The sequence below is a fragment of the Paraburkholderia sp. BR10954 genome (genome assembly GCF_040965775.1).
Taxonomy (GTDB): Bacteria; Pseudomonadota; Gammaproteobacteria; order Burkholderiales; family Burkholderiaceae; genus Paraburkholderia; species Paraburkholderia youngii.
This window is the reverse complement of the sequence record NZ_JBFRCK010000021.1, coordinates 113799-155914: the sequence shown is the minus strand read 5'-3', so window position 1 is coordinate 155914 and position 42116 is coordinate 113799. Positions and strand designations below refer to the sequence as shown.

Below are 42116 nucleotides of genomic sequence, written 5' to 3'. Positions count from 1 at the left end.
ATCGGACGAGATCGACACCTTGAGCGTCGCGTCCGTGCTGCCGATCGAGCCCGGATCGAGCATCTTGTTCATCTGCTGCGCGATGTCGATCGCATTCGCGTTCTTCAGCGGCACGACTGCAACCGCCTGGCCGGCCGCGCTATCGACACCCGCGATGATCTGGGCGATGCGCCGCACGTTGTCGGCGTAGTCGGTGACGACGATCGTATTGTTGGAGGGGTAGGCCGCGACCGTGTTGTTCGGCGAGATCAGCGGACGCAGAACCGGCAGCAGATTGTTGGCCGACTCATTCCTCAGCGTGAAGACCTGCGTGACGACCTGGTCGCCGCGCGCCGTCGGCGCGTTACCGACGTAGGTCGGCACGCCCTGTAGCTTGGCGTCGGCCTCGGGCACCACTTTCAGCACGCCATGATCCTGCACGAGCGCGAACCCCTGCATGCGCAGCGCGGACTGCAGGGTTTTGAGCGCCTGATCCTGAGGCACAGAATTTTCGGACACGAGGTTCAGTTGGCCCTTCACCCGCGGGTCGACGATGATCGTCTTGCCGGTCGCCGCGCCGATCGCCTTGGCAACCTGGTCGATGTCGGCGTTGACGAAGTTGAGTGTCACCTGCGCCTGTGCAGTTTGCGCGGTGATCAGTCCAGCCACCAGCAGCGCCGTTGCCACCCGACGCAAAGTCATACAATTTCTTCTCATGGGATGTGATATCGATGCCGGCAGCCTCTGCCACCGACGGTCATGCGATGCGGACCCGGCGGCAAGTTACCGCTCGGTCGGTTTGTGAGCCGGCCCTAAAAGCGAGTTTCGCTTCGAGCTCCAGCGTCCCGACGTCCGAAAAAATCGAACAGTAACAGCTTTTCATGTCGGAATTGAAACAAAACAAGGGGCCCCATGCGAATCCACGAAGATCGCAGAGCTGTTATTAAATTGAAAGCTACCCGCCACCGCACACTCACGCCATTACCCGGCTTTGTGCGGTCTTATGTCGGTTAGCCAACTTGACGAAGGTCGGACTGCCGGTATGATACGAGCCGTTCGACCCACTGTTATTTGTTTGCTGACGCGGGTTTTCCCCGATGCTCGACAAACGCCCGGCCAGCTTGCCGTTGCGGCCGAGACGGCGGTCGGTGAACTGCCTTACCGATTCTTACCTCGGGTTTGCTTAGTCCTATTGACCGATGAAACGTCCGCTCGTCACCGTTGCCGCCATGCTCGCGCTGCTCGCCGCAGCCGGTTCCGCGCGCGCCGACTGCTTCGATGAAGCGGCGAAGTATCAGAAGGTCAATCCGCTGATCTTACGGGCTATCGCGTGGCAGGAGTCGCACAACCGGCCGGATGCGCAGCACAAGAACGCGAACGGCTCGACCGACTACGGTGTGATGCAAATCAATTCGGTGCATCTGCCGGTGCTCGCCCAGTACGGGATCTCGCAGGGCACGCTGATGGAGCCGTGCAAGAACGTGTACATCGCGGCGTGGCATCTGCGCCGCCAGATGAACAAGTACGGCAATACCTGGCAGGCGGTCGGAGCATACCACTCGGAGACGCCGACGCTGCGGGACAAATACGCGCAACAGATCGCTGCGATTCTGCGCAGCTGGAAGTTGATGCCCGCGCAGTAAGCCATTCCAACGCTGTCGCTCGCACGAGCCGCACGCATTTTAATGCACAATGCGACTTCGTGCTTTTGTCGCGCCGTCGCAGCGACGCCGACGATTTGACCCCACGCCCCGCACGCCTTCCAATCTTCCCGTATTTCGTACCGCGATGAACCAGCCGCTATTGCCCATCACCGTGCTCTCCGGTTTTCTGGGCGCTGGCAAGACCACGCTCCTGAACCACATCCTCGCGAATCGCGCCGGTTTGCGCGTCGCCGCGATCGTCGACGATCTGGCCGACGTCAATATCGACCCGGCGCTCGTGCGTGATGCGGCCGAGCTGTCGGGCGTCGACGAGCAGATCGTCGAACTCAGGAACGGCTGCATTTGCTGCACACCGCGCGACGATCTGCAAAGCGAAATCCGTCGCCTCGCCGGCGAAAAGCGCTTCGACGTGCTGGTGATCGAATCGAGTGGCATCGCCGAGCCCATGTCGATTGCCGAGACCATTACATTCGATGGCGACGAAGCCCCATCGCCCAGCGAAGCCGCCCGGCTCGATACGATGGTCACGGTCGTCGATGCGTTCAACTTTCTGCGCGATTACGCGTCTGCCGATGCGCTCTCCGAACGCGGCGTCACGGTCGACGAAGGCGACGACCGCATGATCGTGGAGTTGCTGATCGAGCAGATCGAGTTTTGTGACGTGCTCGTCGCGAACAAGATTGATCTCGTCAGCGCGGACGAGCTCGCGCGTTTGCAGCGCATCCTCGCGCGCCTGAACCCGCGCGCGGTGCAGCTCGTGAGCCGCTTTGCCGACGTGCCGCTCGATCAGGTGCTGAACACCGGACGCTTCGATTTCGACGAAGCGTCGAATGCGCAGGGCTGGCTCGCGGCGCTCGAGCACAAGCACGAGAATCAGCACGGCGGTAAAGATGGCCGCATGCATCACAGCGAAGCCGACGAATACGGCGTCGGCTATTTCGTCTATCGCGCACGCCGGCCGTTTCATCCGCAGCGGCTATGGGAGCTGCTGCACCAGGAGTGGAAGGGCGTACTGCGCAGCAAGGGATTCTTCTGGCTCGCGACGCGCAACGATATCGGCGGTTCGCTCTCGCAGGCCGGTGGTGCTTGCCGGCACGGCCCCGCGGGCATGTGGTGGGCCGCCCAGGATCGCAGCGAATGGCCGGAAGGCGACGACGAGCTGGCCGCCGAAATCGCCGCCGACTGGTACGGCGAGCCGGAGGATATGAGCATCGGCGATCGTCGTCAGGAGTTCGCCCTGATCGGCGTCGATATCGACCCCGCCCTCTGGCGCGCGAAGTTCGATGCCTGTCTGCTCACCGACGACGAATACGCGCTCGGGCCGCAAGCCTGGCAGCAGTTCCCCGATCCGTTCCCGGCATGGGAGTTCGACGACCACGACCACGATCACGATCACGATCACGACAAGCATCACCATCAACATCACGGACACGGCGACGACTGCGAGCATTGTGGACATGACCACGGCAAGAACGCGCATCCTCATGACTGAACGAAGCACGCCGCGCATTCGAACCTCATGCACGGACGAAAAAAAACCCGCCACTGGCGGGTTTTTCTCGCGGGTGTCAACTGCCCGGCAGTAGTCTGCTTAGCGCTTGTTGACTGCGTCCTTGAACGCCTTGCCTGCAGTGAACTTGACAGTCTTGGCAGCCGGGATCTTGATGGTTTCGCCGGTCTTCGGATTACGCCCCGTACGCGCTGCGCGCTTGCCCGAACCAAAGCTACCGAAGCCGATCAACTGGACCGCCTCACCCTTCGACACAGACTTCTTGATCACTTCAAGCAACGTGTCCAGCGTTTCACCGGTTTGAGCCTTGCTGGCGCCCGTCTGTCCTGCGACAGCGTCGATCAGTTCCTGTTTGTTCATTAAGGTTCCTTTCTGAGTTTAGGTTGATACGAACAGCGCGACCGCGCCGATTATACGTGCGCGCACCGCGCCGTCGAGCAGCTGCGGCCCCGATCCTGAAGATCTCCCACGCCGGACAGGATACTGTTCGGCGGCCGTGCTGCCGCTCCCTTCGCGGCGCTTGCTATGATAGCGCAGCGCAAACCCAATCAGGATAAGGGTTTCGAGGAATTGCACGGTTTTCGGGCCGTTCTTGCAAGTAAATCGAAATTTTGCCCTTCAGCACCCCCTAAACGAGGGCTGAAACCCAGTCCTGGCGGGGGTTAGCGTTGGTTTTTGCCAACGCAGCAAAGCGTCTGAAAGCGTCCTGATGGGTCTTTTGCGGTGACTCGCGCGCGGTGCGGGCCGACGCCGACCATCGAACCCGCTCTTTCGAGCGATCTTTTGAGCGTGTTTTCCCGTCGCGCATGACCGATCCGCTGATCCCCGCCGTCCTCGCTTTCCGCGACAACGGCAGCCCCTTTTCACCGCACTACGACGACATCTATCACAGCGCCGTCGGCGCGCTCGAGCAGGCTCGCTACGTCTTTCTGCGCGGCAACGAATTGCCCGAAAGATGGCAGAGCCGTCGAACCTTCACCGTGCTCGAAACCGGCTTTGGCATCGGCATCAACTTTCTCGTCACGTGGGCCGCGTGGCGCGCCGATCCCGCACGCTGCGAGCGGCTGCATTTCGTGTCGACAGAGAAGCATCCGTTTAGCGCCGCCGATCTGCGCCGCGTCCACGCATCGACGATCTCCGATCCGCTCATCGCCCAACTCGCGGACACGCTCGCGAACGCATGGCCGATGCTCGTGCCCGGTGCGCACCGGCTGGAATTCGAAGGCGGCCGCGTCGTGCTGACGTTGATCTTCGCCGATGCGCTCGACAGCCTGCCCGCATTGCGGCTGCGTGCCGATGCTTTTTATCTCGATGGTTTCGCGCCCGCGAAAAATCCCGAACTGTGGAGTCCGGCGATCTTCAAGGCGCTGGCGCGCGTCGCCGGCGACGACGCGACCTTCTCCACCTATAGCAGCGCGGGCGACGTCAAACGCGCGTTGACGCAATGCGGCTTCGAATATCGCAAGGTCGACGGCTTCGGCTGGAAACGCGCGATGCTGGTCGGACGCTTCGCGCCGCGCTGGCGTGTGCGCCGTTATGAACCGCCCGCGCCGTTCGGCCATGATGAACGACATGCGGTCGTGATCGGAGCGGGGCTGGCCGGCTGCGCAGTGATCGAGCGGCTTGCGGCACGCGGTTGGCGCGTGACTTCGCTCGAGCGGCACGGGTCGGTTGCGCAGGATGCGTCGGGCAATCCGGCCGGCGTATTCCACCCAATGATTTCGCGCGACGACAGTGTCGCGTCGCGCGTCACGCGGGCGGGCTTTCTGTACTCGCTCAATCGTTGGACCGCACTCGAAAACGCAGGGCATCGACTGGCCCGCGGAGATCGCGGGCTGCTGCAGATCGCCGCGGACGACGACGAATCGCGCGCGATCGGCGCGGCCATCGCCACGTTTCGCTATCCGTCCGACTACGTGACGCCGGTCTCCGCGGCCGATGCAGCGCAACTCGCCGGCATGCCGCTCGCGCGTGGCGGCTGGCTCTTTCCGCGCGGCGGCTGGATCGATCCCGCCTCTCTTTGCGCGGCGCAATTGGCATCGGCAGGCGGCTTGCTCGAACGACGCTTCGGCGTCGACGTCGCGCGGCTCGAACGTTGCGGCGACCAGTGGACCGTCTTCGATATCGCGGGAAAGGTGGTCGCGCGAGCGCCGGTCGTGATCGTCGCCGGTGCGCATGAAGCTGCGCGCATCGCTGGCTTGCGTCATGCGCCGACTCGCAGCATTCGCGGTCAGTTGAGCTTGCTGCCGGCGGGGACCGTCGCGCCGCTCGCGCTGCCGGTGATCGGCGAAGGCTATGCCGTGCCACTCGCGAACGGCGTCACGCTGACAGGCGCGACCTATGAGCTCGACGACCCCGACACGTCGCTGCGCGCGGACGGTCACCGCGAGAATCTCGAGCGCGTCGCGCAGATGCTGCCGTCGTTCGCAAGCGCACTCGATGACGCGTCGCTGACCTCGCTCAGCGGACGCGTTGCGTTTCGCTGCGTGACCTCGGACCGCATGCCGATGATCGGCCAGCTCGCCGACGAAGCCGCTGCCGCACGCGATGCTGCTCGCCTGCGCGGCGCATGGCCGCTCGATCTGCCGCGCGTCGACGGTCTATACGGCGCATTCGCTTATGGTTCTCGCGGGCTGGTATGGGCCGCGCTCGGCGCTGAACTGATCGCCTCACAGATCGAAGGCGAGCCGTGGCCGCTGGAACGCGATCTCGCCGAGGACATCGACCCCGCGCGTTTTCTGCTGCGTTCGTTGCGACAGGGGACGATCGGTTAACCGGCTTCGACCATCGCGGAGTTAACGCCCGGCACGTTAACTCCGCCCGCGCTGCAAACCACGTTAACCGACACCTCCGCTTATCCACCGCAACCTGTGGATAACCGCGCAGTTAACCGGCGCAAGTGGTGTGGAGCCGTTGTGGACGTAAACGGGGTAACTGGGACATCGCGAAAAAGTGCGAAAAGTTGCGCGCGTATACCGGCCGCAGCCGCACATGCTGTCCATCCGGTTATGCGGCCGACAACATGATGATTTATTTCGGTAAACATAGGTTATCCACAGAAACGGAGGCAGCTTGTTAACTGTTACTACGTATACATACGGTAAACCAGTAAACAGCAAAGACGGGGGCTAGCACCCCGCCTATCGGGCTGGATGAATTTCGTTCGAGCTCACGTAAACGGATTACTCGATGCTCGCCGTTAACCTGGGAAGAGCGCAAAAAAACGCAGATCAAACCGCGCATCAAGGTCACACACGCGAACGTAATGCCAGGGAGCGGATTCACCGTTCGCGATGTTGTCGAAATTGACGGGATACCGCGAAAAAAGGTCGCTTTTTCCGTTCGGTATGAAAATAACGTACTTTTTTACCGTTTTGCCAGCGAGTTAACGTCTTTTCGGTTAACGCGGAACAAGCTATGGCACAATCCCCGTTCTTTTCCGCGTCGTGCCACCGCATCTGACGGCACGCGCAGCAACGGAACGGTGCCGGTCAAACAGAATCTGATTCAAGGTCGACGGCGTTCCTTCACCGTGCCTGTTGCTACTGCCGCATCCCGTGAATGTGCCCGACTCAGTGCGGTTTTTTGCGGCCGCGGCGCATTCCGATCATCCGATCATTGAAACCTCGCAACGCTGACTTCGCGAAGCGCTTGCGACAACGAGCGCTCTCGGTTCGCTCGTGCCACGGCGTGCGTGTGCGCCGGTTCGCGTCGTCTGCCGTTGCTGCCAAGGAGAACCCATTACGATGAATTCGGCGTTTTCGTTTCTGCCAGCGTGGCCGCTTTCACCCGACGCCATTTTCTGGGCAGGTCTCGCATTGCTTGTCGCTGGTCTGTGCGGCGAGCTTTGCTTTCGCGCGTGGCGTTTACCACGCATTTCCGGCTATGCGGTGATCGGCCTCATAGCCGGCGGAGCCGGTTTTGGCGTAATCGATGCGGATTCCGCGAGCGCCGCGCGGCCGCTGCTCGACGTCGCGCTCGGCCTGTTGCTGTTCGAACTGGGCAGCCGGCTCGATCTGCGCTGGATCCGCCGTAATCCGTGGCTGATTCTGTCGAGCGTGGCCGAAGCCACGCTGACCTTCGTGCTGGTGCTGCCGGTGCTCCTATTCCTGCACGTGCCGCTGATGGTCGCGACCGTACTGGCCGCGATCGCGATGGCGACATCTCCCGCGATGGTGATCCAGCTCAAAACCGAACTGCGCGCCGAAGGACAGGTCACGCAGCGTCTTCTGACCTTGACCGCGCTGAACAGCATGTACGCGGTCGTGATCGAAAAGCTCGTGTCGAGCTGGCTGCATCAGGAGGTTTACGGCAACGTGTTCGCGACGATCCTGCAGCCGTTGTACCTGCTGGTCGGCTCGCTCGTGCTCGCGTATCTGCTCGCGCGCACCTGCACGTTCTTCTATCGGCGCCTGAACATGCACGACGAGCATTCGTTCGTCGCGCTGTTCGGTCTCGTGCTGCTCGCGATCGCAATCGCGCATCTGTTCAAGCTATCGACGATTCTCGCGCTGCTCGCCGCGGGCATCATCGTGAAGAATCACGAAGCGCGTCCGCAGTTGTGGCCGCAGCATTTCGGCACCGCGGGGTGGCTGCTGACGGTGATCCTGTTCGTGCTGACGCTGACGTCGTTCGAATGGAGGCACATCGCGTTGGGCGGAGTGGCGGCGCTGGGCCTGATCGTTGCTCGCCTCGTCGCGAAGCTGGTCGGCGTGCTGGCTTTCGCGAAGCCGAGCGGCCTGAATCTGAAGCAGGGCATCGCACTCGGCCTGTCGTTGTCGCCGATGTCGGCGCTCGCGTATCTGCTCGTCGACGACACGTACAACCTGTATCCGAGCTTCGATCCGCAATTGCGCGCGATCGTCATGTGTTCGATTTTCGTGCTGCAGATTCTCGGGCCGTGGCTCGTCTATCGCAGCCTCGCGCTCGTCGCCGAGCGGCGCGTGGGGTGAGCGTGAAACGCGCGTGGGTGCCATGCGCGTTTCACGAACCCGTCTTTTCAATTCCTTCGCCTCAAACGACCTGACTCAGGGAACGCCATGTCACTCGAACCCTTCATCGATTCGAAACCGTTCACGTTCGGTATCGAACTCGAAATGCAGATCGTCAATACGCACGACTATGATCTGACCAAAGCCGGCACCGATCTGCTGCGCCTCATCAAGGACGAAAAAATCCCCGGCAACATCACGCCGGAAATCACCGAAAGCATGATCGAGCTGTCGACCGGCATCTGCACGTCGCACGAACAGGCGGTCGCCGATCTGCGCAAGATTCGTGACACGCTGGTATCCGCGGCCGACCATCTGAACGTCGGTCTGTGCGGCGGCGGAACGCATCCCTTCCAGCAATGGAGCGAGCGGCAGATCGTCGATACGCCACGTTTTCAGTATCTTTCCGAGCTGTACGGCTATCTCGCGAAGCAGTTCACGGTGTTCGGCCAGCACGTGCACATCGGTTGCCCGAATCCGAACAGCGCGCTGTATCTGCTGCATTCGATGTCGCGCTTTATCCCGCATTTCATTGCGCTGTCCGCGTCGTCGCCTTTCGTACAGGGTGTCGATACCGGATTTCATTCGGCACGACTGAATTCTGTGTTCGCGTTTCCGCTGTCGGGCCGCGCGCCGTTCGTGCTGACGTGGGACAGCTTCGAGGAGTATTTCTCGAAGATGGTCCACACGGGCGTGGTCAACAGCATGAAGGATTTCTACTGGGATATCCGTCCGAAGCCGGGATTTGGGACGATCGAGGTTCGGGTGATGGATACGCCGTTTTCGGTGGATCGCGCCGCGGCGATCGCCTGCTACATCCAGACGCTCGCGCGTCATTTGCTGCTCGACAAGCCGATCACGCCGCAGGAAGACGACTATCTGGTCTACACGTTCAACCGTTTCGAAGCCTGCCGTTTCGGACTCGGCGGCACCTGCATCAATCCGCAAACCGGTGAACGAAAGACGATTTCCGAAGATATCCTCGAAACGCTCGAACAGATCGGATCGCATGCGCAAGCGCTCGGCTCGGTCAATGCGCTGGCCGAAGTCGGCGCGATCGCGCGTGGCCAGGTCAACGACGCGACGTGGCTGCGCAGCGTGTTTGCGCAGGAGAAGTCCTTGCATGAAGCGGTTCGGCAGCAGTGTTTGCAGTGGCGAGCCTAGCCGCGAAGACCTCATGAAACCGTTTGCGTGCGTCAGTTACGCGACGTTCCGAGGAAACCCGCCCCGTGCGGGTTTTTTTTCGTAAAAAAATTTTTATGACTTTTCGTGCGCGCAACCCTTCAGGTTTGTCGAAAGTTTACGTATACCAGCCTAGGGGCAGTGAGCAGGCGTTGCCAAAGGCTGTGGACAACTGAATAAATACCTGCAAAGTCAATGCTCTGGGGAATTGATAACCAGGCTGACGAGAGACGCTCCGGTCAAGCCTGGCAAGCGCAACCGAGGAAACGCTCGACACGCTGCAAGTGCTTGTTGCAAAACGGTACACAGGCTATCCAAACGTTTTCCCCTGCTTATCCACAGCTCGCGTTGGATAAGTTAGCTGTACGATTTGCAGGTCTCGCATAGAATGTCGTTTTTCGCCGCCTTCGGCTTCCAAGGCGGTGTATTTTTGAGATAGTACAAACGGCTTCATCCGCGGTTGGACGAAGCTACCCACACACGCGACGGGCGTACCCCGGCAGGCAACCGCCGGCATCGCACCAAAGCGGTAAATAAACGAATCGAAGATTATGAGCGAAGGCGTATACGGAGAACAGGCAAACGGGCGAGTAACCCACAGCCTCTTGCGATTGAGCACGGCGATGCGAAGCCAGGCTTGGGAATGGGCGGAAGGCGCGGGCCTGACGCCGACCCAGGGTGAGATCCTCGTGCTGCTGATGCAACGCAAGGGGCCGATGCGTCTCGGCGAGATCGCGCGCGAAACGGCGTTGACCGCCGCGACCACCAGCGATGCGGTCAGCACGCTCGAGACCAAGGGTCTCGTCGAAAAGCGTCGCGCACTCGACGACGGTCGCGCGCTCGCGGTACGCCTGACCTCGCGTGGCCGCACCGCTGCCAAACGCGCCGCGCAATGGCCGGACTTCCTGTCCAAGGCGGTCGGCACGCTGCGCGAGGACGAACAGTCCGTGTTCTATCGCACGCTGCTCAAGACCATCTATCAGCTCGAAGCGCAAAACACGATTCCGTCGCATCGCATGTGCCTGAGTTGCACGCATTTCCAGGCAAGCAAGAATCCGAAGAAGACGCCGCATCATTGTGCGCTGCTCGACCTGAACATGTCGGATACCGATGTGCGTCTCGACTGCTCCGTGCACGAAACGGCGGACGTAGCCACCCAGAAGAAGACCTGGAAGATCTTCGCCCAATAACCGGCGTCTTTCGGAACAATCCGCTAACATGACCTGGCCGGCTACGGCGGGCGGTATACGCCGCCTGCTTGCCGGCTGGTGCCGTGCAAGGATAAAGTCGTTGGCGGCAAGTCGTTAGTGAACCTGAAGATAGGGCAGGCCGATGAATCGGGAAGTACTCGCCATCCGCCATGTGCACTTCGAGGATCTGGGCAGTCTTGAGCTCGTGCTCGGCGAGCGCGGGCGTCCGGTCCGCTATCTCGACGTGGGCGTCGCCCGTATCGAGGCGCCCAATCCGATTGCCGCGTCGCTGATGGTCGTGCTGGGCGGCCCCATCAGCGCCACCGACGATGCGCTGTACCCCACGCTAGCGCCGCTGCTGTCGTTGATCGAAAAGCGCATCGCGGCCGGGTTGCCGACACTTGGTATCTGCCTTGGCGCACAGCTGATCGCCCGGGCGTTGGGTGCGCGCGTCTACCCCGCGGCTCAGGCCGAACTAGGCTGGGCACCGCTTACGCTGACCGATGCGGGCCGCGCCTCGCCACTGCGTCATCTTGATGGCGCTCATACGTCGATGCTGCATTGGCACGGCGACACCTTCGATCTGCCCACCAACGCGACCCGTCTGGCTTCGACTCCTACCTGCGAGAATCAGGCCTTCGCATGGGGCGATCACGTGCTGGGCTTGCAGTGTCATCCCGAGATCCGCACCGATCGGTTCGAACCCTGGCTGATTGGCAATGCCAATGAACTTTCGGGTCACGGCATCGACGCGCGTCAGCTGCGCGCCGACACCGCTCGATACGGTCCCGCGCTCGAAGCCGCCGGGTGCCGCATGTTCGGCGAATGGCTCGATCAGGTCGAGACGAAGATCTGAATGGCTGGCCGAATGGCGACGTAAGTGGCCAGCGAGGTGCCCCCTTTCTGCAGCAAACCGCGTGCGGTGCTATGCTCGATCGCTCTCGGGCTTTCACTGGACGTAATCCATGAGCGCGCTTTTTTCTCCGCTCACGCTGCGTAGCGTGACGCTTCCCAACCGTATCGTCGTCTCCCCGATGTGCCAGTACTCCGCCGAGCGCGGCGAAGCGACCTCATGGCACATGATTCACCTCGGCGGGCTCGCGCTGTCCGGCGCCGGCATGCTGTGCATCGAAGCGACCGCCGTCGAACCGGATGGCCGCATCACCCCCGGCGATCTCGGTTTGTGGGACGACGCGACCGAAGAGGCGCTCGTGCCGGTGCTGGCCGCGATCCGCAAGCATTCGCACATCAACGTGACAATGCAACTGGCGCACGCGGGCCGCAAGGCATCGAGCCATGTGCCGTGGGAAGGCGGCCAGCTGATTCCGGTGTCGCAAGGCGGGTGGCTGCCGCATGCGCCGTCGGCGCTGCCGCACAAGCCAGGCGAGGAGCCGCCGCTTGCGCTCGATGTCGCCGGCCTGCACCGGATTCGCGAGGCGTTCGCCGCGTCCGCGCGCCGCGCCGCGCGTCTTGGCATCGATGCGCTCGAAATGCATGCCGCGCATGGCTATCTGCTGCATCAGTTTCTGTCACCGATCGCGAATCAGCGCACCGACGACTATGGCGGCTCGCTGGAAAACCGCATGCGTTTCCCGCTCGAAATCTTCGACATCGTGCGGGCCGCATTCCCTGCCGACAAACCGGTCGGCGTGCGCGTGTCGGCGACCGACTGGGTCGAAGGCGGCTGGACGCTGGAAGACACGATCGCGTTTGCGCACGAGCTCGAAAGGCGCGGCTGCGACTGGATCGACGTGTCGTCGGGCGGCGTGTCGCCGCTGCAGAAAATTCCGCTCGAGCCGGGATATCAGATTCCATTCGCGAAGGCGGTCAAGCACGCAACCAGTCTCGCGACGATCGGCGTCGGGCTCATCACCGATCCGCTGCACGCCGAGCAGCTGATCGAAGCGGGCGATGCCGACCTGATCGCGCTGGCTCGTGCGCTGCTCTATAACCCGCGCTGGCCGTGGCATGCGGCCGCCAACCTCGGCGCGACCGTCGAAGCGCCGCCGCAATACTGGCGTTCGCAACCGCGCGACCAGAAAGCGCTGTTCGGCGACATTACGTTCGGTCAACGGTGACGCTCGTCGCACGTTGAACACACGCATCGGCCGACGGTTGAAGGAAGCCGTCGACAGCGTGTAGGATGCCGGTTGTGGCGCGATGCGCGTCGCAAGTCGACGCGGCGCTCGCAGGGCGCCGCGTTTGCTATTCGCGTCAGAAAAAGCCGCGCGCGAGACGCGCCTGACGATTGCCAGACTTGATCCCCCAGTTCTTCACAAGGATTCATTCAATGAATTCACGCAGGATCGCCGTGCGCCGTTCGGGTGTGCACGGCAAAGGCGTGTTTGCTCTCGAACCGATCGCGGCGGGCGAACGACTGATCGAATACAAGGGCGAGCGGATTACCTGGAAAGAAGCGTTGCGCCGTCATCCGCATAATCCGGCTGAACCGAATCACACGTTTTATTTCGCGCTGGATAACGGCAAGGTTATCGACGGCAAGGTGAATGGCAATAGCGCGCGCTGGATCAATCATTCATGCGCGCCGAACTGCGAAGCCGAGGAAATCGACGGACACGTATACGTGCATGCGCTGCGCGATATCGCGGAGGGCGAGGAAATCTTTTACGACTACGGCCTCGTGATCGACGCGCGGCAGACGAAGAAGCTGAAAAAGGAATACGAATGCCGTTGCGGCGCGCGCAAGTGCCGCGGCACGATGCTGGCGCCGCCGCAAAAGGGCAAGGGCGGCAGCAAGTCGGGTAAAGTTGCCGACAAGGACCAGAAGTCCAGCAAATCGGCGAAGAAATCGAAGAAGAAATGAGCCACGGGCCGGCGCGCGGCGTTAGCTGTCTGCGCTGATCGAGGCGCCAAGGCGAATGCCGCCGGGGCAGCCCGGCAAACCTTCTACAAATCGACCGGCGCCGAGTGCGCCGGTTTTTTCGTGGCGCGTCGTTCGTTGGCATCGCTGGCGGTGGCAGCGTCTGCCGACGCACTGGGCGGCAGCAACGGAATCCTCACGATAAAGCGTGCGCCACCCTCCGGCGCGTCCTCGTAATGCACGCTGCCGTGATGCAGCACCATGATGTCGTGGACGATCGCAAGGCCCAGACCCGCGCCGCTTTCGACGCCCGCCTCGGTCTGCCCGTCGCCGCGGAAGAACCGCTTGAACAGATCCGCCTGCTGCGAACGCGGCACGCCCGGCCCGTTGTCTTCGACGACGATCTCGGCCATGCGCAGATCGTCGATCAGGGTCTGCGAAACCGTCACCGTGATGCGTCCGCCGTCGGCCCGCGAAGGCGGCACATACTTCAGCGCGTTATCGAGCAGATTCGCGATCACTTCGTGCAGCAGTACCGGGTTGCCGCGCGCCATCAACGGGTCGTCGTTCGACGGATCGTCGAGGCGCTGGAAGCCGAGGTCCACGTGTACCGCTAGCGCGCGCGGCACCCATTCGGCGCCCGTGTCAAAGGCGAGCGCGGCCATGTCGACATTGACGAAGCGGGCCGCCTGTTCGCCCGGCTCGGCGCGCGCGAGCGACAGCAATTGATTCGACAACCGCACGGCGCGATCGGCCGCGGCGCGCAGTTCACGCACGGCGGCGAGCGTCTGCTGCGGATCGCGCGCGACCACCGCCTGCTCCGCATGCAGCTTGACCGCGGTTAGCGGCGTGCGCAGCTGATGCGCGGCATCGGCGATGAATTTACGTTGCGCATCGAGGGCGGCTTTCAGACGATCGAGCAGCGCGTTCAGCGCGCCCGTCAGCGGACGGATCTCGACCGGCACATACGTTTCGTCGACCGGCTCGAGCGACGTGTGCGTTTGCCGGTTCAGCGAATCGGCGAGCGCGGTCAGCGGATTGAGCTGCTGATTGACGACGCGCCACACGATCACCCAGCCGGCGAGCAGCAGCAGCAGCAACGGCATCATGATCGCGATCAGGAACTCCGCGGCGATGCGGTAGCGGTGATGCACGGGCTGCCCGACTTCGACGACGATCGGATTGCCGCTCGGCTGCTCGACGCGCACCTGAGCGACCCGCACGGTCACGCCTTCGTGCTGCGTCTCGAATACGTACGCGTAATGCATGCGGCGCACGTTGATGCCTTGCAGCGGCAGATTATGGTCGCCGGCGATTTCGCTGTCGCCGGTGCTGATCCGGTAGACCAGATGTTCGACCGGGTCGGAGAACATCGCTTGCGCGAGCGGCGGCACCGTGATCGGCGCTTCCGGTCCGGCAATCTGGATCTGTTTGGAAATAGCGGTCGCGAGGTCCGCGAGCGAACGGTCGACCACGTGCTGCGTGTACTGCCAGGCGAGCCAGTAGGCGATCAAGCCGCTCATCAGCGCGAGCAGCGACAGGGGAGCAGCGAGGCGCCGCAGCAGCGTGCGGCGCAGACTATTGGCGGCCGGCTGGTGCATGATCGTAGGCGCGGGGAAGTTGTGACTGCGGTGGAAACTGCGGTAGCAACGGCGCGGAGCGCCTTGAGACAGTCCGGGGTCCGGCACGACGCGCAGCGGGCACAGCCGATGCGCGGCGCCGGTCCGGCGCCGTCAGGCCGCGACGCAATGCGCGGCCTTCACGACGATCATGCGGCCTGGCGGATTTCCTGCAGCAGATAGCCAAAGCCACGCACGGTGACGATTTCGACACGGCAGTTCTCGAGCTTCTTGCGCACACGGTGCACGTAGACTTCGATCGCGGTATCGCCGAGATCGCCGCCGAAGTGCGTCAGGTGATCCTGCAATTGCGCCTTGCTGACGACGCGGCCGTGACGCAGCAGCAGCATTTCGAGCACTGCGAATTCGCGCGGCGACAGTTCGAGCGGTTTGTCGTCGTTGAAGATGCGGCGGTCGACGCCCGACAGCCGCACGCCACCCAGTGACACTTCCGGACGCGGCATGTCACCGTGTGGACCGCTGCGGCGCATCACCGCGCGAATGCGCGCTTCCAGCTCGGCCGGTTCGAACGGCTTCAGCATGTAGTCGTCCGCGCCGGAGTTCAGGCCTTGCACGCGGTCGTTCAATTCGTCGCGCGCGGTCAGGATGATCACCGGCGTGTGCCGGTTGCTCTGGCGGAAACGCGACAGCAGCGTCATGCCGTCGATACCCGGCAGACCCAGATCGAGGATCACGAGTTCGTGGCGGTTTTGGGTGAGGGCCTGTTCGGCAAAGATGCCGTCATGGACCATGTCGACGGTGAAGCCGGCTTGTTCGAGACTGCTTTGGATGCCGCGTGCGATGGGGCGGTCATCTTCGATCAGAAGGAGTCGCATGGATTTCGCTCAAGTACAATGGGTTTAGGCGTTTTGGCAAGCGGTTCGCCGGGGCGCCTGCAACACAGCCAGCGTGCGACGCGGCGGCAGCGGCCCCACGAAGCAGCTGTCGAGCCGACTCGAAGCGCCGTGCCAGTCATCACGAAGTCATGTCCGAGATCAGCATTCACGAACTGGAAGCCGCGATCAACTTCTGGCGCGCCCGCTCACCTTCGAGCGGCGACGAACACGTTCTGTGCAAGGAGGCAAGCGCACTATCCAAGCCGTATGCGCTGCTGATTGTACAGCGTCAGAAGTCGCTATCACTCGATCGTTTTGACCCGATTGCAAGGCAGGCCTGGGAAGCTTACGTTCAACTTAAGGATAGCCTGTAGAACTGAAGGTTTGCCCAGGGTATTGCCTGCATTGTCCTTTCATTGTGGACCGATTACGCGGCAAGTTGTATATAAACACGCATAAGGGCCCGTAATTATTTGTATTAGCTAGTAACACTGTCGATGAATGTCGCAAGCGCGATGTCGCGTTCGGTCACGCCGTTCGCTTCATGGGTGGACAGCGTGATATCAACCTTGTTGTACACGTTGAACCACTCCGGATGATGATCCATTTCCTGCGCCTTGATCGCCACGCGCGTCATGAAGCCGAACGCCTCGTTGAAATCGGCGAATTCGAAGGTGCGGCGAATCGCGTTACGCTCCGCCACGCTTTCCCAGCGATGCAGTTTCCCCAGTTGCTGGGTGCGCTCGTCGGAAGTCAGTTTCTGAATCATGGAGTCACCTCGTTGATCGAACACGCTCGCCGGCAGGCGGGCGAAACCGGTATTTTTTCACGATTGTGCAACGCTCGCCGTGCGCCGGGCCGGGTGGGTCTAAGGCGGCTTGGCGTTTAAACGTCGCCGCTGGTTTGCCATCCCTCGCGGGTTCCGCGCGAGATCACGCGGTCGCCGTGGAGCACGTCGCCCGCTGCGTAGGCCGGTGCATTGGCAAGCTTCGCCAGCAGCGGCGCGAAGTCCGTTTGTGCGACGCGGAACAGTTGCGCGAAGTCATCGATGACGAAGTAGGTTTGCTGGAACGTATCGATGCGGTAACGGGTGCGCATCACACGTTCCAGTGCGAAGCCGAGCCGGTTCGGCGCCGCGCTTTGCTGGCTGTATACCGTCTCGGCCTTGCTCGAGACGATGCCGGCGCCGTAGATCTTCACGCCGTTCGGACTCGCGGCATCGCGGATCAGCCCGAACTCCACTGTGTACCAATAGAGCCGCGCGAGCAGCGGCAGCGCGCCCGCTTCATTGGCGGCGAGCGCGGCGCGGCCGTACGCGTGCATGTAGTCGGCAAACACCGGGTTGATCAATAGCGGCACATGGCCGAACAGATCGTGAAAGCAGTCGGGCTCCTGCAGGTAGTCGAGCTGGTCGGTTCGGCGCATCCACCACGTAACCGGAAAGCGGCGATTCGCCAGATGCTCGAAGAACACCTGATCCGGCACGAGGCCAGGCACGGCGACGATGCGCCAGCCGGTTGAGGGCGTCAGCTTCGCGTTGACGTCGTCGAAAGACGGCACGTGCTCCGACGGCAGGCCGATACGCTCGACGCCCGCGAGGAATTCATCGCACGCACGGCCTTCCAGCAAGGCGGTTTGGCGCGCGTACAGCTGTTGCCAGACCGCATGGTCAACCGTGCCGTAGCGTTCGAGCGGCTGGTCGATCGTATAGTCGGCTCGGGTCTCGAGACCGGCGTCGAACTGTTGTTTGAGTTTGGCGGTGCTGGCGGCGGACATGGCGAAGCTTTAACGGGGAAATCGCAGGAAATCGGTACATGCGAGTGTAGAGCGGAGTACATGCGGAATGGGCGCAAGTGAGGCGTGAAAACAAAGAGGTATGCGATAATCGTGCGTTAACTAGCCAATTTCTGCGGGACATCAACATGCTTGAACTCGACCACTTCGATCTCGCGCTGCTCGACGTGCTGCAGCGCTTTGGCCGCGCCACGCATCAGCAGTTGGCCGAGCAGGTGCCGTTGTCGCCGTCGCAGATTGGGCGACGGCTGCAGCGGCTGGAACAGGTCGGCGTGGTGGATGGCTATCGGGTCGTGTTGCGGCCGGAAAAGCTCGGCCTCGGCGTCACCGCTTTCACGAGCCTGAAGCTGAAGCATCACGGCGATTCGATCATCGAGCAGTTTCAGCAGCAGATCGACGTGCTGCCAGAGGTACTGGAGTGTCACGCGGTCGTCGGCGATGCCGACTATCTGCTGCGCATCGTCGCGCCGGATCTGAACTATCTGTCGACCTTCGTGATGAAGAAGCTGATGCGCGTGCCGGGTGTCGATAGCGTGCGCTCGAATATCGTGCTGACCACGTTCAAGCGCAATGGGCCGTTGCCGCTCGGGCATCTGGCGCCGGGGGCTGCGCCGGTTTGAAGGCTTGAGGCCGTTGCCGGCGGTGTCGACCGGCAGGAAGAGGGAGCCGGGCGCGCCGCGCCGCGGCCCCTACAGGCACGCGAACTTTATGCTGCCCGCTTCGGCTCGTCGTCGGCATTCAGCAGATCGACATACGCGACCGGCACCAGATCCGCTTCGGATACGCCGAGACTCTTGAACAGCGCTTCCGCTTCGGCGTGGCCGCCTTCTTCGTCGTCGTCCTGCGCGAGCACCACTTCGAGTTCGACGAAATCGCCGAGACCGTCGACGCGATCGAGATGAATCCGCGTGCGCCCGCTCAGATACACGTGCCGCTCTTTCGAGACGATGCCGCGCGTGGTCAGCGCGGTCGCGAGCAGCGCATGCATCGCTTCGGGATTCGTGACCGGACTGCGCGTGTAGTACGACGCCTTCGGGCCGTCGCGGTCGTCGCGCTGGTAGAAGATTAGTTCGGCCGGCGTGCCGTCGTCGAACTGGCGCAGCTTCAGGCGGCCGCGCGGCACGTCGTAGAAAAAGTCCTGCTGGCGAAAGATCAGCGGCGCGTCCGTCGCGAGCTGCGCGGCGCGCTCGCGCAGTTGGTCGAAATGCTGGGCGCGGGCTTTGATTTCGATGTTGCGTGCCATGTGGGCTCCTGTGGAGGGGCGGAGTGATCGACGGCTTCCGGGGCCGCTGGTGGTGCCGGGAAGAAGCCGCCTGGAAGGACGAGGTCGGGCGGAACGGAAAGCGCTACGAGGGCGCTGCGCGAGCGCAAACCGACAATCTAGCAAAAACTTCGTGACGGAATGCTTTCAACCCGGGCGGCAGGCGGGACGAGTGCGGGCATTAGCGAGACTCATATCGCAGCGCGTCAGACAGTCCTCGCTCAGATCGCCCACTGCTGATCGATCAGCTTCAAGGCCGCCGCGATCGCCGGCTCGTCCTTGCGCTCGTCCAGCGTGATGAAGCTCAGCTGCGTAGGCACGGTGATGCCATCGACGATCGTCAGCGCGTGCGCATGCGCCTCGGCGATTGCCGTCGCGTCGCGCGCAAGCGTGAGACCGACTCCCGACTTGACCAGATCGAGCATCGACGGCTCCTGGTCCACCTCGGCCACCTTGACCGGTTTCACACCCGCCTCGCCGAAACAGCGCGACAGCAGCCGGTTGTGCGCGGACGCCGGCGGCGTCCAGATCCACGGCAGCGCCGCGAGCGAGCGCCAGTCCCGCGCACCCTTCACGCGATCTTTCCAGCCCGCCGGCGCGAGCACGCGATACTGGAAATGCGTGAGCGTGACCGCGTGAAACGTGGCGCCGTCGCGGGTGTCGTCGTCGGAGGGCAGGCCGATGTAATAGCCGACGTCGAGCTCGCCCGCCCGAATCTGCTCGCGTACCCAGCCCGACATGCCGTGGCGCAGCGCGGTTTCGATCTGCGGCCAGGTCTCGACGAGTTGCTTCAGGAAGCCGCCCAGGCGCAAAAACTCGGGGTCGAGAATGGTGCCGATGCGCAGGCGCCCGCGCACTTCCTGGCGGAGCGTCTGCGCGGCGCGCTGTACGTCGGCTGCCGCGCCGAGCGCGCGTTCGGCGTGCGGCAGCAGCGCCTGGCCGTCGCGCGTCAGCGCGAGCCCGTGGGAAGTCCGCGTGAACAGCGTCACGCCGAGCGTTTCCTGCAAGTGCTTGATTTGCAGGCTGACGGCGGGTTGGGTCAGATGTAGCTGCACCGCGGCGCGCGTGAGGTTGCCCTCGCGTGCGACGGTGACGAAAGCCCTAAGCAGAGTCAGATCCATATCCTGATATTAGCGCGGCTTATAGCGCAGTTGAGCATTACTCATTGGATTTGTCGCTTGCAGACGCCGTACGCTGAGCGTTGAGCAATGCTTCGGCGCGCGGTATCGAGCGCGAAGCGGTAGATTTCACTGCAAAAGAGGAACGAGATGAGTGAGACATATTCCGACGCAACCTCGCAGCACGACGCCGCACGCAGCGCGGCGAGCGCACGCGCGCTGAGCCATTTCATCAACGGCAAGACCGTCGAAGGCACGAGCGGGCGCTTCGGCGACGTCTTCAATCCGGCGCTCGGCAGCGTCAGCGCGCGCGTGCCGCTCGCGAGCGTCGCCGAGGTGGACGCTGCTGTTGCCGCGGCCAAAGCCGCGTTTCCCGCGTGGAGCGAAACCGCGCCGATCAAACGCGCGCGGGTGCTGTTCAAGTTCAAGGAACTGCTTGACCGCCATCACGACGAACTCGCGGAGCTGATCACGCGCGAGCACGGCAAGGTGTTTTCCGACGCCAAGGGCGAAGTGATGCGCGGCATCGAAATCGTCGAATTCGCGTGCGGCATCCCGAACCTGCTGAAGACCGATTTCACCGATCAGATCGGCGGCGGCATCGACAACTGGAATCTGCGCCAGCCGCTCGGCGTGGTCGCCGGCATCACGCCGTTCAATTTCCCGATGATGGTGCCGTGCTGGATGTTCCCGGTCGCGCTCGCGTGCGGCAACACCTTCGTGTTGAAGCCGTCCGAACGCGATCCGTCCGCGTCGATCCGGCTCGCCGAACTGCTGAAGGAAGCGGGCCTGCCGGACGGCGTGTTCAACGTCGTGCACGGCGACAAGGTCGCAGTGGATGCACTGCTCGTGCATCCCGAAGTGAGCGCGCTGTCGTTCGTCGGCTCGACGCCGATCGCCGAATACATCTACACGGAAGGCACGAAGCACGGCAAGCGGGTGCAGGCGTTGGGCGGGGCGAAGAATCATCTGGTCGTAATGCCCGACGCCGATCTCGACCAGGCCGTCGACGCCCTGATCGGCGCCGCCTACGGTTCGGCCGGTGAGCGCTGCATGGCGATTTCGGTGGCGGTCGCGGTGGGGCATATCGCCGATGAACTGATCGAGCGTCTGACGCCGCGCGTGAAGAGCCTGAAGATCCTCAACGGCATGGAAGCGGCGGCCGAGATGGGGCCGCTCGTCACCGGCGCGCATCGGGACAAGGTGGTCGGCTATATCGACGCTGGCGTCGCCGCGGGCGCGAAGCTCGTCGTCGATGGACGCGCTCATCAGGTCGTGGGGCACGAGAAGGGCTTTTTCCTCGGCGGGACGCTGTTCGACGAAGTGGCGCCCGACATGAAGATTTACCGCGAAGAAATCTTCGGACCGGTGCTGTGCGTCGTGCGCGTGCCCGATTTTGCCTCGGCGGTCGAGCTGATCAACGCGAATCAGTTTGCGAACGGCGTGTCGCTATTTACGTCCGACGGCGGCATTGCGCGCGCGTTTTCCCGGCAGATCGAGATCGGCATGGTCGGCATCAACGTGCCGATTCCGGTGCCGATGGCCTGGCATTCGTTCGGCGGCTGGAAGAAGTCGCTGTTCGGCGATCATCACGCGTACGGCGAGGAAGGCGTGCGGTTCTACACGCGCTACAAGAGCATCATGCAGCGCTGGCCCGACAGCATTGCGAAGGGCGCAGAGTTCACGATGCCGGTCGCCAAATAAGCTGGCGGCTTTGCGCCGCATAAAGTCGGCGAACGCGCGAGCAAAAGAGTAAAAGCGAATAAAAGCGCGTCGCGGCGCAAGCGTGGAAGCGATCGAACTTCCACGCCTGCGCTGCAAAAAATGCTTAGGAGACTGAACGATGGGTCATACCGACAGTACGCCTCGCGCCGTACGGCGGCTCGAAGGCGAGTTCGACTACATCATTGTCGGGGCGGGCACTGCGGGCTGCGTGCTGGCGAACCGGCTCACCGAAGATCCCGAGATCCGCGTGCTGCTGCTAGAAGCTGGCGGGAAAGACGACTATCACTGGATTCATGTGCCGGTCGGCTATCTGTATTGCATCGGCAATCCCCGCACGGACTGGCTGTACAAGACTCAGGCAGAGCCGGGTCTGAACGGCCGCACGCTGTCGTATCCACGCGGGCGTGTGCTCGGCGGCAGTTCGTCGATCAACGGCATGATCTATATGCGCGGTCAGCGTGAAGACTACGACGAGTGGGCGCGTGTGACCAACGATAGCACGTGGTCATGGAACGCGGTGCTGCCGGTCTTCAGGCGCAGCGAGGATCACCACGGCGGCGCCAACGAAGCGCACGGCGCGGGCGGACCCTGGCGCGTCGAGAAGCAGCGCCTCAAATGGAAGATTCTGGAAGAGTTCGCGCAAGCCGCGCAGCAAACCGGCATTCCCGCCACCGACGATTTCAATCGCGGCGACAACACCGGCGTCGGCTACTTCGACGTCAACCAGAAGCGCGGCATTCGCTGGAATGCGTCGAAGGCGTTTTTGCGGCCCGCGTTGAAGCGGGAGAACCTCACAGTTATTACTGGTGCCCACACGCAGCGTGTCATATTCGACGGCCGCCGCTGCACCGGAGTCGAATATCGTGGCGCCGAGGTCGACTATGTCGCCAAAGCGCGTTGTGAAGTGATCCTTTCCGCCGGCGCGGTCAACTCGCCGCAACTGCTCGAATTGTCCGGCGTCGGCAATGGTGCGCGTCTGCAGAATCTCGGCATCGAGATCGTTCAGGATCTGCGCGGCGTCGGCGAGAATCTGCAGGACCATCTGCAACTGCGCATGGCGTTTCAGGTGCAGGGCGTGCGCACGTTGAATACGATGTCCGCGCACTGGTGGGGCAAGCTGATGATCGGCATGCAGTACGCGTTGTTTCAGAGCGGACCGATGTCGATGTCGCCGTCGCAACTCGGCGCGTTCGCGAAGTCCGATGCCGACGATCGCTCGCTGACCCGCCCCGATCTCGAGTATCACGTGCAGCCTTTGTCGCTCGACCGCTTCGGCGAACCGCTGCATCGCTTCAATGCGTTCACGGCGTCGGTGTGTCAACTGCGCCCCACGTCGCGCGGCAGCATTCATATTGCGTCGGCCGATGCGTCCGCCCCACCATTGATCGCTCCAAATTATCTGTCGACCGGGTACGACCGCCACGTCGCAGCAAACGCGCTACGTCTGACGCGCCGCATCGTCGCGGCGCCCGCGCTCGCGCGCTATCAGCCGCGGGAGATTTTGCCGGGCTCGCAGTATCAAACAGAAGAAGAATTGCAGCAGGCCGCGGGCGCGGTCGGCACGACGATCTTCCATCCCGTCGGCACCTGCCGCATGGGCACGACCGACGATCCCGCCGCGGTCGTCGACAACCGGCTTCGGGTTATCGGAGTGGAAGGCTTGCGTGTCGTCGATGCATCGGTGATGCCCAACATCACCTCGGGCAACACCAATTCACCGACGCTGATGATCGCCGAACGTGCGAGCGACATGATCCGCGAGGATCGTCGCGCGCGCGTGAGCGGCAGCATCGCAGCGCAAATGGGTGTGGCTGCGTCGATGTCATCTGTGTGACATGCAACGTGCGATGGAAACTGAGCGGATCGGTCATGATTTCCGCCGCGTTCGTGAAGCGTGCTAACCGCATGTCACGCACGCACGCCGCAGGCCTCGTCCACTAAGTGCAAATCCCAATGAATGCGCTGCATCATTGGGGCGACAATGGCAGCCATGCTGCGTGCCGCGCCACGATCACCGTCCGTATTGGTGCAGCACGCCAACGAGCGGCAAGGGGTGCCGCCAAAATAACAAGTCGCGCAGAACTTCGCGCGGAAAGATCGTAGTGCTTCGCCTTACTCCGTATGGAAGGGAACATGATTCTCGGCGATACGATTCTCGAAACGCGCGGCCTCACCCGCGAGTTCAAAGGCTTTGTCGCCGTGAACGGCGTGAACCTGCGCGTGCGCCGTGGCTCGATCCATGCGCTGATCGGGCCCAATGGAGCGGGCAAGACCACCTGCTTCAATCTGCTCACCAAATTCCTCGAACCCACCGCGGGCCAGATCGTTTTCAACGGTGTCGATATCACCGGCGAACGTCCGGCGCAGATCGCGCGGCGCGGCATCATCCGGTCGTTCCAGATTTCCGCGGTATTTCCGCATCTGACGGCATTGCAGAATGTGCGCATCGGGTTGCAGCGCTCGCTCGGCACCGCGTTTCACTTCTGGAAGAGCGAGCGTACGTTGCGGCGTCTGAACGATCGCGCGATGGATCTGCTGACTCAGGTCGGCCTGACCGATTTCGCCGATGTGTTGACGGTGGAGCTCGCCTACGGCCGCAAGCGCGCGCTCGAAATCGCGACCACGCTCGCGATGGAGCCCGAACTAATGCTGCTCGACGAGCCGACGCAAGGCATGGGTCATGAGGACGTCGACCGCGTGACTGCGTTGATCAAGAAAGTATCGGCGGGCCGCACGATCCTGATGGTCGAACACAACATGAATGTGATCGCCGGTATCTCCGACACGATCACCGTGCTGCAACGGGGTGAAGTGCTCGCCGAGGGCAGCTACGCGGAAGTGTCGAAGAATCCGCTCGTGATGCAAGCCTACATGGGCAGCGCCGACGCGGCGCTCGCCGGAGCCCACGCATGAATACGACGGTCGAGCGCGAAGGCCTCGAAGCGAACGAAACGAAAAGCGGCGCACCCGCGCTGGAAATCGCGGGACTGCAAGCCTGGTACGGGGAATCCCACATTCTGCACGGCGTCGATCTGTCGGTAGGCCGCGGCGAGGTCGTGACGCTGCTCGGACGCAATGGCGCGGGCCGCACCACGACGCTGCGCGCGATCATGGGTCTCACGGGCCGCCGTACCGGCTCGATCCGGATCGATGGACGCGAAACGATTGGCCTGCCCACGCATCGCATCGCGCATTGCGGCATCGGCTATTGCCCCGAAGAGCGCGGTATTTTTTCGAGTCTGTCGTGCGAGGAAAATCTGCTGCTGCCGCCGCCCGTCGGCGACAAGGCGCACATGATGTCGCTCGAGGAAATCTATGCGATGTTCCCGAATCTGCACGAGCGGCGCATGAGCCAGGGCACGCGGCTCTCGGGTGGCGAACAGCAGATGCTCGCGGTCGCGCGGATTCTGCGCACTGGCGCGAATCTGCTGCTGCTCGACGAAATCTCGGAGGGGCTCGCGCCCGTGATCGTGCAGGCGCTTGCACGGATGATCATCACGTTGAAGGCGCGCGGCTACACGATCGTGATGGTCGAGCAGAACTTCCGCTTCGCGGCGCCGCTCGCGGATCGTTTCTATGTGATGGAGCACGGCATGATCGTCGAGCATTTCGGGGCTAGCGAGCTCGAAGGCAAGATGCCGGTGCTGCACGATTTACTGGGCGTATAGACACGGACACGCACGCGCCCGACTGCCTCTGATAACCACAAGCGAAGAACCAGGAGACATGCATGAAAAAGAACCCACTCGCGCGAATTGCCTCACTCTGCTTCGCGGTCGCCGCCGGCGCCGCACTGACGCTGGGCAGCGCGCAAGCGGCCGACGATGCCGTGAAGATCGGCTTTATCACGGATCTGTCGGGACTGTACGCGGATATCGACGGGCAGGGCGGTCTTGAAGCGATCCGGATGGCGGTCGCCGACTTCGGCGGCAAGGTCAACGGCAAGCCGATCACGGTGCTGTACGCGGATCACCAGAACAAGGCGGACATCGCGGCGTCGCGCGCTCGCGAATGGTTCGACCGCGATGGCGTCGACATGGTGATCGGCGGCACCAACTCGGCGACCGCTCTGTCGACGAACACCGTCGCGGGCGAGAAGCACAAGGTCTACATCAACGTCGGCGCGGGCGCCGATACGCTGACCAACGAGCAATGCACGCCGTACACGATCCACTACGCATACGACACCACCGCGCTCGCAAACGGCACGGGCTCGGCGGTTACGAAGCAGGGTGGCAAGACGTGGTACTTCCTGACCGCCGACTACGCGTTCGGGAAGGCGCTCGAAAAAGCGACCTCGGACGTCGTGAAGGCGAATGGCGGTCAGGTGCTCGGCTCAGTGCGTCATCCGCTGTCGGCGTCGGACTTCTCGTCGTTCCTGTTGCAGGCGCAGGCGTCGAAGGCGCAGATCCTTGGCCTCGCGAATGCGGGCGGGGACACGATCAACTCGATCAAGGCCGCGAAGGAATTCGGCATCACCAAGACGACGAAGCTCGCTGCGCTGCTGATGTTCATCAACGACGTGCACAGCCTCGGTCTCGACACGACGCAGGGTCTCGTGTTGACCGATAGCTGGTACTGGAACAAGGACGCCGACACGCGCAAGTGGTCGCAGCGCTACTTCGACAAGATGAAGAAGATGCCGTCGAGCCTGCAGGCTGCCGACTACTCGGCGGCGATGAACTATCTGAAGGCGGTCCAGGCGGTGGGCTCGACCGATCCGGACAAGGTGATGGCGCAACTGCGCAAGACCAAGATCGACGACTTCTACGCGAAGGGCTACATCCGTCAGGACGGCAGCATGATCCACGACATGTACCTGATGCAGGTGAAGACGCCGGCCGAATCGAAGGAGCCGTGGGACTACTACAAGATCATGGCGACGATTCCGGGCGATCAGGCCTTCACGACCAAGGCGCAGACTCGCTGCGCGATGTGGAAGTAAGCACGGGGGGGAAGGCGGGATGCGGTCGGGGACCGCGCCGACCTGAGAGAACCGCCGGCGCAGCAGGGGTACGCGCTGGCGGGTAACCGTTTCAGATGTCGCACGTGATGGGCAGCGTCGCGGCACGTCGCGTGCCGGCCGGATCGTGCGTTACCTATCTCACCTTGACGATGGCTTGAAGGGCTAAGGGCTTCAATGGACATCTTTGGCGTTCCGCTGCCGGCGATGCTGAGCCAGCTTCTGCTCGGGCTCGTGAACGGCTCGTTCTACGCGATTCTGAGCCTCGGGCTGGCTGTGATTTTCGGCCTGCTCAACGTGATCAACTTCGCGCATGGCGCACTGTTCATGCTCGGCGCGATGCTCGCGTGGATGGGGCTGTCGTATTTCAATCTGCCGTACTGGGTGATGCTCGTGCTCGCGCCGCTGATCGTCGGACTCGTCGGCGTCGCGATCGAGCGCTCGATGCTGCGCTGGCTTTACAAGCTCGATCATCTGTATGGCCTGTTGCTGACGTTCGGCATCACGCTCGTGATCGAAGGCGTGTTCCATTCGATCTACGGCTCGTCGGGCCAGCCGTACGACGTGCCGTCGGCGCTGTCGGGTGCGACCAATCTCGGCTTCATGTATCTGCCCAACTATCGCGCGTGGGTGGTCGTCGCGTCGTTGATCGTGTGCTTCGTGACATGGTTCGTGATCGAGAAGACACGGCTTGGCGCGTATCTGCGAGCGGGCACCGAAAACCCCAAGCTCGTCGAGGCATTCGGCGTCAACGTGCCGCTGATGATCACGCTGACCTACGGCTTCGGCGTCGCGCTCGCGGCGTTTGCCGGCGTGCTCGCCGCGCCGGTGATTCAGGTCTCGCCGCTGATGGGCCAGCCGATGATCATCACGGTGTTCGCGGTGGTCGTGATCGGCGGCATGGGTTCGATCATGGGCTCGATTCTGACCGGCCTGATGCTCGGCGTAGTCGAAGGACTGACGCGTGTGTACTACCCCGAGGCGTCGGCGACCGTCGTCTTCGTGATCATGGCGCTCGTGTTGCTCGTGCGTCCGGCGGGTCTTTTCGGCAGGGAAAAATGATGCAGAGAAAAGTGCTCTACGGTCTGCTGCTGATCGTGCTGCTCGCGGTGCCGGTGCTCGGCATCTATCCGCTCTTCGTGATGAAGGTGCTGTGCTTCGCGCTGTTCGCGGCCGCCTTCAATCTGCTGATCGGCTACACGGGCTTGCTGTCCTTCGGCCATGCGATGTTTCTCGCGTCGGCCGGTTACGTGACCGGCTATGCGATGCAGACGCTCGGCTTTTCGCCTGAGGTGGGCGTGCTGAGCGGCACTGCGGCGGCCACGCTGCTTGGCCTCGTCGTTGGCTTCTTCGCGATTCGCCGTCAAGGCATCTACTTCGCGATGGTGACGCTCGCGCTCGCGCAGATGGTCTACTTCGTGTTCCTGCAAGCGCCATTCACGCACGGCGAAGACGGTCTGCAAGGCGTGCCGCGCGGAAAGCTGTTCGGCCTGTTGAGTCTTTCGTCCGATGTCGCGCTGTATTTCGTCGTGCTCGCGGTGATCGTCCTGGCGTTCCTGCTGATCGTGCGGATCGTGCATTCGCCGTTCGGGCAGGTGCTCGTCGCGATCAAGGAAAACGAGCCGCGTGCGGTGTCGCTCGGCTACGATACAGACCGTTTCAAGCTGCTCGCCTTCATTCTGTCGGCCGGCATCGCGGGTCTCGCGGGTTCGCTGAAGGTGCTCGTGCAAGGCTTCGAAACGCTGAGCGATGCCTATTGGACGATGTCCGGCCTCGTGATCCTGATGACGCTGGTGGGCGGCATGGGCACGCTGTTCGGGCCGCTGCTCGGCGCCGCACTGATCGTGTCGCTCGAAGACCGGCTCGGCGATATCGGCTCGGCGCTCGCGTCGATGACCGGCATCGAGTGGTTTCGCTCGCTCGGCGAATCGGTGACGATCGTCACGGGGCTGATTTTCATCGCGTGTGTGTTGGCGTTCCGGCGCGGCATCGTCGGTGAGATCGTTGCGCGGGTGCGACCGTTGCGGGCTTGAGATTGGCTGCCTGATCCCGCTCGGGAGGGCGCCTGCTTGATGCAGTGCGATACGTGATTGCTTCGACCTCCGATCTAATTGCTGCTTGTGCTGAAGGTCCGCTGGATCAGGGCTGTGGGCCAAACTGTGGCTAACCTTGTGATGAAATGGGCATAACACGCCCCAATCCGGTGCCGCAGTGCACCACTAGGGTAATTGCTAGTTGTGACTGTTGGGGTCGTCGTTTAATCTTCATCCAGTTCTGATGCACCACGAATTTGCAGGTGGAGAACGAGGAGACAATTGAGGCACTAAGTGCCCAGAAGAAAGCGCTGTTGGATTGATATCCAACAGCGCTTTTTCATTTGTGTTTTTCGAATTACTTGATGCGATCTCCCGCTTATTTCGCGCGCCATTTTTTATTCCTCGGCAGCCGCTGCAGCTAAACATTACAAGCCTTCGAAACGCTTGCAGCACGGCACTTGCGTCCGCTAAACTCGCTATTCACCGACCACTGGGTTGGCAATTAAATCCGTGGATTTAATTGCAATTGAACAACGGATTTAATAGAGGAGCAGGATGAAGTCGGCATTGCGTTGGATCAGCGCGGCATTGGTCGCCACCGGGGTTTCGGCTGCATGGAGCGGCCATGCATTCGCGGACGTGAAAATCGGCGTCACCGTGTCGGCAACAGGGCCGGCCGCATCGCTCGGTATTCCGGAAAAAAACACCATTGCGCTGCTGCCGAAAGAAGTAGCGGGCCAGAAGATCGGCTACATCGTCCTCGACGACGCAACCGATTCCACCCAGGCGGTCAAGAACGCCCGCAAGCTCACGAGCGAAGACCACGTCGATGCATTGATCGGCTCGACCGTCGTGCCAAATTCGCTCGCCATGATCGACATTGCCGCCGAAACCTCCACGCCGATGATTTCGCTGGCCGCGGCTGCGGGCATCGTCGAACCGATGGACGCGAAACGCGCATGGGTCTTCAAGACACCGCAAAACGACATTCTGATGGCCACGGCGATCGCGCAGCACATGGCCAATCACGGCGTGAAAACGGTCGCGTTCATCGGCTTTTCCGACGCGTACGGCGAGAGCTGGTTCAAGGAATTCAGCAAGGCCGCTGACCTCGCGAAGATCAGGATCGTCGCGAACGAGCGCTTCGCGCGCAACGACGCGTCGGTCACGGGCCAGGTGCTGAAGATGATGTCGCAGAATCCGGACGCGGTGCTGATCGCCGGCGCGGGCACGTCGGCCGCATTGCCGCAGAAAACGCTGAAGGAGCGCGGCTACAAGGGCAAGTACTATCAGACGCACGGCGTCGCGAACAACGACTTCCTGCGCGTGTGCGGCAAGGATTGCGAAGGCACGTGGCTGCCCGCCGGCCCGCTGCTGGTCGCCGAGCAATTGCCCGAGGCGAATCCGGTGAAGAAAAGCGCGCTCGCGTACAAGCATGCGTATGAAACGGCGTACGGCGCGGGTTCCGTGTCGACGTTCGGTGGTCATGCGTGGGACGCGGGTCTGCTGCTGCAGCGTGCAATACCGCTCGCGTTGAAGAAGGGACAACCGGGCACGCCGGCATTCCGCGACGCGCTGCGTGCCGCAGTCGAAGGCACGAAAGATGTACCCGCGTCACACGGCATCTTCAACATGAGCGCGAACGACCACGCGGGACTCGACCAGCGGGCGCGCGTGATGGTGCAGATCGTCGACGGCAAGTGGAAGCTGGCCGGCGACTGAGCGAAGGCTCTGCGCCACGGGACCTCATCGAAAAAGACGCGTGCAGTTGACGCGTCTTTTTTGTTACCCGGGCGAGGTGTCCGCATCGCTTAAAAGTGTGGTTTCGGTGCTTCAGGACAAACCCGCATTTAGCGCACGCTCTCTTGACCGTCGATAATGCAGAACGCAAGCTACTAACATATTAGTGGTTTATGAAAGTCTGGTTGGAATGGAGCCGCGGCAAAGAAACGCGGCGTGTACCCGACGAAGCGGGGAAGGTATGCGCGCCGAGCAGGGAAAACCATGCTTGGCACACCTGAACTCGCTCACTAGATTCAGACACCCGGCCCAGCAAGCCGGCTTATAGATAGGCGCTTTTGAAGGCGTTTGGAGACTCGCAATGAAAAAGACAAGGCATTGGGTACGCACCGGCATCGCGATGGCGCTGATGTGCGGCGCGGGGGCGGCATTCGCGCAGGTGAAGATCGGCGTCACGTTGTCGACGACGGGGCCGGCCGCGTCGCTCGGAATTCCTGAGAAGAACACGATCGCGTTGTTGCCGAAGGAGATCGGCGGCAAGAGCGTGCAATACATCATCCTCGACGACGGGTCGGACACCAGCAAGGCCGTGCAGAACACGCGCAAGCTGATCGACGAAGACCACGTCGACGCGATCATCGGCTCGACCGTCACGCCGAATTCGCTCGCGATGCTCGATCCGGCCGCTGAGGGCAAGACGCCGGTGATCTCGCTCGCGGCGTCGGCAGCGATCATTCAGCCGATGGATGCGAAGCGCGCATGGGCGTTCAAGCCGCCTCAGAACGACAGCCTGATGGCCGACGCAATCGCCGATTACATGCAGCACCACGGCGTGAAGACGGTCGGCTTCATCGGTTTCTCGGACGCCTATGGCGACAGCTGGAACTCGACGTTCGAGGCCGTTGCGAAAGCGCACAACCTGAAGATCGTGTCGAACGAGCGCTTTAACCGCACTGACGCTTCGGTGACGGGCCAGGTGCTGAAGACGATGGGCGCGAATCCCGACGCGGTGCTGATCGCGGGCTCGGGTACGCCGTCGGCGCTGCCGGCCAAGACGCTGAAGGAGCGTGGCTACAAGGGCAAGATCTACCAGACGCACGGTGTCGCGAACAACGACTTCCTGCGTGTATGCGGCAAGGATTGCGAAGGCGAACTGCTGCCGGCCGGTCCGATTCTCGTCGTCGATCAATTGCCGGATTCGAACCCGGTGAAGAAGTCGTCGGAAGCCTATAAGAACGCCTATGAGAAGGCTTATGGCGTGGGTTCGGTCGCGACCTTCGGCGGTCACGCATGGGATGCCGGCCAGATGTTGCAGGCCGCGATTCCGGTCGCGCTGAAGACCGCACAGCCGGGTACGCCCGAGTTCCGCGTGGCGCTGCGCAACGCGCTCGAAAACATCAAGGAGCTGCCGGTGTCGCACGGCATCATGAACACCACCGCGAACGACCACAACGGCCTCGACCAGCGCGCGCGCGTGATCGTGCAGATCGTCGACGGCAAGTGGAAGCTGCAGAACGACTGAGACGATTTACAAAAACAACTAGCGGTACGCGCCTCTCGCGCAATCATGCGGTGCATGACGCCGCATTGCCATTGTGTTCGACGACAATGGCATCGACCGCCGCGCCGGGTCACGGCGCGGCGGTTGTCTTTTCAGACATTGCAGATGGATGGCCGGCTACGCGCCGCGCCGTCACGACTGTTTCCCGGTTTTTCGATTTCGACGCTTCAGGACGAGGAAGTATGGATCTATCAATTGCGGCGATCCTCGCGCAAGACGGCATCACGACCGGCGCGATCTACGCGCTGCTCGCGCTTGCGCTGGTGCTGGTGTTCTCCGTCACGCGGGTGATCTTCATCCCGCAAGGGGAGTTCGTTTCGTACGGCGCGTTGACGCTCGCCGCACTGCAAACGCAGAAGTTTCCCGCCACCTGCTGGCTGTTGATGGCGATGGGCGCAGCATGCTTCGTCGTCGAGACGGTGGCCGTATTGCGGCATGCTGAGCGGCGTCGTCATGCGGCGCGCACGCTGCCTGTGCTGGCAGGGAAGTACCTGCTGTTTCCGATCGCGGTCTACGCGCTCACGCGCGGCATCTTCCTGCAGCCGCTGCCGATGATCGTGCAGATCGCGCTGACGCTGCTGATCGTGATCCCGATGGGTCCGTTCGTTTATCGCCTTGCCTATGAGCCGATCGCGGAGGCGGCCACGCTGCTGCTGTTGATCGTCGCGGTGGCAGTGCATTTCGCGATGGTCGGTCTCGGCCTCGTGATGTTCGGCGCCGAAGGCTCGCGCACCAACGCGTTTTCCGATGCGACGTTCAACGTGGGCACGTTGTCGATCTCCGGGCAGAGCCTGTGGGTGATCGGCACCGCGATCGTGCTGATCGGTGCGCTGTATCTGTATTTCGATCGCTCGATCTCGGGCAAGGCGTTGCGTGCGACGTCGGTGAACCGGCTCGGCGCACGCCTCGTCGGTATCGGCACGACGCAGGCGGGACGCCTCGCGTTCACGCTGGCGGCAGGACTCGGCGCACTGTGCGGCATCCTCGTCGCGCCGCTCACGACGATCTACTACGACTCGGGCTTCCTGATCGGTTTGAAGGGCTTCGTGGGCGCGATCATCGGCGGTCTGGTCAGCTATCCGCTCGCGGCGGCCGGCTCGATTCTCGTCGGTCTGCTGGAGTCGTATTCGTCGTTTTGGGCCAGTGCTTATAAGGAAGTGATCGTGTTCACGCTAATCATCCCGGTGCTGCTGTGGCGCAGCCTTGCGAGCCCGCATGCCGAAGAGGAAGAGGAGTGACACGATGAAACGGATCATGCAAAAGAAGTTCTTCTGGTTGTTCCTCGTGGTGCTGTTCGCTTTGCCGGTTCTGCCGCAACCGATTCATGTGCCGGAGTACTGGGTCACGCTGCTGAACTACATCGGTCTCTATTCGATCGTTGCGATCGGCCTCGTGCTGCTGACCGGTATCGGCGGCATGACGAGCTTCGGGCAGGCCGCGTTCGTCGGCATCGGCGCTTATGCAACCGCGTATCTGACGACGAACTTCGGTGTGTCGCCGTGGCTCGCGCTGATTGCGGGCGTGATCGTGACTGCGCTGGTCGCGCTGATGCTCGGTCTCGTGACGATGCGCCTGTCCGGCCACTTCCTGCCGCTCGGCACGATTGCGTGGGGGCTCGCGCTGTTCTACCTGTTCGGCAATCTGGAGATGCTCGGCAAGTACGACGGCATCAACGGCATCCCGGTGTTGAATGTTTTTGGGATCAACCTCGAGTCCGGCCGCCATATCTATTACCTGGTCTGGGTGGTCGTGCTCGGTTCGGTCGTTTCTGTTCAGAATCTGCTTAATAGCCGTCCGGGTCGCGCAATTCGCGCGCTGCGCGGCGGTGGTCTGATGGCCGAGGCAATGGGTGTCAATACCGGCTGGATGCGCGTCGTGATCTTCGTCTATGCGGCGGTGCTTGCGTCGGTATCGGGCTTTCTGTACGCGCACTTGCAGCGCGCGGTGAATCCGACGCCGTTCGGGCTGAATCACGGCATCGAGTTTCTGTTCATGGCGGTGGTGGGCGGTGTCTCGCACGTCTGGGGCGCGGTGCTTGGCGCGGCAATCCTCACGGTGCTGCAGGATTATCTACAGACGCTGCTGCCGAAACTGCTCGGCGAGAACGGCAACTTCGAAGTGATCGTGTTCGGCATCATCATGGTGCTGCTGCTGCAGTATGCGCGGCAGGGCGTGTGGCCGTTCGTCGCACGCTTTTTTCCGCGTGGCCCGCGGGCGCATCTCGCAGACCACGCGGTCCCTCTGCCGCAGCGCAACAAGCCGCAGGCCGGCGAAGACCTGCTGACGGTGAACAAGGCGCGCAAGCAGTTCGGCGGCCTCGTCGCCGTGAACGATGTCAGCTTCGAAGTCAAAGCGGGGCAGATCATCGGGCTAATCGGACCGAATGGCGCGGGTAAGTCGACCACGTTCAATCTGGTGACCGGCGTGCTGCAGGCGACGAGCGGCGAGATCACGTTCCGCGGCGAGCGCATCGATGCGCTGAGTTCACGTGAAATCGTCAAGCGTGGCATCGGCCGGACCTTCCAGCACGTAAAGCTGTTGCCGGGCATGACCGTGCTCGAGAACGTCGCGATCGGTGCGCATCTGCGAGGCCATGCAGGTGTGTGGCGCAGTGTCGTGCGGCTGAACAGCTCGGAAGAGGCGCGGCTGATGGCCGAAGCCGCTCGGCAGATTCGCCGCGTCGGCCTCGAACAGCATATGTATGACGAAGCGGGCAGCCTGGCGCTCGGTCAACAGCGGATTCTCGAAATTGCGCGCGCGTTATGCTGCGATCCGACTCTGCTATTGCTCGACGAACCGGCAGCTGGTCTGCGCTATCAGGAAAAGCTGCAGCTCGCCGATCTGCTGCGCAAGCTAAAGGCGGAAGGGATGAGCGTGCTACTCGTCGAGCACGACATGGATTTTGTGATGAATCTGACGGACCGGCTCGTGGTGATGGAGTTCGGCACGCGAATCGCTGAAGGTCTGCCGCAGGAAGTGCAGCAGGATCCGGCGGTGCTCGAAGCGTATCTGGGTGGGGTGGAATGATGGACAACATGACAACGACCGGCGTGGCGGCCGCGGGACCGATTCTCGAAGTGGACCATCTGTCGGTCCGGTACGGCAAGGTCGAGGCGCTGCACAATGCGGCGATCAAGGTGCGGGCGGGGCAGATCGTCTCCGTGATCGGTCCGAACGGCGCGGGGAAGTCGACGCTGCTGAATGCAATCATGGGCGCGTTGCCGACGTCTGGTCATGCGAAAGGCGCGGTTTCCTATCAGGGAGAGGACGTCAGCGCGATGCCGGTGGAAAAGCGGGTCGCACTGGGTATGTGTTTGGTGCCGGAGAAGCGCGAGCTTTTCGCTTCGATGACCGTCGAGGACAACCTGCTGCTTGGAGCTTACCGACGCAAGCGGGCAGGAGAGCGCAACTTTCTCGATCAGCTGGAGCCGGTGTTCGAACTGTTCCCACGGCTGAAGGAGCGGCGCAAGCAGGCGGCGGGCACGCTTTCGGGCGGCGAACGGCAAATGCTCGCGGTCGGCCGCGCGCTGATGGGCAAGCCCGATCTGCTGATGTTGGACGAGCCGAGCCTCGGTCTTGCGCCGCTGATCGTGAAGGAAATCTTCCACATCATCAACGCGTTGCGGCAGACGGGCGTCGCGACGCTACTGATCGAGCAAAATGCGCGCGCCGCATTGCAAATCTCGGACTACGGCTATGTGCTGGAAACCGGTGAGCTGGCGCTGGAAGGGCCGGCGAGCGACCTCGCGCAAAATCCTCGGGTGATCGAAACCTATCTCGGCCTGGCTAAAAAGGCCGCATAAACGCGCGCTTTTTTCGGCGATCGCTGTGTTTGAAGGCGGTGTGTTTCACGTGAAACACGCCGTTTTTTTATTGTTTCACCATTCAGACGAAATTCGGGCCGAAACTTAACCCGTTATAATTCGGCCATACATTTTCCTTTGAAGGCTCACGCGACGATCTGGCGTGAGATCCCGCGATGCTTTTTCCCACAGAATTTGACGTAATCGTCGTCGGCGGCGGTCATGCCGGCACCGAAGCCGCTTTGGCGTCGGCGCGCATGGGCAATAGAACGCTGCTTTTGACCCATAACATCGAAACCCTTGGTCAGATGAGCTGCAATCCGTCGATTGGCGGCATCGGCAAAGGCCATCTGGTCAAGGAGGTCGATGCGCTCGGCGGCGCCATGGCGGCTGCCACCGACGAAAGCGGCATCCAGTTCCGCATCCTGAATTCGTCGAAAGGGCCGGCGGTGCGCGCGACGCGCGCTCAGGCCGACCGCGTCCTGTACAAGGCGGCGATCCGCCATCGTCTGGAGAACCAGCCGAATCTGTGGCTGTTTCAGCAGGCCGTCGACGATCTAATGGTCGAGGGCGACCGCGTGGTCGGCGCTGTCACGCAAGTGGGTATTCGTTTCCGATCGCGCGCGGTGGTGTTGACGGCTGGCACTTTCCTCGACGGCAAGATTCATGTGGGCTTGAACAACTACACCGGCGGCCGCGCCGGTGACCCCGCCGCGGTCTCGCTGTCGGCTCGGCTGAAAGAGCTGAAGCTGCCGCAGGGCCGCCTGAAGACGGGTACGCCGCCGCGGATCGACGGCCGCACGATCGACTATTCGCAACTCGAAGAGCAGCCGGGCGATCTGGACCCGGTGCCGGTGTTCTCGTTCCTCGGGCGCGTCGAACAGCACCCGCGCCAGGTGCCGTGCTGGGTCACGCATACGAATCAACGGACACACGACATCATCCGCGGCGGTCTCGACCGTTCACCGATGTACACGGGCGTGATCGAGGGGGTGGGGCCACGCTATTGCCCGTCGATCGAGGACAAGATTCACCGGTTTGCGTCGAAGGAATCGCATCAGATCTATCTCGAGCCGGAAGGTCTGACCACTAACGAGTTCTATCCGAACGGGATCTCGACGAGCCTGCCGTTCGACGTGCAGCTCGAGCTGGTGCGATCGATGCGCGGTCTGGAGCATGCCCATATCCTGCGGCCCGGCTATGCGATCGAGTACGACTATTTCGATCCGCGTGGGCTGAAGGCATCGCTGGAAACCAAGGTGATCAGTGGGCTCTTCTTCGCGGGCCAGATCAACGGTACGACTGGCTATGAAGAGGCTGCAGCGCAGGGCGTTCTGGCCGGCATCAACGCCGGCCTGTTCGTGCAAGGCAAGGAAGCATGGTGCCCGCGGCGCGACCAGGCTTATCTCGGCGTCCTCGTCGACGATCTGGTCACGCGCGGGGTGTCCGAGCCGTACCGGATGTTCACGAGCCGTGCGGAGTACCGTCTGAGCTTGCGCGAGGACAATGCCGACATGCGATTGACGGAGATCGGGCGCGAGCTCGGTGTAGTCGATGACGCCCGCTGGGACGCTTTCAGTCGCAAGCGTGACGCTGTTTCACGTGAAACACAGCGCTTGCGTTCAACTTGGGTCAATCCTAAGACCTTATCCGCGGAACAAGCCACCGCATTGCTCGGCAAGCCGATCGACCACGAATACAGTCTCGCGGACCTGCTGCGTCGTCCGGGTGTCAGCTACGACGGCGTCTGCGCGCTGCGCGATGGCGCTTGTGGCGCGCCGGAAGCACTAGCGGAAGACACCGTGCTGCTCGCGCAGATTAAGGAGCAGATCGAAATCGGCGTCAAATATCAAGGCTATATCGACCGACAGGCCGGTGAGATCGAACGCAACGAGGCGCAAGAGAACACCCGTCTGCCCGAAGGGCTGGACTACACCGAGGTGCGTGGACTGTCGTTCGAAGCCCGCCAGAAGCTGATGCAGTTCCGGCCGGAAACGATCGGCCAGGCGTCGCGTATTTCGGGCATCACGCCTGCCGCGATCTCGCTGCTGATGGTCCATCTGAAGCGTGGCCTCGGGCGTCGCCCGTCGAAACCTGCCGAGCCCGGCGCCGACAGCGCGCCGGTGGTGCAATGACGGCAGCGCAAAGCGGAATCGACCAGCAGGCCTTGGCGTCATTGCTCGCGGACGGTGTCCGTGAACTTGGCCTCGAACTCAGCGACGTGCAGCAGCGCAAGCTGCTCGATTACGTCGCGCTGCTCGCGAAGTGGAACAGCGTCTACAACCTGACGGCAATCCGCGATCCGCGGCAGATGCTGATTCAGCACATCCTCGATTCGCTGTCGATCGTGCCGCATTTGGCGCCGCGCGGACCGTCGTCAGTGCTCGACGTGGGCTCGGGCGGTGGCATGCCGGGCATCGTGCTCGCGATCGTGCTACCCGATTGGACCGTCACGACGAACGACATCGTTCATAAGAAGACGGCATTTCAAGCGCAGGCAAAGGCCGAACTGGGTCTCGCGAACCTGTCGGTCGTGACCGGCCGGGTGGAGACGCTGCAGCCTGGCGCCGAAGTACCGGCAAAGTTCGACGTAATTGTCTCGCGCGCATTCGCAGAACTCGCGGATTTCGTTACACTGGCCCGTCATCTGGTTGCGGAGCAGGGCGCGATCTGGGCGATGAAGGGTGTGCGGCCGGATGCCGAAATCGCGCGTCTACCGGCGGCTGCCCACGTGGAACAGATCATCCGGCTGAACGTGCCGTCGCTCGACGCCGAACGGCACCTGATTGAGGTGCGAGTGGACAGCGAAAGCTAACGGCCACGCGGCCTCCAGGCACCCCCAACGATTTTCACTTCATCCAAGCAGCAAAAGGGACACACCAACGATGGCAAAAATCTTCTGCGTTGCGAACCAGAAGGGCGGTGTCGGCAAGACGACCACCGCAGTCAATCTGGCCGCGAGCCTGGCAGCGCAGGGACAGCGAGTCCTTCTCATCGATCTGGACCCGCAAGGCAACGCCACGATGGGCAGCGGTATCGACAAAGCCGAATGTACGAACACGGTCTACGAGGTGCTCGTGGACAGCGTGTCGGTGGCCGATGCGCGCGTGCGGCCCGAGGCGATCGGATACGACGTGCTGCCCGCGAACCGTGAGCTCGCGGGCGCCGAGGTCGAGCTCGTCGGCATGCAGAATCGCGAGCGTCAACTCAGGACGGCGCTCGCTGCGGTCGAGGGCGAGTACGATTTCGTGCTGATCGATTGCCCGCCGGCTCTGTCGCTGCTGACGCTCAACGGACTATGCGCCGCGCACGGCGTCGTCATTCCGATGCAGTGCGAATACTTCGCGCTCGAAGGGCTGTCCGACCTCGTCAATACGATCAAGCAGGTGCACGCGAACCTGAATCGCGACCTCAAGGTGATCGGTCTGCTGCGCGTGATGTTCGATCCGCGCATCACGTTGCAACAGCAAGTCTCGGATCAATTGAAAGAGCACTTCGGCGACAAGGTGTTCGACGCGGTGATTCCACGCAATGTGCGATTGGCCGAGGCACCCAGCTACGGGCTGCCCGGTGTGGTGTTCGACAGGGCGTCGCGAGGCGCGCAGGCGTACGTGCAGTTCGGCGTCGAAATGATTGAGCGGGTGCGCGCGCTGAATGACGCGCCCCAGGCATCCTAAGCGGATCGAGGAAGCACGATGAACGCAGTAGCAAGAAAGAAGGGGCTGGGCCGCGGTCTGGAGGCATTGCTCGGCGGCACCGCGGATATCACGGAAGCAGCGGTGATCGACGGTGCGCCGAACGTACTGCCGCTCGGCAAGATGCAGGCAGGCAAATACCAGCCGCGTACGCGCATGGACGAAGGCGCGCTGCAGGAACTCGCGGCAAGCATCCGCGCGCAAGGGGTGATGCAGCCGATTCTCGTGCGTCCGATCGCGGCGGATCGCTACGAGATCATCGCAGGCGAGCGGCGTTTTCGCGCAGCGCGACTCGCGGGCCTCGATGAGGTGCCGGTGCTCGTGAAGGACGTGCCCGATCAGGCCGCCGCGGCGATGGCGCTGATTGAGAACATCCAGCGCGAGGATCTGAATCCGCTCGAAGAGGCTCAGGGCATCCAGCGCCTGCTGGACGAATTCAATTTCACGCATGAGCAGGCGGCAGAGTCGGTGGGCCGTTCGCGCAGCGCGGTGTCGAACCTCCTGCGGCTGCTGAATCTCGCGACACCGGTACAGACGATGTTGCTCGCCGGCGATCTCGATATGGGTCACGCTCGCGCGCTGCTCGCAGTCGATGCCGCGACGCAGATCACGCTGGCCAATCAGGTCGTCAACAAGCGCCTGTCTGTGCGCGAGACCGAAAAGCTGGTCGCGATGACCACGAAAGTGACGCCGGCGGTCAAGGCGCGCGCGAACCCGGATGGCGGCCGCGACACGCGACGGCTAGAAGAGGAACTGTCGGACCTGTTGTCGGCGACGGTGAAAATCAAGCTCGGTCGACGCGGTCGCGGCCAGGTGCTGGTGGACTTTGGCGATCTCGACGCGTTGGAAGGCATTCTTGTCCGCTTGCGCGGGAACGCGAACGTCTGAGTACAGAACGGCGCTTAGCAGCGAAGGGTGGTGACCGGCTGGCGGCCTGTGCATGAGCACTGCCGCGAGTTGGTTTACCTTCAGTGCGAGCAACTATCGTGGATTCCAAACAAACGATGCAAAAATAATCAGGAATCCTAGTTTCAAGCCTTCGACATCGACGCGGTAATCATCCTTACGAGCCGCTATCGCAAAGCGGCTCGATCATCGTGAAAATCGCGGCGATTATGGCGCAGTTCAATTGAAGAGCCGTCCCGTTTAGCCCTTAAAAAAAGCGGCGTTTGTTGCATTTTCGAGACGTCCGTCGCAGCGTCGAAACGACCTGCCAAAGAGCTTTGATCCACGCGACTACCCCCATGGATTTTGCCGCCCCCCGTCCACCTTACATTTGACGTGATTCGCGTCGTTAGCATATGTTCTACCGCATCGTGAAGGTACGTTTCACGCCGTTATAGGTTGGCCTAAAGTCTTGAATTGCCTGCAACTATCGCTTACAATCGCCCGGATTTAATTGCACGGCAACCCCGTAAGCGCTGCGTAAACTCGCGGGCTGAACGAGACTTTCGGAACATTGGGATGGCGGTTAAAACGTCGAATCTGTCGCCGGAAAATGGTGACGACAGACACCGCGCTGAACGCTCCGCACCCGAGACGTCCGCCAGTCGGCAGTTCGACCCGGCCGAAGCGTGGGACGACGCGCAGGAAGATAACAATATCGTTCCGCTCACGCGGGCCGAGGCGGAAAAGCTGTTTGGTCCCGGCGTGGGTCGTCCATCGCGCGTGACGCCGTTCAGGGTCGTCGCAGCGCAAATGGTTTTGTCCCTGGTTGCAACGCTGTTGTGGTGGCTGTTCTACCAGCCGCCGGGCGCTGCTGCGCTGTCAGCGTTCCTGGGGGGAGCGATCTGCTGGGTGCCGGGTGCGTTGTTCGCGGCGCGACTGGAAAAGCTGAGCGGCGCCGAGACCGTGATGAGTTGGATGATCGGCGAAGCATTAAAAATGGGGACAACGATTGCGATGTTTGTCGCAATCGCCTTCTGCTATCACGACGTACGTTGGATTCCGCTGCTGGTGACCTACCTCATCGCGCTGAAGACTTACTGGATCGCCTTGGCGTGGCGCTAAGGTAGCAGCACAAAAAATAGCAGCAAAAAGAATTTAAGGCCGGCGCGTAGCGCCGGCACGGGTGTGCGGACGAGACAGGGCCCGCACCCGGCGCGTTCCCGCAATACCGTATTTTGGTGGGAACGGCCTAGAACGATTTTCGACAATTTGGGTGGCTTTAACGATATGGCAGCTAGCGAAGGCACGCGCGCAATGGATCCGTCCGAGTACATCGCGCACCACTTGCAGAACTTTTCCACCGCACACCAGACGTCGATTTTCGACATCCATGTGTGGAATCTCGACACCCTTTTCTGGTCGATCGTGTGCGGTCTCGTCACGATCCTCGTGCTGCATCTGGCAGCCCGCAAGGCGACGTCCGGGGTGCCGGGCCGCTTCCAATGCGCGATCGAAATGCTGGTCGAAATGGTCGAGGATCAATCGAAGGCCATGATCCACGGCTCGCGCACCTTCATCGCGCCGCTCGCGCTGACGGTGTTCGTCTGGGTCGCGCTGATGAACTCGCTCGACTTTATCCCCGTCGACCTGCCGGGTCGGTTGATCGGCTGGCTGGGCCTCTCCGAAGTCATTCCGCACCACCGCCTCGTGCCGACCGCCGACCTCAACGGCACGATCGGC

The 42116-nt window shown here is 62.2% G+C and carries 38 protein-coding genes (1 of these 38 only partly in view); 29 read left to right on the top strand and 9 right to left on the bottom strand.

Features of this window, described 5'->3' with window-relative positions; translation table 11 throughout:
- Positions 1-681 (bottom strand): secretin N-terminal domain-containing protein (locus tag AB4Y34_RS26185; RefSeq protein WP_368717658.1); only part of this gene is annotated, 681 nt, incomplete at its 3' end.
- Positions 682-1178: 497 nt separating this feature from the next.
- Here AB4Y34_RS26185 and AB4Y34_RS26180 point away from each other — a divergent pair.
- Both AB4Y34_RS26180 and AB4Y34_RS26175 read left to right on the top strand, forming a co-directional pair.
- Positions 1179-1622 carry a lytic transglycosylase domain-containing protein gene (locus AB4Y34_RS26180; RefSeq protein WP_368717657.1) on the top strand — a complete coding sequence of 148 codons (444 nt, stop codon included), beginning with the start codon at positions 1179-1181 and terminating at the stop codon, positions 1620-1622.
- Positions 1623-1767: 145 nt separating this feature from the next.
- A complete protein-coding gene (locus AB4Y34_RS26175; protein ID WP_368717656.1) occupies positions 1768-3135 on the top strand; it encodes a GTP-binding protein in 1368 nt (455 codons plus the stop codon).
- 99 nt (positions 3136-3234) lie between these two features.
- Here AB4Y34_RS26175 and AB4Y34_RS26170 read toward each other — a convergent pair whose 3' ends face one another.
- Both AB4Y34_RS26170 and AB4Y34_RS26165 read right to left on the bottom strand, forming a co-directional pair.
- A complete protein-coding gene (locus AB4Y34_RS26170; protein WP_013090989.1) occupies positions 3235-3513 on the bottom strand; it encodes an HU family DNA-binding protein in 279 nt (92 codons plus the stop codon).
- 18 nt (positions 3514-3531) lie between these two features.
- A complete protein-coding gene (locus AB4Y34_RS26165) occupies positions 3532-3729 on the bottom strand; it encodes a hypothetical protein (RefSeq protein WP_176109901.1) in 198 nt (65 codons plus the stop codon).
- Between the two features lie 230 nt (positions 3730-3959).
- Between AB4Y34_RS26165 and mnmC the strand changes: the two genes are divergently transcribed.
- From mnmC to AB4Y34_RS26130, 7 genes are all read left to right on the top strand, one after another.
- Positions 3960-5927, top strand: a complete 1968-nt coding sequence (gene mnmC, locus AB4Y34_RS26160) for a bifunctional tRNA (5-methylaminomethyl-2-thiouridine)(34)-methyltransferase MnmD/FAD-dependent 5-carboxymethylaminomethyl-2-thiouridine(34) oxidoreductase MnmC (protein ID WP_368717655.1) — start codon at positions 3960-3962, stop codon at positions 5925-5927.
- 972 nt (positions 5928-6899) lie between these two features.
- Positions 6900-8105, top strand: coding sequence for a cation:proton antiporter (locus AB4Y34_RS26155; protein ID WP_176109903.1), 1206 nt, complete (start codon positions 6900-6902; stop codon positions 8103-8105).
- An 87-nt stretch (positions 8106-8192) separates the two neighbouring features.
- On the top strand, positions 8193-9308 hold the full coding sequence (locus AB4Y34_RS26150; RefSeq protein ID WP_176109904.1) for a YbdK family carboxylate-amine ligase: 1116 nt from the start codon (positions 8193-8195) through the stop codon (positions 9306-9308).
- 569 nt (positions 9309-9877) lie between these two features.
- Positions 9878-10516, top strand: a complete 639-nt coding sequence (locus AB4Y34_RS26145) for a MarR family winged helix-turn-helix transcriptional regulator (protein ID WP_176109905.1) — start codon at positions 9878-9880, stop codon at positions 10514-10516.
- 142 nt (positions 10517-10658) lie between these two features.
- Entirely contained in the window at positions 10659-11372 is a 714-nt protein-coding gene (locus tag AB4Y34_RS26140) for a glutamine amidotransferase (RefSeq protein WP_368717654.1), read from the top strand.
- Between the two features lie 109 nt (positions 11373-11481).
- On the top strand, positions 11482-12594 hold the full coding sequence (locus AB4Y34_RS26135) for an NADH:flavin oxidoreductase/NADH oxidase (protein WP_176380000.1): 1113 nt from the start codon (positions 11482-11484) through the stop codon (positions 12592-12594).
- Positions 12595-12806: 212 nt separating this feature from the next.
- A complete protein-coding gene (locus AB4Y34_RS26130; RefSeq protein ID WP_176380001.1) occupies positions 12807-13340 on the top strand; it encodes an SET domain-containing protein in 534 nt (177 codons plus the stop codon).
- Positions 13341-13423: 83 nt separating this feature from the next.
- Here AB4Y34_RS26130 and AB4Y34_RS26125 read toward each other — a convergent pair whose 3' ends face one another.
- Both AB4Y34_RS26125 and AB4Y34_RS26120 read right to left on the bottom strand, forming a co-directional pair.
- Positions 13424-14938, bottom strand: a complete 1515-nt coding sequence (locus AB4Y34_RS26125) for a sensor histidine kinase (RefSeq protein WP_176380002.1) — start codon at positions 14936-14938, stop codon at positions 13424-13426.
- Between the two features lie 167 nt (positions 14939-15105).
- Positions 15106-15792, bottom strand: coding sequence for a response regulator transcription factor (locus tag AB4Y34_RS26120; protein ID WP_013090980.1), 687 nt, complete (start codon positions 15790-15792; stop codon positions 15106-15108).
- Positions 15793-15941: 149 nt separating this feature from the next.
- Here AB4Y34_RS26120 and AB4Y34_RS26115 point away from each other — a divergent pair, with 149 nt between their 5' ends.
- Entirely contained in the window at positions 15942-16166 is a 225-nt protein-coding gene (locus AB4Y34_RS26115) for a DUF3717 domain-containing protein (protein WP_176109909.1), read from the top strand.
- A gap of 104 nt (positions 16167-16270) precedes the next feature.
- On the opposite strand, the gene AB4Y34_RS26110 is transcribed toward AB4Y34_RS26115, so the two are convergent.
- Positions 16271-16585, bottom strand: coding sequence for a 4a-hydroxytetrahydrobiopterin dehydratase (locus AB4Y34_RS26110; protein WP_368717653.1), 315 nt, complete (start codon positions 16583-16585; stop codon positions 16271-16273).
- A gap of 92 nt (positions 16586-16677) precedes the next feature.
- Positions 16678-17568 carry a phenylalanine 4-monooxygenase gene (phhA, locus tag AB4Y34_RS26105; RefSeq protein WP_368717652.1) on the bottom strand — a complete coding sequence of 297 codons (891 nt, stop codon included), beginning with the start codon at positions 17566-17568 and terminating at the stop codon, positions 16678-16680.
- Between the two features lie 146 nt (positions 17569-17714).
- Between phhA and AB4Y34_RS26100 the strand changes: the two genes are divergently transcribed.
- Positions 17715-18206 (top strand): Lrp/AsnC family transcriptional regulator, encoded by a 492-nt coding sequence (locus AB4Y34_RS26100; protein WP_013090976.1) that lies wholly within the window; start codon positions 17715-17717, stop codon positions 18204-18206.
- 86 nt (positions 18207-18292) lie between these two features.
- On the opposite strand, the gene AB4Y34_RS26095 is transcribed toward AB4Y34_RS26100, so the two are convergent.
- Both AB4Y34_RS26095 and AB4Y34_RS26090 read right to left on the bottom strand, forming a co-directional pair.
- Positions 18293-18829, bottom strand: coding sequence for a class IV adenylate cyclase (locus AB4Y34_RS26095; protein WP_176380006.1), 537 nt, complete (start codon positions 18827-18829; stop codon positions 18293-18295).
- A gap of 239 nt (positions 18830-19068) precedes the next feature.
- Entirely contained in the window at positions 19069-19968 is a 900-nt protein-coding gene (locus AB4Y34_RS26090; protein WP_176380007.1) for a LysR family transcriptional regulator, read from the bottom strand.
- A 147-nt stretch (positions 19969-20115) separates the two neighbouring features.
- Here AB4Y34_RS26090 and AB4Y34_RS26085 point away from each other — a divergent pair, with 147 nt between their 5' ends.
- The 18 genes from AB4Y34_RS26085 to atpB all read left to right on the top strand — a co-directional run.
- On the top strand, positions 20116-21669 hold the full coding sequence (locus AB4Y34_RS26085; RefSeq protein ID WP_368717651.1) for a CoA-acylating methylmalonate-semialdehyde dehydrogenase: 1554 nt from the start codon (positions 20116-20118) through the stop codon (positions 21667-21669).
- 139 nt (positions 21670-21808) lie between these two features.
- Entirely contained in the window at positions 21809-23524 is a 1716-nt protein-coding gene (locus AB4Y34_RS26080; protein WP_368717650.1) for a GMC family oxidoreductase, read from the top strand.
- A 299-nt stretch (positions 23525-23823) separates the two neighbouring features.
- Entirely contained in the window at positions 23824-24603 is a 780-nt protein-coding gene (locus tag AB4Y34_RS26075; RefSeq protein WP_018418872.1) for an ABC transporter ATP-binding protein, read from the top strand.
- Positions 24600-25358, top strand: coding sequence for an ABC transporter ATP-binding protein (locus tag AB4Y34_RS26070; RefSeq protein WP_018432439.1), 759 nt, complete (start codon positions 24600-24602; stop codon positions 25356-25358). The genes AB4Y34_RS26075 and AB4Y34_RS26070 overlap by 4 nt, the downstream gene beginning before the upstream one ends.
- A 62-nt stretch (positions 25359-25420) precedes the next feature.
- On the top strand, positions 25421-26635 hold the full coding sequence (locus AB4Y34_RS26065) for an ABC transporter substrate-binding protein (RefSeq protein ID WP_368717649.1): 1215 nt from the start codon (positions 25421-25423) through the stop codon (positions 26633-26635).
- 195 nt (positions 26636-26830) lie between these two features.
- On the top strand, positions 26831-27715 hold the full coding sequence (locus tag AB4Y34_RS26060) for a branched-chain amino acid ABC transporter permease (protein WP_176109917.1): 885 nt from the start codon (positions 26831-26833) through the stop codon (positions 27713-27715).
- Entirely contained in the window at positions 27715-28686 is a 972-nt protein-coding gene (locus AB4Y34_RS26055) for a branched-chain amino acid ABC transporter permease (RefSeq protein ID WP_176110669.1), read from the top strand. Before AB4Y34_RS26060 ends, AB4Y34_RS26055 begins: the two co-directional genes overlap by 1 nt.
- 558 nt (positions 28687-29244) lie before the next feature.
- On the top strand, positions 29245-30411 hold the full coding sequence (locus tag AB4Y34_RS26050; RefSeq protein ID WP_368717648.1) for an ABC transporter substrate-binding protein: 1167 nt from the start codon (positions 29245-29247) through the stop codon (positions 30409-30411).
- Positions 30412-30790: 379 nt separating this feature from the next.
- Positions 30791-31951: an ABC transporter substrate-binding protein gene (locus AB4Y34_RS26045; protein WP_176380012.1), complete on the top strand. Its 1161-nt coding sequence runs from the start codon at positions 30791-30793 to the stop codon at positions 31949-31951.
- Positions 31952-32172: 221 nt separating this feature from the next.
- The gene (locus tag AB4Y34_RS26040) at positions 32173-33228 is read left to right on the top strand and encodes a branched-chain amino acid ABC transporter permease (protein WP_368717647.1); all 1056 of its coding nucleotides are present in this window, start codon (positions 32173-32175) and stop codon (positions 33226-33228) included.
- Positions 33229-33232: 4 nt separating this feature from the next.
- Positions 33233-35017, top strand: a complete 1785-nt coding sequence (locus AB4Y34_RS26035) for an ATP-binding cassette domain-containing protein (RefSeq protein ID WP_368717646.1) — start codon at positions 33233-33235, stop codon at positions 35015-35017.
- The gene (locus tag AB4Y34_RS26030; protein WP_368717645.1) at positions 35017-35793 is read left to right on the top strand and encodes an ABC transporter ATP-binding protein; all 777 of its coding nucleotides are present in this window, start codon (positions 35017-35019) and stop codon (positions 35791-35793) included. The genes AB4Y34_RS26035 and AB4Y34_RS26030 overlap by 1 nt, the downstream gene beginning before the upstream one ends.
- 176 nt (positions 35794-35969) lie before the next feature.
- Positions 35970-37928, top strand: a complete 1959-nt coding sequence (mnmG, locus tag AB4Y34_RS26025; protein ID WP_176380015.1) for a tRNA uridine-5-carboxymethylaminomethyl(34) synthesis enzyme MnmG — start codon at positions 35970-35972, stop codon at positions 37926-37928.
- A complete protein-coding gene (gene rsmG, locus AB4Y34_RS26020; RefSeq protein WP_368717644.1) occupies positions 37925-38608 on the top strand; it encodes a 16S rRNA (guanine(527)-N(7))-methyltransferase RsmG in 684 nt (227 codons plus the stop codon). Before mnmG ends, rsmG begins: the two co-directional genes overlap by 4 nt.
- Before the next feature lie 70 nt (positions 38609-38678).
- Entirely contained in the window at positions 38679-39470 is a 792-nt protein-coding gene (locus AB4Y34_RS26015; RefSeq protein ID WP_176380017.1) for a ParA family protein, read from the top strand.
- 18 nt (positions 39471-39488) lie between these two features.
- Positions 39489-40376, top strand: coding sequence for a ParB/RepB/Spo0J family partition protein (locus AB4Y34_RS26010; protein WP_176380018.1), 888 nt, complete (start codon positions 39489-39491; stop codon positions 40374-40376).
- Positions 40377-40952: 576 nt separating this feature from the next.
- Positions 40953-41498 carry an ATP synthase subunit I gene (locus AB4Y34_RS26005; protein WP_176380019.1) on the top strand — a complete coding sequence of 182 codons (546 nt, stop codon included), beginning with the start codon at positions 40953-40955 and terminating at the stop codon, positions 41496-41498.
- Between the two features lie 165 nt (positions 41499-41663).
- Positions 41664-42116: the 5' portion of a F0F1 ATP synthase subunit A gene (atpB, locus tag AB4Y34_RS26000; protein ID WP_013090956.1), read on the top strand. Its footprint extends 399 nt past the window's final position; 453 of the gene's 852 nt are visible here — the first part of the coding sequence; it begins with the start codon at positions 41664-41666; its stop codon lies beyond the right edge, outside the window.

Excerpts from the sequence above, each read along its gene's own strand:
- AB4Y34_RS26180 (WP_368717657.1), top strand. The coding sequence starts at position 1,179 with ATGAAACGTCCGCTCGTCACCGTTGCCGCCATGCTCGCGCTGCTCGCC.
- AB4Y34_RS26175 (WP_368717656.1), top strand. The coding sequence starts at position 1,768 with ATGAACCAGCCGCTATTGCCCATCACCGTGCTCTCCGGTTTTCTGGGC.
- AB4Y34_RS26170 (WP_013090989.1), bottom strand. The coding sequence starts at position 3,513 with ATGAACAAACAGGAACTGATCGACGCTGTCGCAGGACAGACGGGCGCC.
- mnmC (WP_368717655.1), top strand. The coding sequence starts at position 3,960 with ATGACCGATCCGCTGATCCCCGCCGTCCTCGCTTTCCGCGACAACGGC.
- AB4Y34_RS26155 (WP_176109903.1), top strand. The coding sequence starts at position 6,900 with ATGAATTCGGCGTTTTCGTTTCTGCCAGCGTGGCCGCTTTCACCCGAC.
- AB4Y34_RS26150 (WP_176109904.1), top strand. The coding sequence starts at position 8,193 with ATGTCACTCGAACCCTTCATCGATTCGAAACCGTTCACGTTCGGTATC.
- AB4Y34_RS26145 (WP_176109905.1), top strand. The coding sequence starts at position 9,878 with ATGAGCGAAGGCGTATACGGAGAACAGGCAAACGGGCGAGTAACCCAC.
- AB4Y34_RS26140 (WP_368717654.1), top strand. The coding sequence starts at position 10,659 with ATGAATCGGGAAGTACTCGCCATCCGCCATGTGCACTTCGAGGATCTG.
- AB4Y34_RS26135 (WP_176380000.1), top strand. The coding sequence starts at position 11,482 with ATGAGCGCGCTTTTTTCTCCGCTCACGCTGCGTAGCGTGACGCTTCCC.
- AB4Y34_RS26130 (WP_176380001.1), top strand. The coding sequence starts at position 12,807 with ATGAATTCACGCAGGATCGCCGTGCGCCGTTCGGGTGTGCACGGCAAA.
- AB4Y34_RS26125 (WP_176380002.1), bottom strand. The coding sequence starts at position 14,938 with ATGCACCAGCCGGCCGCCAATAGTCTGCGCCGCACGCTGCTGCGGCGC.
- AB4Y34_RS26120 (WP_013090980.1), bottom strand. The coding sequence starts at position 15,792 with ATGCGACTCCTTCTGATCGAAGATGACCGCCCCATCGCACGCGGCATC.
- AB4Y34_RS26115 (WP_176109909.1), top strand. The coding sequence starts at position 15,942 with ATGTCCGAGATCAGCATTCACGAACTGGAAGCCGCGATCAACTTCTGG.
- phhA (WP_368717652.1), bottom strand. The coding sequence starts at position 17,568 with ATGTCCGCCGCCAGCACCGCCAAACTCAAACAACAGTTCGACGCCGGT.
- AB4Y34_RS26100 (WP_013090976.1), top strand. The coding sequence starts at position 17,715 with ATGCTTGAACTCGACCACTTCGATCTCGCGCTGCTCGACGTGCTGCAG.
- AB4Y34_RS26095 (WP_176380006.1), bottom strand. The coding sequence starts at position 18,829 with ATGGCACGCAACATCGAAATCAAAGCCCGCGCCCAGCATTTCGACCAA.
- AB4Y34_RS26090 (WP_176380007.1), bottom strand. The coding sequence starts at position 19,968 with ATGGATCTGACTCTGCTTAGGGCTTTCGTCACCGTCGCACGCGAGGGC.
- AB4Y34_RS26085 (WP_368717651.1), top strand. The coding sequence starts at position 20,116 with ATGAGTGAGACATATTCCGACGCAACCTCGCAGCACGACGCCGCACGC.
- AB4Y34_RS26080 (WP_368717650.1), top strand. The coding sequence starts at position 21,809 with ATGGGTCATACCGACAGTACGCCTCGCGCCGTACGGCGGCTCGAAGGC.
- AB4Y34_RS26075 (WP_018418872.1), top strand. The coding sequence starts at position 23,824 with ATGATTCTCGGCGATACGATTCTCGAAACGCGCGGCCTCACCCGCGAG.
- AB4Y34_RS26070 (WP_018432439.1), top strand. The coding sequence starts at position 24,600 with ATGAATACGACGGTCGAGCGCGAAGGCCTCGAAGCGAACGAAACGAAA.
- AB4Y34_RS26065 (WP_368717649.1), top strand. The coding sequence starts at position 25,421 with ATGAAAAAGAACCCACTCGCGCGAATTGCCTCACTCTGCTTCGCGGTC.
- AB4Y34_RS26060 (WP_176109917.1), top strand. The coding sequence starts at position 26,831 with ATGGACATCTTTGGCGTTCCGCTGCCGGCGATGCTGAGCCAGCTTCTG.
- AB4Y34_RS26055 (WP_176110669.1), top strand. The coding sequence starts at position 27,715 with ATGCAGAGAAAAGTGCTCTACGGTCTGCTGCTGATCGTGCTGCTCGCG.
- AB4Y34_RS26050 (WP_368717648.1), top strand. The coding sequence starts at position 29,245 with ATGAAGTCGGCATTGCGTTGGATCAGCGCGGCATTGGTCGCCACCGGG.
- AB4Y34_RS26045 (WP_176380012.1), top strand. The coding sequence starts at position 30,791 with ATGAAAAAGACAAGGCATTGGGTACGCACCGGCATCGCGATGGCGCTG.
- AB4Y34_RS26040 (WP_368717647.1), top strand. The coding sequence starts at position 32,173 with ATGGATCTATCAATTGCGGCGATCCTCGCGCAAGACGGCATCACGACC.
- AB4Y34_RS26035 (WP_368717646.1), top strand. The coding sequence starts at position 33,233 with ATGAAACGGATCATGCAAAAGAAGTTCTTCTGGTTGTTCCTCGTGGTG.
- AB4Y34_RS26030 (WP_368717645.1), top strand. The coding sequence starts at position 35,017 with ATGGACAACATGACAACGACCGGCGTGGCGGCCGCGGGACCGATTCTC.
- mnmG (WP_176380015.1), top strand. The coding sequence starts at position 35,970 with ATGCTTTTTCCCACAGAATTTGACGTAATCGTCGTCGGCGGCGGTCAT.
- rsmG (WP_368717644.1), top strand. The coding sequence starts at position 37,925 with ATGACGGCAGCGCAAAGCGGAATCGACCAGCAGGCCTTGGCGTCATTG.
- AB4Y34_RS26015 (WP_176380017.1), top strand. The coding sequence starts at position 38,679 with ATGGCAAAAATCTTCTGCGTTGCGAACCAGAAGGGCGGTGTCGGCAAG.
- AB4Y34_RS26010 (WP_176380018.1), top strand. The coding sequence starts at position 39,489 with ATGAACGCAGTAGCAAGAAAGAAGGGGCTGGGCCGCGGTCTGGAGGCA.
- AB4Y34_RS26005 (WP_176380019.1), top strand. The coding sequence starts at position 40,953 with ATGGCGGTTAAAACGTCGAATCTGTCGCCGGAAAATGGTGACGACAGA.